We start from the raw sequence: 43,411 nt of genomic DNA, 5'->3' as shown, positions 1-43,411 counted from the left end.
ATCGCCGCCGTCAACGACGTCTTGCCGTGGTCAACGTGACCAATCGTGCCAATGTTGCAGTGCGGCTTGGTGCGGGAGAACTTTTCCTTGCCCATGATTCCCATTCCTGCGGCGGGGACCACACAAGGGCCCCGAATCCTGGTCAGCCGCCCCGAAGCTCGGACAGGGGCGAAAAACGCGGTCCGCTTAGAGGGTCGGCCGCCAGGGATCAAGCTCCGCGGCGCGCGGGCGCCCGACGACCGGCTCTGCTGTCAAGCCGCGGCCATGAGTCTTGAACGCCGAAACATCAATCACAGGCAGTATCCACGCCGCTTTCGCGCCACAGTGTGGCTTCGCGGGCATAGCGGGATCCGTGCGGCCGAGCTTAAGTGGGGACAACAACGCATCACCTCGGACCCCCCGCCATGATGAAGAAGTTCCTCCTCGCCACCGCCGCGACGGCGCTGGTCACGACGGCCGCTTCGGCCGCCGACCTGCCCCGCCGGGCCGCGCCGCCGCCGGTCTTCACGCCGGTGCCGGTCTTCACCTGGACGGGCTTCTACGCCGGTCTCGAGTCCGCCTACACCTTCACGGATCGTGAGCGCATTACCACGGTCGGCGTCCAGCCGGGCAACGCCACCAATGTGGCCCTCGGCCGCCGTCCGTTCCTGACCTCGACCACGCAGGACGGCTTCGCCAACATCGGCGGCACCGCCGGCTACAACTACCAGTTCACGCCGGGCTCCGGCATCGTCGTCGGTCTCGCCAACAGCATCGACTGGACCGACATCACCAAGAACCGCGTCGTCCTCGGCACCGGTAACGTCGCCGGCGGCCCGCCGAACATCAGCCAGTTCCGCCAGAGCCTCGACTGGCTCGGCACCCTCACGGGCCGCGTCGGCTACGCCTTCGACCGCGTCCTGGTCTACGGGATGGGCGGCCTCGCCTACGGCAACGTGTTCCACGACGCCAACTTCTACACCCCGGGCGGCCGCCTGCAGTTCGCCGGCCGCTACGACGACTTCAAGGTCGGCTACGCCTACGGCGGCGGCATCGAGTTCGCCCTGCCCACCGACAGCTTCCTGAACACCTTCGCGCTCGGCCGCTACATCGGCATCAAGTACGACGCCATCACGGTGAAGGCCGAGTACCTGCACTACGACCTCGGCAGCCAGAACGTGCTCGTCGGCGCGGTCCCGGGTGTCGGCAACGGCGCGTACATCTCGCGCTTCCGCACCGAGGGCAGCATCGTTCGCGCCGGCTTCAACTACAAGTTCGGCGGCCTCTGAGACCGACGGCGCCGGGGCTTCCCCGGCCGAGACCAACATGGGCGGGTGCCGATATCGGCACCCGCCCTTTTTCGTTGCTCCGGCGTGATCGGTGCATCAGCCGCCGCGACCCGGCCGTCGCACCCGGCGTGGGACGAAGATGTCCCGTCAGCAGGCGCGCAGATGCGCGACGAGTTGCGACGCGGCGTCGCCCGGGGAGCCGGTGTTGAGGATCGTCAGATCCGCGACGACGTCGCCCTCCCGGGCGAGACGCGCGGCGAGGTCGCCGTCCTGCGGCCGGCCCCGGGCGGCGATACGCTGCGCCAGGATCTCGGGCGGCGCGGTGACTTCGACGACGCTCACCCGCGGGCAGGTCCTCCGCGCCTCCGCGACGATGCGGCGCGAGACGTTGCAGATCACCACCTGACCGTCGGCGGCGCGCCTTCCAGCCTCCGCCGGGAGGGCGTAGCCGAGGCCATGGGCGCGCCAGCTCAAGGTGAAGCGGCCGGCCGTGCAGCCATCCGCGAACGCAGCCTCGTCGATCTCGTCGTTGTCCTCGTCCGCCGAGGGTGGCCGGGTCACGAGACGCCGCGGGAAGACGTAGCGCGGATCGTCCGCCAGGGCCGCCCGGGCCAGCCGGATCAGCGTGTCCTTGCCGGCGCCGCTCGGGCCGACCACGAGGACGAGGCAGCCCGGCATCAGGCGACCCGCCGGCCGGCGCGCCAGACCTCGCGGACGACCGGCACGCCCTCGGCCCGCTGCACGCGCACGAGATCGGCCCGCAGCCCGGGCGCCAGGGCGCCCCGGTCGGTGAGCCCGGTGGCGCGGGCGGGATTCGCCGTGACGGTGGCCAGCGCCTCGGGCAGCGTGATCGACGGTGCCTGCTCGGGCAGCAGGAAGGCCGCCATCAAGAGGCTCGCCGGCACGTAGTCCGACGAGAGGATGTCGAGGTGCCCGGCCTCGGCCAGCGCCAGGGCGGCGACGTTGCCGGAATGCGAGCCGCCGCGGATCAGGTTCGGCGCGCCCATCATCACGGTGATGCCCTGGCGGTGCGCGGCCTCGGCCGCCTCCAGGGTGGTGGGAAACTCGGCCAGCCGCACGCCTTCGCCGACCGCGAGGTCGACATCCGCCAGGGTGGTGTCGTCGTGGCTCGCCAGCGGGATCCCCATCTCGCGGGCGAACTGGACCAGGGCCGGCCGGTTCTTCGCATTCAGCGACCGACCGTCGCGGATCTTGCGCTCGGTGTTGGCGCGGATCTCCTCCATGGGACGGCCGCCGCGCGTGGCGTAGGTGTAGTACTTCTCCATGTCGCGGAACTGCCGCTGGCCGGGGGTGTGGTCCATGAGCGAGATCAGCCCCACCGGGTAGCGGGCCGTGAAGGTTGCCACCGTGTCGAGCACATCCGTGGAGGGCAATTCGCAGCGCAGATGCGTGAAGTGCTCGGCCCGGAATAGGTCGCCGGCCCGCGCGGCGGCGATGGCGCCGGCGAGCTGCTCCAGCTCGGAGCCGAGGCCGCTGCCGTCCGGGTCGCTGCCGGCGCGGAGCGAATCGAACACCGTGGTGATGCCCGAGGCGGTGATCTGCGCGTCGTAGGCGAGCACCGCGCCGAGCGGATGCCAGCGGACCTTGGGGCGCGGCGCGTAGTGGCTCTCCAGATGGTCGGTGTGCAGCTCGATCAGCCCGGGGATCAGGTAATCGCCGCCGCAATCGAGGCCGCGCGCGGGCGCCCGGCCCTCGCCGATCTCGATGATCGCCCCGTCGGAGACGGCGAGCCAGCCGCGCTGCACCCGGTCGGGCAGGACCAGGGTCGCGTTCTCGAGGATGAAGTCGTCCATCGTGAATTCCTCAGGCTGCCGGGGCTTGCGGCGCGAAGCGGGTGACATCGACCACCCGGGTCGCCACAGCGTCGCGCATCTCGCTGTCGTGGAAGATGCCGAGCACGCCGGCGCCGGCCTTCAGCTTCTCGCGCACGAGGTCGGCCACCACGGCGCGGTTCTGCGCGTCCAGGGAGGCGGTCGGCTCGTCGAGGAGCAGGAGCGGCCGGTCGGCGATCAGGCCCCGGGCGATATTGACCCGCTGCTGCTCGCCTCCCGAGAAGGTCGCGGGCGGCAGGCCCCAGAGCCGCTCGGGCAGGTTGAGCCGGGCGAGGAGGTCCTTGGCCCGGGCGCGGGCGGCCTCTTCGGACAACCCGCCCTCGCGGCCGGCGGCCTCGACCACGTCGAGGGCCGGGACCCGCGGGATCACCCGCAGGAACTGCGACACGTAGGCGATGACCCGCGCCCGCAGCGCCCAGACCACTCGCGGATCGGCCCGGACGACGTCCACCACCGCCTCGCCGTCGCGGACCCGGATGGCGCCGGCATCGCAGCGGTAATTGCCGTAGGCCATCTTCAGGAGCGAGGACTTGCCCGCCCCCGAGGGGCCGCCGAGCACCACGCACTCGCCGGGCTCGACCACGAGGCTCACGCCGCCCACCACCGGCAGGACGATCCCGCCGCGCAGGTGCAGGGTGAAGCTCTTGGCGACGTCCTGGAAGGTCAGAAGCGCAGTCATGCGGCGAGCACCGAGGCGACGAGGAGCTGGGTGTAGGCGTGCTCGGGATCGTCGAGCACCCGGTCGGTAAGGCCGGTCTCGATCACCCGGCCGGCCCGCATCACGGCGATCCGGTGCGAGAGCAGCCGCGCCACCGCGAGGTCGTGGGTCACGATGATCACCGCGAGGCCGAGTTCGGCCGAGAGGCGCCGGATCAGGTCGAGGAGCCGGGCCTGGACCGAGACGTCGAGGCCGGAGGTCGGCTCGTCCATCAGCACGAGGCGCGGCCCGGTGACGAGGTTGCGGGCGATCTGGAGGCGCTGGCGCATGCCGCCGGAGAACTGGCTGGGCGGGTCGTCCACCCGGCCGGCCTCGATCTCGACCCGGCCGAGCCAGTCCAGCGCCTGGCCGCGGATCCGGCCGTAATGGCGCTCGCCCATGCCCATCAGCCGCTCGCCGACATTGCCGCCGGCCGAGACCGCCATGCGCAGGCCCTGGCGGGCGTCCTGCCGGACGAAGCCCCAGTCGGTGCGCATCAGCCGGCGCAGCGCGGCGGGTCCGAGATCGGCGAGGCTGCGGGTCTGCCCATCGCGCATCCGGTAGCGGACCTCACCCGAATCGGGCGCCAGCTCGCCGGCGAGCAGCGACAGGAGCGTCGACTTGCCCGAGCCGGACTCGCCCACGATGGCCAGCACCTCGCCCTCCGTGATGTCGAGGTCGATGCCCGCGCAGGCGAGCCGGTTGCCGTAGGCCTTGGTCAGGCCGTGGGCGGAGAGGAGCGGCGCGCTCATCGGGCCGCCTCCGCGACACGGGTCTCGCAGATGTCGGTGTCGGAGCAGATGAACATCCGGCCTCCGGAATCGTCGGTGACCACCTCGTCGAGGTAGTGGCCGCGGGCGCCGCACAGGGCGCAGGGCTGCGTGAATTCCTGCACGCGGAACGGGTGATCCTCGAAATCGAGGCTGCGCACCCGCGTGTAGGGGGGCACCGCGTAGATCCGCCGCTCGCGGCCCGCGCCGAAGAGCTGGAGCGCCGGGCAGTCGTCCATCTTGGGATTGTCGAATTTCGGCGTCGGCGACGGGTCCATCACGTAGCGGCCGGCGACCTCCACCGGGTACGCGTAGGTGGTGGCGATGTGCCCGTGGCGGCTGATGTCCTCGTAGAGCTTGACGTGCATGGCGCCGTACTCGGCCAGCGCGTGGAGCTGGCGCGTCTCGGTCTCGCGGGGCTCGAGAAAGCGCAGGGGCTCGGGGATCGGCACCTGATAGACCAGAATCTGCCCCTCGGTGAGCGGCGTCTCGGGGATGCGGTGGCGGGTCTGGATCACCGTCGCCTCCGTCGTGCGGGTGGTGGTGGCCACCCCGGAGGTCTTGGCGAAGAAGCGGCGGATCGAGACCGCGTTGGTGGTGTCGTCGGCCCCCTGGTCGATGACCTTGAGCACGTCCGATTGCCCGAGGATCGCCGCCGTGACCTGCACGCCGCCGGTGCCCCAGCCGTAGGGCATCGGCATCTCGCGGGAGGCGAAGGGCACCTGGTAGCCCGGCACCGCGATGGCCTTGAGGATGGCGCGGCGGATCATCCGCTTCGTGCCCTCGTCGAGATAGGCGAAGTTGTAGCCGGAGCCGCGCGTGCTTCCTGCCGCGTCGAGGACGGACGCGACGAGCCCCCTGTCCCGTTCGGGAGAGGGAACCTGCGCGTCATCCGGCGCGCGGCCCGGAAGCTCCCGGGAAGCGGAGCCACCAAGGAAGGGGGACATCCCTGTCGCGCTCATTCGGCGGCCTCCTGCATCTCGACGGTCTCGGTCTTGCGCTCGAACTCGGCGCGCAGGCGTCGGACCAGCTCCAGCTCGGCCTGGAAGTCGACGTAGTGGGGGAGCTTCAGGTGCTCGACGAAGCCGGTCGCCTGGAGACTGTCGCAATGGGCCAGCACGAATTCCTGGTCCTGGGCGGGGCTCGCCACCGGCTCGCCGAGCTCCTCCGCGCGCAGCGCCCGGTCCACCAGGGCCATCGCCATGGCCTTGCGCTCGCTCTGCCCGAAGCTCAGCCCGTAGCCGCGGGTGAACTGGGGCGCGGCCGCGCCCGAGCCCTTGAACTGGTTGACCATCTGGCACTCGGTGAGCCGCACCCGGCCGAGCGGGACCGCGAAGCCCAGCTCCTCGGGCACGAACTCCACCGCCACCGCGCCGACCCGGATCTCGCCGACGAACGGGTGGGTGCGGCCGTAGCCGCGCTGCGTCGAGTAGGCGAGGCCGAGCACGAAGCCCTCGTCGCCCCGGGCGAGCGCCTGGAGGCGCAGAGCCCGGTCGGCGGGGTAATCCACGGGCTCGCGGGTGAGGTCGCCCACGGGGGCGCCGTCGTCCGGCGGCGAGGCCTCGATCAGCCCGTCCTGGGCCAGCAGGTCGGTGACCCGCGGGCAGGTTCCGGCATCGGCGCGCGGCTCGGCCTCGGCGGCGGGCTCGGAGGCGGTATCCGCCGCGAGCGCGAAGTCGACGAGCCGGTGGGTGTAGTCGAAGGTCGGCCCGAGCACCTGCCCGCCGGGCAGGTCCTTGAAGGTCGCGGAGACCCGGCGCTCGACCGCCATGGTGCCGGTGTCGACCGGCGCGGAGGCGCCGAAGCGGGGCAGCGTGGTCCGGTAGGCGCGGACCAGGAACACCGCCTCGACCACATCGCCGCGCGCCTGCTTGAGCGCCAGGGCCGCGAGGTCCGGATCGTAGAGCGAGCCCTCGGTCATCACCCGGTCGACGAGCAGCGCCATCTGCTCGCGGATCTGCGCCACGGAGAGTTCCGGAACGGCGGGGTCGCCCCGGCGGGCCTCGGCGAGGAGCCGATGGGCGTTGTCGATGGCGGCCTCGCCGCCCTTCACGGCCACGTACATGGGTCAGGCCTCCGTGACCGTCGTGGAGCGCGGCAGACCGGCCACGCGGCCGGGCGCGGTGAGGATCAGGTCGACGCCCAGCGGAAAGTCGGCGCGGTTCTCGGCGAGCTGCGCCGCGAAGCCGTCCGGCAGAGGTCCCGGCGCGACCCGGACCGTGCCCCGGACGCCCGGGCCGGAGAGGCTCAGCCCCTGCCCGTCCGTGATCGTGTCGAGGGCGAGTACCAGGGTGGTGGAGGTGTCGGGGTAGGCCGGCGTGCCGAGGGCGAACCGGCCCAGCGGCGGGCAGCGTCGAGACTCGCGAACCAGCGCGAAGGCGGCCCGGGCCGGATCGTCGGTGAGCGGCGCGCCGGTGTGAAAGCGCAGGTAAGCCGCGACGTCCGCGGCTTCGGCGAGGGCCGGATCCAGCCAGACCGGCGTGTCGGCGTCGGTGAGCGCCAGTGCGACGGCGGCCAGTTCCGGCGTGAGCGGCGCGGGCGGCGCGAGGAACGGGGCGAGCGGCCGGACGAGCCCGGGGCGGGCGAGGGCGTCCATCACGGCGCGGAAGGTGCCCTGCGCGTCGTGGACCGGATCGGCGAAGCCGGGGGCGAGCATGCTCAATCGTCTCCGCGGGCGAGGGTCAGGAAGTCGACCCGGGTGGCCGCCGTGCGCCGGGCCGCCTGCTGCCGGTCCGCCGCGAGCCGCCGGGCGGCGGGCGCCAGGGCGGCCTCGACCCGGGCGCGCCGGTCCGGGTCCTGCCAGAGGGCGTCGAGGATCGCGGCGAGCCGCGCCTTCGTGCGGTCGCGGCCGAGATGGTAGGCGAAGCCGGCCGGACCGTTCGCGAGGCGGATGGCGGCCCGGGTCACGCTGACCTCGCCGAGGTTGAACGGGCGCCCGTCGCCGCCGATCCGGCCTGAGGCCATCACGAGCCCCGTCTCCGGCGGCCGGAGATCCGCGGCGGCCGGGGTGTCGAGGACCGACAGGGCCGCCTCCAGGTCCGTGCGGCTCGCCTCGGCACAGAGCGCCATCACGGCCTGGCGCGCCCCGATCTCCCCCTCGGATGCCGGATGTCTCGGGCTCGTCGTCATCGCGAATCCCTCCGTCGCTCAGTTGTATAGGTGTATAGACAACTGGCGTGCGCCGCACAAATGAAGTTTGGATGACAGGATGGATGCGCAGGAGCAGGCACCCGGCCTCGTCCGGGGCGAGGGTCTGACGGCGTGGCGACAGATCGCCGACGCGCTGACGGCCGAGATCGCGGCGGGGCGCTATCCGCCGGGACAGCAGCTGCCCGCCGAGGCCGCCCTGGCGGCGCGCTTCGCCGTGAACCGGCACACCGTGCGACGTGCCCTCGCGGCGCTCGCCGAGGGCGGGCTCGTGCGCGCCAGCCAGGGCCGGGGCACCTTCGTGGAGGAGGCACCCCTCGCCTACCCGATCGGGCCGCGCACGCGGTTCTCCGAGATCGTCGCCGGGGCCGGACGCGAGGCCTGGGGCGACCTCGTCGCCTCGACCACGGTCCCGGCCGGGCCCGAGCAGGCGGCAGCCCTGGCCCTCGCCCCCGGCGCGCCGATCCTGGAGCTGCTGACGGTCCACCGGGCGGACGACGCCCCGCTCTCGACGGCGCTGACCTGGCTGCCGCTGCCGCGCTTCGCAGGCTTCGCCGAGGCCTATGCCGAGCGCGGCTCGATCACCCGGGCCTTCGCGGCCTGCGGCCTGCACGATTACACCCGGCTCTCGACGCGCATCCGCGCCCGGCCGGCCGATTCCGCGGAGGCGCAGCGCCTCGACATCGCCCCGGGGCGGGTCGTTCTGGTGGTGTCGAGCGTCAACATCGATCCCGCCGGCGTTCCGATCCAGGCGAACCGCACCCTGTTCGCCGCCGACCGGGTGGAGCTGGTGATCGGCGGGTGATCGGCGGTTTATCGGGCCGGCGACTCAGCGCGCCGCCGGCCCGATGATCGCCCGGCGCAGGCGGGTCGAGACCCAGTCGATCGCCGCCACGGTGACGAGAATCATCAGCACCAGGAAGGCGACCTGCTGCAGCTCCAGAACGCGGATCAGCTCGGTGAGGTACTGACCGATGCCCCCGGCGCCGACGATGCCGATGATCGTCGCCGACCGGGTGTTCGACTCGAAGAAGTACAGGACCTGGCTCGCCAGCACCGGCAGGACCCCGGGGATCAGCCCGAAGCGGATGCGGTGCAGGCGCGAGCCGCCCGAGGCGACGACGCCCTCGCCGGCACGCTTGTCGCAGGTCTCGATCGCCTCGGAGAACAGCTTTCCGAGCGCCCCGAAATCCGAGCACGCGATGGCGAGCGCCCCCGCGAAGGGGCCCAGGCCCACGACGTTGATCCAGATCAGCGCCCAGATCAGCACGTCCACCGAGCGCATCACGTCGAGGCCGCGGCGGACGGCGAACCGCGCGAAGGGGTTGGGCACGACGTTCCGGGCCGCCAGGAACGCCACCGGGAAGGCGAAGACCGCCGCCGTCAGCGTGCCCAGGAAGGCGATGCCCAGGGTCTCGCCCAGCGCGTGCAGGAAGGTCCAGAACTGGCCCTCCGGGGACGGCGGCAGCATCAGCACCGCGAAGGTACCGAGCCGCCCGAGCCCGTGGAGGATCCGCGCCATCGAGAAGTCGAGGCGCCAGTAGCCGAACGCCGCGAGCCCGATCAGGACGGCGAGCAGGGCGGCGAGCCGCGCCCGCCCCGGCCAGTCGGTGCGGAACTGCGCGGGGTAGCGCGCGCGCAGGCGGGCGAGGTCGGCCCGGGCCGCCGCCCGCAGGGCCTCGGGACGCGGGCTCATCGGGCCTGCTCCGCGCCGATCAGGCGGTGACGGACCCGCTCGGTGGCGAGGTCGATGCAGAACACGGTCAGGATGATCAGCACGAGGATCGCGCTCACGTCCGCGTAGTAGAAATTTCGGATCGCCACGAGGAATTCCTGGCCGATGCCGCCGGCGCCGACAAAGCCCATCACCCCGGCCCCGCGCACGTTGATCTCGAAGCGCAGCAGCGCGTAGGAGGCGAAGTTCGACAGCACCTGCGGCAGCACCGCGAAGCGTACCGTCTGGACCCAGGTGGCGCCCGAGGCCGACAGGCCCTCGACGGGCCGCATGTCGATGTTCTCGACCACCTCGGAGAACAGCTTGCCGAGCGCCCCCGTGGTGTGGATCGCGATGGCGAGCACGCCCACCATCGGGCCGAGCCCGAAGGCGATCACGAAGATCAGGGCGAACACCACCTCGGGGACGGTGCGGCACAATTCCAGGAGGCGCTTGGCGCCGACGCGCAGCAGGCGCGACCGCACGAGGTTGGCGGCGGCCACGAAGCTGAGGGCGAAGCCCGCGAGCCCCCCGAGCAGCGTCCCGAGATAGGCCATGAGCAGGGTCTCGCCCAGCAGGCCCAGCCATTTGGGCAGGCCCCAGTACCAGCTGCGGACGTCCTCGAGCGGATGCTCGAGGCTGATCGGCGGCAGGATCTGCTGGATGTAGGCGGTGAACTTGCCGATGTTCTCGGCGAAGACCAGCGGCCGCACCTCGGCGACCAAGCCGGCGACCAGGGCGAGCGCCGCCACAAGGGCGAAGCCCGCCAGCGTGCGGCGGCGCGCAGCGCCGGTCGCCGCCGCGTAGAGACCGGAGAGGGCGGCTTCCCGCTCCGGCGACAGGGGTGTCAGACCGCGCAAGGCGGGCGGGCCCGGATCAGGACTTCCGGCGCTGCTCGTCGTTGAACCGCAGCATGTCGATGATCGGCTGATAATCCTTGAGGGTCACCGGCGTCAGATCCTGATCCTTGCCGTCGGAGAGACGGTCGAAGGCGGCCTTGTCGGCCTTCGGCAGGGCCACGAAGGCGTCGCGGATCCTGGCCTTCAGGTCGTCCGGCAGGCTCGTCAGCATGGCGAAGGGCCCCTCCGGCAGGAAGTCGGACTTGAACACGACCCGGAAGTCCGATTGCTGCATCGGCGTGCCGTCGGGCTTCTTGAGCATGCCCTTGGCGGCCATGCGGGTGACCATCGTGTCGGTCTCGGAATTCCACAGGTTGGCGGCGGCGTCGGCCGTGCCCTGGGTGAGCGCCAGCACGGCGTTCTCGTGGCTGCCCGCGTAGAAGGTCTTGCCGAAGAACTTCTCCACGTCGTAGCCGGCCCGCTTCAGGAAGAAGCGCGGCGCCTGGTTGCCGGAGGTCGAGTTCGGATCGACCAGGGCGAGGTTCTTGCCCTTGAGATCCTCGACGGTCTTGTAGGGGCTGGAGGCCAGAACGTAGACCACCGAATAGTAGCCCGAGGCGCCGGTCTCGTGCTTTTGGTTGACGATCGGCTCGATCTTCACGCCGGTCATCACGGCCCGCGCGAAGGAGGCCGGTCCGTACCACGCGATCTGGATGTTGCCGGCCCGCTGGCCCTCGATGACGGCGGCGTAGTCGCTCGCCACCCGCAGCTTCACCGGCACGCCGAGCGTCTTGGTCAGGTAGGCGGTGAGCGGCGCCCAGCGGTCGGCGGTGCCCGAGGCGTTCTCGGCCGGGATCACGCCGAGCGTCAGCTCCGGATACTGGGCCTTCCAGTCCTGGGCGGCGGCCGGCAGGCCGAGGAGGGCGAGAGCCGCGGCGGCGCCGGCGAGAGTGCGTCGGGTGATCATCGTGTCGTCCTTCGTGACGGCGTAGGGCAGGAAGTTCGGCCGGCCGGAGGCCGGTCGGGCGTTTCCCGAATGGTTGTTGGGGCTTGGAGGGCCCGGATCAGGCGCCGAGGGCGGCCTCGCGGACCGGCCGCGCCGGCACGAGACCGGGCCGGCCGGGCATCGCGGCCCGCTGCTCCGCCTCGCGCTGCGCGGAATCGTCCAGCACCTCGCCGGCCTCCAGGCCGTAGAGCCGGCGCGCCACGTCCTCGGTGAGGTCGAACGGTCCGCCCTCGAACACGACCCGCCCGGCCGCGAGTCCCACGAGGCGGTCGCAATAGGCGCGCGCGAGGTCGAGGGAATGCAGGTTGCACAGCACCGTGATGCCGTAGCGCCGGTTCACCTCGGCCAGCGCGTCCATCACGAGCCGGGTGTTGCGCGGGTCGAGGGAGGCCACCGGCTCGTCGGCGAGCAGGATCTCGGGCTCCTGCACGAGGGCGCGGGCGATGGCCACGCGCTGCTGCTGGCCGCCCGACAGGCCGTCGGCGCGCTGGCCGGCGAACTCGCCCATGTCGAAGCTCTCCAGGGCGGCGAGCGCCATGGCCCGGTCTTCGGCGGACCATTGCCGCAGCAGGGAACGGTAGCTCGGCACGTGGCTGAGCCGGCCCATCAGCACGTTGGTCATCACGTCGAGGCGGCCGACGAGGTTGAACTGCTGGAAGATCATGGCGCAGCGGGTCCGCCATTCGCGCAGGTCGCGGCCCCGCAGGGTGGTGACCTCACGGCCGTCGTGGAGAATGCGCCCCGAACTCGGGTCCGCCAGCCGGTTGATGAGGCGCAGGAGCGTTGACTTGCCGGCGCCCGACCGGCCGATCACGCCGACGAAGCTGCCGGGCTCGATCCGGAGCGACACGCCGTCGACGGCGCGCCGGTCGCCGTACTGGCGCGTGAGATCCTCGATAACCAGCATGCCACCATCCGCCGGGGAATGGCCGCAGGTAAACGCCGATTTCACGACGATTGGATGACGAATACAGATCGGTTATGTTTGCCGGCACAATTATTACATTTTGATAGCCGGCTTAAACTTCATAGCGCTCGAGGAATGCTTCGATGGGCAGGCCGCGGAAATCCGGAAGCGCCCGGCGCAGCCGTTCGTGATCCCAGTCCCACCATGCCAGGCGCATCAGACGTTCTGCGACGGCCTCGGGGAAGCGGCGCCGGACCGGTTTGGCGGGATTGCCGACAACGATCGTGTAGGGTTCGACGTCGCGGGTGACGATGGCGCCCGCGCCGACCACGGCGCCGGTGCCGATGGTGCGGCCGGGCAGGACAACGACGCCGTGGCCGATCCAGACATCGTGGCCGATCGCCACCGGGCTCGCCCGGCGCCGGTCGAAGAAGGCGGGCTCGTCGGACTCCTCCGGCCAGTAGGCGCGTGCCCGGTAGGTGAAATGCGCCTGCGACGCGCGCTCCATCGGGTGGTTGCCGGGATTGATCCGCACGCTGGCGGCGATCGAGCAGAACTTGCCGATGGTCGTGTAGATCACCTCGCAATCCTGACCGATGTAGGAATAATCGTCGAGGATCGTCTCGGTGAGGCGGGTTCGCGCGCCGACCTCCGTGTAGTGGCCGAGGCGGCAATCCACGACCCGGGCGCTGGGATCGCGTGCGGGTTCGAGTCCGAGGGGACGGTCAACCACGAGGCTCTCCGAAGGGCAGGCGCGCCAGGAGCCGGAACGGGCCGGACCCGTCCTGGGTCAGGAGGCACACGGCGTCGATCACAAGGGGCTCCGGCCCCGCGGCGGCGTAGGCCTCGGACAGGCGCCGGTGCCAGGCTTCGCGCTCCGCCTCCGGCAGGGCGTCGGTCAGGGTCATGTGGAAGCGGAAGGCCTCGAACACGTACGGGTAGCCCCAGCGCGCCAGCAGCGCCCGCCCGCGCGGGTCGAGGCGCTCCGGGCGGCGCTTGACGCGCTCGGCCTCGGTGAGCGGCGCACGGAACGGGTCGAGGGCGGCGACGCACTCGGCGGCGAAGAGCCCCAGCTCCGGCGGGGGAGCTTCCGGCACGAGGGCGAGGAACGGCCCGAGGGCGGCGACCCGGAGCGGGCCCACCGCCACCGGCAGGTGCGCGGCCGCGAGGTCACGGGTGGCGGCGACGAGATCCGCCTCCGTGGTGCCCGCCGCGAGGCGCAGCGGCGCCTTGAGGGTGGCGTGGAACCCGTAGATCCGGGCCCCCGCCGTGACGGCGGCGAGGTCGCTCAAGCCCTCCGGGTGCGGGACCGACGCCCCCGAGACGGGGTCGGTGCCGAGGACGGACCGGCCGAAGACCTCCAGCCGGGAACCCGGGGCGGGCAGGCAGTAGAGAGCGTAGCGGCGCGACACCTTTCGGCCTCCGATCGTCGGCCGCCGTCAGGCCGTCGGCGCGTAGGGACGCGCCTCGGCGGCCCGCCGGGGGCGCACGTCCATGGCGTTGCCCCGCCACACGATGGCGCTCTGCATCCAGGCGCCGAGCCAGATCGCCGGGATCAGGGCGTCGCGCACCAGGAAGGCCGCCAGCAGGCGGGGCGAACGGTGCCAGCCCGCGCGGATCGCGAGCCGGTGTTCGGCGGCATAGCACAGGCCGGCGAGGCCGGCAGCGCCGACGAGGCCCGTGAAGCTGCCGGCCCAGAGGGCGATGAGAAGCGCCGGCAACAGGACACCGCTGCCGATCTCGGGAGCGAAGAACAGCGGGAAGGTCACGCGGCGCAGGCGCGCCCAGCGCAGCTGCCGCGCCCAGACCTCCTGGAAGCCGCGCGGCCCGAGCGGCTGCTCGAACGGGCTCGCCACGAGGTGGACCCGCTTGCCGGCGGCCCGGACGAGCTTGGTGGCGGCCGCGTCCTCGGCGATCTCGGCCGCGAGCGCCTGCAGACCGCCCTGCGCCTCAAGAAAGGGCTTGTGCCACAGCATGCTCTTGCCCTGCGCGAAGCCCAGCCCGAACGCCTCGGCGGCGTATTGCCAGCGAGCCTGCAGGGTGTTCAGGAAGGCGCATTCCACCTCGGCCATGAAGCTGCCCGGGCGCGCCCCGGCGGGGGTCGAGCAGACGAGGCCGGTATCGTCCCGCCACGCCGCCTGGAGCCGCTGGAGGTAGTCCGGCGGCATGGCCACGTTGGAATCGGCGAGCACCACCCAGTCGTGGGCGGCGGCCTGCCAGCCCCGCAGGCAATTGTTGAGCTTCGGGTTCTCGCAGAGGCGCTCGTCGCCGAGGATCAGGCGGGCGGGCACGCGCGGATGGGCCGCGATCAGCCGCCGGACCATCGGCACGATCGGGTCCCCGGGGTCGGCCACGCAGAAGATCAGCTCGTAGGACGGGTAGTCGAGGCGGAAGCTCCGGGTGAGCATCTCCTCGCTGTAAGCCTCGATCCCGTGAAGCGGACGGACCAGGGAGACGGGCGCGCCGTCCGGAAACCGCGACGGCCCGTGGCTCCGGCCTAGGCGCCGGCCCGCGACGCCGATGCTGACGATCTGGACGAGGGCCAGAAGCGCGCCGAGGGACAGGGCCGGCACCGTGGCGTCAAGCATGCGGATCCCTCGATCGATGAAGCGAGCGGTCCGGTCCGCTAGCGGCCGGACCGCGTCAGGCGTGTGACAGAGGCGACGTCGTCCGGCGTGTTCAGAACCGGAGGGTGAAGGTGCCCTTCACGGCCTGATCCTGTGCGCGGGCGCCGGTCTGGCCGGTATAGGCCACGCCCAGGGTCGCGTTCGGCGCCACCGCCAGATCGAGCCCGACCTGCGCCACCAGCGCGTCCCGGTCGATCGGCACGCCCGCGCTCAGGAAGGCCGGGCCCGTGCCGAACCGCAGCAGGGCCGTCGGCACCACGTCGCCGAACGCCCGCCGGTAGCCGACCAGACCCCGCAGCGTCACCGGAAGACCCAGCCCCAGCTCCAGGCCCGTCTGCGCCCGCACCCCCACGGTCGCCGCGCCCAGATCGTAGTCCCGCGCGACGCTCGCCAGCGCCGCCGCGCCCCCGGTCTCCGCGAAGGCGTCCCGCCGGATGCCGACATACGCCCCGCCGACGAACGGCTCGACGTAGGAGGCCGCCGGCGGCACCGGCACCGCGACGCCGTCCCTCGACACCAGAGCCGCCGGAGCCGGCTGGCCGAGCGCGATCCTCCAGCCGATCTCGCCGAAGCCCTGCACCGTATAGCCGCCGCCATGGCCGCTCAGCGTGTCCGACAGCCCGTACAGCACCGCCCGCCGGGTGCGCGTGTCGGTCTCGGCGTAGAGCGCTCCCAGCCGCACCGACAACGGCCCGACCTCATAGCCGCCATACAGGCCGCCGAAGCCGCTCTTGAGCGTGGCGCTCTCCGCCCGGCTCGTGCCGCCCGTCCGGCCGGCGCTGTCGAGATACGCCTCCGTGTAGCCGCCGACCACGCCGACGCGCAGCCCGTTCGACACGCGGACATCCGCGCCCGCCGCGAAGCCGGCGATCTGCCGGTCGAGGTTGAACGCGTTGCCGCCGCCGTCGGCCGTGCCGAAGGCGCCGAAGCCCTGGCCCCAGAGCCCGAACACCTGCGGGTCGAGCGTCCGCACCGGCACGCCCGCCACCACCGGCTGGCGCCCCGGCAGGTCGGCCGCGTAGGCGGCCGGCAGGGTGCCGTAATCGAGCCCGGTGCCGGGGCTGCCCCAGCGCAGGCGGTCGAGCACCGCCTCGCGCACGAAGAACGCGGTCTCGTAGGCGGTGGACACGGTGCCGGCATGGATGTCGCCGGCCAGCGCCCGGAAGGCGTTGCCGGCCTCGGCCGTGGTGAAGGCGACCGCCGCGTCGAAGAGCCGGCCCGGGCCGGCCGCCTGGACGGCGTTGGCCGCCGCCATGCCGTTGCGGCTGGTGGCTGACGCGGCGAACGGCACGTCGTTGCGGGTGAGGGTCAGGTCGACCGCGTCGGTCCGGTAGCGCAGGCCCGGGCTGAGGAAGGCGAGGTTCGCGGTCACGCCGGCGAACTGGCCCGAGACGCCGCCGGCGGCGGAGAGGATCGTGTAGGTGGTGCGCGGGTTGTAGGCGCCCGAGGCGGCCAGCACCTGGACGGTGCCGCCCGACAGGGTGGCGCTGCCGGTGGCGGCGATGCGGTCGGCCTGGCCGGCGGCGTTGGCCTCGACCCGGTAGGTCGAGCCGGCCGCGAAGGCGGCATTGCCGGCGACGGTGAGCGTGCCGATGGAATTGCCCGGCGCCACCGTGCCCCCCGAGAGCGCGCCGATCCCGCCCACCGTGCCGGAGCCGCCGAGCAGGCCGCCGGCGCCCACGAAGACAGTCCCCGCGATGGTGCCGTTGGCGTAGAGCGCGCCGCCCTGTCCGATGCCGACATCGATGCCGAGGCGGTCGGTGGCGTCCATGCGCAGGGTGCCGGTGACGTTCCCGAAATACCCGGCGGCCGCATAGAGGTCGAGGCGGCTCCAGTAGCTGAGGGGGCTGCCGTAGAAGGCGGCCAGCGCGTTGGTCTCGGTGTTGACCAGGATCTGGTTGATCGTGCTGGTGGCGAGCTGGCCGTAGAGGCCGCCGGTGGGCGCGAGGGTCCGCGCGGCGGCGGTCGATCCGCCGTAGAGCGGCGCGAGCAGGATCGAGGCGTCCGGCCCGCCGGCGGGAGCGGCCTCGCGGGGCGCCTGGGCGAAGCTGAGGGTCGGCAGGCCGTAGGTGAGGCGTTGCTGGTAGGCAGCCTGGTTGCCGGCCGACGGAACGTAGGGATTCCCGGCCGCGTTGGCGGCGCTGCCCGCGCAGGCGGCGACGGTGTTGCCGCACTGGGCGGCGAGGTAGGCCTGCAGCTGGCTCTGGGCCGCCACGAACTGGGCGGGCAGGTTGATCGCCGTGCCAGTCACCGCGGCGTTGTTGATATAGGCCGGGTTGGTGAAGGCCTGGGCGAGGTCGTAGGTGGCGAGCGCCCGTCCGCCGATGATGTCCAGGGGGTAGTGCACGCCCAGGACGATGCGGCTGTTGGCGTAGTCGGCCGCCCGGGCCAGCATGCTTTGGTACTGCTGCGGCACCAGCATCGCGAGCAGGATGCCGTCGGTGAACGCGTAGGTGGTGTGCCCGCTCGGAAAGGACGGGTTCGTGGCGATGCCGTTGAGCGCGGTCGGGTCGAAGGTGTTGAACCGGGCCGGCGCCGCCTGGACGGGCCGCGAGGAACCGTAGACATCCTGGCCGGCTTGCGTGTTGGTCACGCCGTAGGCGAGGTCGTAGACGCTGTTGGTCGTGTTCGGCAGCCCGTTGGCGATGGGCAGGCTGTAGCCCGCCGGCGCCACGGCCGGCACCGCCACGTAGTTGGCCGGGGTCACGCTCGGATTGTTGGCCGCGCCGTTGGCATAGTAGTTCTTGGCGACGCCCAGGTTGTTGCCTGTGAAACCGTAGGCACCGGCCAGCAGATTGACCACGCTGCCCAGGGGTCCGCTCGCGCCCTGCTCGACCCCGCGCTGGTAGATCGGGCCGAGCTGGGCACCCAGGCCGCCGACGAGCTGCTGCGGAACGATGCCGTTGATCGGCGTCTGGGCCGGCAGGCCGCCCGCGAGATTTGCAGCCACGCCGTATGTCCCGAGCCCGGCCGAGGACAGGTCGTTGCGCGCCGAGCCCAGCAGGTTCTTGTCGCTGATCGCGAGCTGCTGCTGGGCGAGCCCCGCGGCGGTGTTGATCGCGATCGACTGCGCCAGGTTGAGCTGCAGCGTCTGCTGACCGGTCGCCGTCGTATTGAGCGTCAGGTACGGCGCCAGCAGATTGAGGACGTTGACGTCCGAAGCGGTCGTGTTGGCCGTCTGTGCCTGCGCGCCCGGTCCGAAGGCAGCGACCGCCAAGGCCACGATCGAGACGCCATATCGAAATGTCATGCCAACCCCCAAAGCGCGCGGCGATTCAGCCTGCGAGCCGGAGATTTAGCGAACTCTACGCGCTCGCCTTCGTCATAATCCAGTCACAAATCTAAAAACTTACATTTGTATCCTGCCAGCAACAGGATCAAAACTTTGCCGGCACAAATCACATCATGACTCATCTTCGTCTTGACCCTGCAGCGCGTGCCGTCATGACCTGAGCATCAGGGCGATGGCCGTCCGTCATCGCAACGGGCCCTGCACAGACCGCCCATCCTCGGCGGCCCGAACACTGGGACGGCCCGGACACTGGGGACGGGACGAAATCCCGCAAATCGCTTCGGCCGGATGCCGTTGCGCGAGGCTGGACGCGGGATCGACGTCACCCGACCGTCACGGGCACATTTTAATCCCGGCTCACCATCACGAATGATTCCGCGCGAGGGTTCATGTCCGATTCCGCCGTGGCGCCGTCGGGCGCGGTCGCAGGCCGGCAGGTAGGGGGCCCGCGCCTCGACCACGGACTGCATCTCGGCGGGGTGATCGCCTTCCTCCTCGTGCTGGTGGCGGGCCTCGGCTACGCGGTGGTGAGCCTGATCGCGGACATGAACGCCGTCGGCGAGGCGCCCCTCGCCTACGGCGCCTTCGCGCTGCTCGGCCTCGCCCTGCTGATCGCCCTCGCCTTCGAGTTCGTGAACGGCTTCCACGACACCGCCAATGCGGTCGCCACGGTGATCTACACCCACTCGATGCCGCCGCTCGTCGCGGTGATCTGGTCGGGCATCTTCAACTTCCTCGGCGTGATGCTCTCCTCGGGCGCCGTGGCCTACGCCATCGTGACGCTGCTGCCGGTGGAACTGATCCTCAATGTCGGCTCGCATGCGGGCTACGCGATGATCTTCGCGCTGCTGCTGGCGGCGATCCTCTGGAACCTCGGAACCTGGGCGTTCGGGCTGCCCAATTCCTCGTCCCACGCGCTGATCGGCTCGGTGCTCGGCGTCGGCCTCGCCAATCAGCTGATGAACGGCGGCGACGGCACCGCGGGCGTCGACTGGAGCCAGGCCCTCAACGTCTTCAAGGCGCTGCTGTTTTCGCCGATCTGCGGCTTCGTGCTGGCGGCGCTGCTGCTGCTCGCCCTGAAATTCGCGGTGCGCCGCAAGGATCTCTACGCGGCGCCGAAGGGCGAAGCGCCGCCGCCCCTGTGGATCCGCGGCCTGCTGATCCTCACCTGCACGCTGGTCTCGTTCTTCCACGGTGGCAACGACGGGCAGAAGGGCATGGGCCTGATCATGCTGATCCTGATCGGCGCCGCCCCCACCGCCTACGCGCTCAACCGCACCATGGCGGACGACACGACGCCCGCCTTCGTGCAGGCTTCGACGGCGGCGGGCGCGGTGTTCTCCGCCCGGGCGCCCGGCGCGGAGGTGCCGGACGCCGCCGCCGCGCGCCGGACCGTGACGGAAGCGCTGAAGACGAAGGACCTGAACGCGCCGCCCGTCTACGCCGCGCTGGCGGCGCTCGCGAACGACATTGCCGCCAGCGTGAAGAATTACGGCGCGATCCGCACGGTGCCGGCCGCCCAGACCCAGAACCTGCGCAGCGACATGTACCTCGCCGCCGACGCGGTGCGCGTGCTGCCGGGCTCCGGGGCCGATCTCTCGGAGGCCGACAAGGCGACCCTCAAGCGCTACGCGGGCCTGCTCAACGACGGCACGCGCTACATCCCGGGCTGGGTCAAGGTCTGCGTCGCCCTCGCCCTCGGCCTCGGCACCATGGTCGGCTGGAAACGCATCGTCGTCACGGTGGGCGAGAAGATCGGCAAGACCCACCTGACCTACGCGCAGGGTGCCTCGGCGGAGATCGTCGCGGCCGGCACGATCGGGCTGGCCGAACTCTACGGCCTGCCGGTCTCGACCACCCACATCCTGTCATCCGGTGTCGCCGGGACGATGGCGGCCAACGGCTCGGGCCTGCAGATGGCCACCGTGCGCAACATGGCACTCGCCTGGATCCTGACCCTGCCGGCGGCGATCACCCTCGCGGCCGTGCTGTTCTACCTCCTGCGCCACATGTTCTGATCCGGCGTCTGGCCGGCTGGCCGGAGACCGGGCGTCATCCCATGGGGAGCAGCCCGGTCTCCGGCTTCCGTCGGCCCCCTCAGGAACCCGCCATCGCCCGCACGAAGGCCAGGCAGGTCCGGCGCGCGGCCGGATTCTCGATCGCCACGAACGCCGAGACGAGGTCGGCCGCCTGGGCGATGGCCGTATCGGGCCGGTCGGCATCCGGGAAGAAGCTCGCCACCGGCACGTCGAGAATCCCGGCGATGCGGTACAGCGCATCCTTCGAGGCCGCCCCGGGGGGAGGCTTGTGGGTCCGGGCGGGACCCGGGGACGAGGCGGGCACCATCACTCACCCCGCCTTGTGGCCGAGCTGGATCGCCCGGGCGATCTCGGAACGCCGAGCCGCATAGCCCGGGGCGACCATCGGGTAATCGGCCGGCAGGCCGTACTTGGCCCTGTAGCGCTCGGGCGTGAGGCCGTGGGCGGTCAGGTGGCGCTTCAGGGTCTGGTAGGCGCGGCCGTCGATGAAGCTGATCAGGCCCGCTTCCTGGATCGAGGCGTCGACCTGCTCCTGGCTCAGGCCGCCTGCCCCCGAACCCGACGGGTCGCGGCGGAGGACTGCGATCGCCGAATGCACTTGGTCGATGAGAGCCGGCAGGGCCCCAACGTCGATCGCGTTGCGCGAGACGTAGGCGGCGACGATGGCGCCGACCTTCTCCAACATGAACGTTGAACGGGCTGCGCTGAGGTTATCCATAGGAGACATCACCATTGAAAGGCCCGGCACCATGCGCCTGATCCACGACTGCCGGTCGGGGTGAACCGGGACCGCAGGCGTTGATCAGGGTGCCGGATGGAAGGCCGGAGAATCGCTACCTCAAGTTGATATCGCGCCAATTCTTGAGGTTGCAGATAATATACAATATGAGCGGGCCGGGGTTTGTCCGTGCGCGCGAGGTTTTTTGATCCTTCGCGCAGGGCTACCGATCCTCGAATTGGTTACCGCGGCATTCACTGTTTTCGGCCGCGAAGATCGGCATCCGAACTCATTTTCGGCGTCGGCGGCCGCCTGTCGGGCTCCAGCCCGGGACGGTTCACCGGTGCCGTCTGCCGGGTCCGGGCACGGCCGTGCGGGATCTGCTCCGCCCGACGACGTCCCGCAGCCGACCGCTCTCTTCCCCCATCCCGGCGTCGCGGGGATCGATCCGTGCTGACTCTGTTCTCAACCGTCGGTCTTCCACCGCAGGACAGCGTCCGACGGTGGCGGGAGATCATCTCCGCCCCCCCTCATGACGGTCGAGCTTCGGACGCTCCGAGCAGAGCCCTTTGCGGCCAAGCGGGAACGCGCGGAGGTCGGTTCCCTCGTCGTGGTCGACCGTCAGCCGCTGGTGGTGATGACGGAGACGGACAGTCGCCGGATCCTGGATGTGCCGCGCGACCGTCTGGAGCGCGGTTCGGACCGGCCCGGCTCTACACGGCCCTGACCGTCGGCACCGATCGCGCATCCGAAAGCCTGGCAATGAGCGTCTTCAGCGAGCTGATCCGTATCCGCGACTGGCTCGGGGCAGCCGCAGCCGCGCGCATGACGGAGATCGGCATCGACTTGATCATCGCCGGTCTCTCGGAGCGGCTGGCCCGGGAGGTGCCCCAGCCCGTCAACGGCAGCGTCGTGGTCCAGCGCGCCGAGGCCCATCTGGAAGCCGCCGCCCGGCGGCTGGCCGATCCGGCCTGCGCGCACCTGTCGATCGGCCTGCTCGCCTGCGGCTGCGGCTTCGCCGGCCAAGCCCACTTCGCCCGCCGCTTCAGGGAGCGCCCACGGGCAGCGCCCCGCGCGTATCGGCAGGCGGCCCTGGTGGGCGTCCCGTAGCCCGTCGGCCCGGGACGCCCGATGCGGCCGGATCAGGCCGCCCTGTCGCTCCGGCGCAGGCTCGCCGGCATGGCGAAGAGCGCGAGCCCGGCGGCGACGAGGCAGAGCACCCCGATGCCGTACAGGGCCGGCGTCGTCGAGCCGGTCAGATCCTTCACCCAGCCGACCATCACCGGGCTGACGATGCCGCCGAACTGGCCCAGCGTGTTGATCAGCGCGATCCCGCCCGCCGCGCCGACGCCGGTGACGAGCTTGGCCGGCAGCGTCCAGAAGGTCGGGATCGAGGCGACGATGCCGGCGCCCAGCAGGGCCAGGGCGAACATCAGCGGCACGATGTGCTTGTCGAACAGGCCGGCGCCGAAGAAGCCGAGCGCCGCCGTGATGGCGAGGCCCGCGACGAATTTCGGCCGCTCGCCAGAGGCGTCGGAGAGACGCCCGATCACGACCATGCTGATCGCGCCGCAGACGTAGGGTATCGCCGTGAGGAAGCCCACCGAGGCCGCCTGGCCGCCGCTCGCGGTCTTGATCAGGTCCGGCCCCCAGAAGTTGAGGCCATACGAGCCGATCTGGAGCAGGAAGTAGATCAGCGCGATCATCAGGAAGCCCGGCTGCCGGATCGCCCCGAGGAGCGAATGGTCGCCGATCTCGCGGTTGTGGTGGGCGATGCGGCTGGACAGGAGCGCCTTCTCGGGCTCCGAGAGCCAGCGGGCGTCGGCGATCCGGTCGTCGAGGCGCGTCAGCACGAGCAGGCCGAGGACGAGGCAGGGCAGGCCGCCCGCCAAGAACAGCCATTGCCAGCCGGCGAGGCCGCCGACGCCGTTGAGACCACCGAGGATGAGGCCCGCCACCGGCGCGCCGAAGATGCCCGAGAAGGCCGAGGCCACGAACATGAAGCTGGTGATCCGCCCGCGATGCGAGGCCGGGAACCACAGGGTGAGGTAGTAGAGGATGCCCGGCGCGAAACCCGCCTCCATGGCGCCGATCACGAAGCGCAGGGCGTAGAAGTGCCACTCGCTGCGGATGAAGATCATCAGCGCGGTGGCGATGCCCCAGGAGATCATGATCCGGGCGATCCAGCGGCGCGCCCCGACCCGGTACAGCATCAGGTTCGAGGGCACCTCGAAGATCACGTAGCCGACGACGAACATGCTCGCGCCGAGCCCATAGGCGACGTTGCTGAAGCCGAGGTCGCTCTGGAGCTGGAACTTGGCGAAGCTGATGTTGATGCGGTCGAAGAACGCGAACATGTAGCAGATCATGATCAGCGGCATGAGCCGCCACGCGACCTTGCGGACGACGCTCGTCTCCGTCACCGCACCGGCCTCGACGGCGGCCGGCGAACCCGACAGGGCTGCGGTCATGGTTTCCTCCGTGTTGTTGTTTTCGGACACGTGGTGGGGGGCGCCGCCTTCGGACGGGCGGCTTGCCCCGGGTGAGCTCAGAGCCTGTTCGACTGGGCGCCTCCAACCCGCGCCCTCATCCTGAGGTGCGGCGAAGCCGTCTCGAAGGAGCCCTCCAGTCCGAAGCGCGATGCCTGGGGACCTCCTTCGAGGCCTCCGCTGTGCTCCGGCACCTCAGGATGAGGGCGCGACCAGGATCTCCCTCGCGTGGCGCGGGATCGCGGCCGCAGGGTCAACGCACTCTCAAGCGGCCTTGGCTGGCGCCGGGTGGAGATCGCAGGGGCGTCCGGCCTTGGCGACCTGGCCGGGCACGTCGTGGCCGACGAGGCGAGGCAGATCCCGCGACAGGCCGATCAGCGCCGGAAGGTCGAGGCCCGTCGGCACGCCCATCTCGTGGGCCATGCTGACGAGGTCCTCGGTGCAGATGTTGCCGGTGGCGCCGGGCGCGAACGGGCAGCCGCCGAGGCCCCCGAGCGCCGCGTCGAAGCGGCGGGCGCCCGCGTCGTAGGCGGCCAGCACGTTGGCGAGGCCGAGGCCGCGGGTGTTGTGGAAATGGAGCGTCAGGCGCCCGGGGCCGACCAGCGGCAGGACCCGCGCGACGAGGCGGCCCACCTGCCGGGGATTGGCCATGCCGGTGGTGTCGGCCAGCGTCACCCCGTCGATGCCGAGGGACAGGTAGCGCTCCACTTGCGCGACGACCTTGTCGACCGGCTGGTCGCCCTCGAACGGGCAGCCGAAGGCGGTCGCCACCGTGGCGTTGGTGCTGACCGGGGCGCCGCGCACCGAATCCATGATCCGGGCGAAGCCGGCGATCGAGTCGGCCGGGCTCATGCCCATGTTGGCGCGGTTGTGGGTCTCGCTCACGGAGGCGACGAGGTTGATCTCGTCGACCTTGGCGGCGAGCGCCCGCTCGGCGCCCTTCGGGTTCGGCACCAGGGCGACGTAAACGGTCCCGGGCCGGCGCCGAATCCCGGAAAAGACCTCGGCTGCGTCGGCGAGCGCCGGCACGGCCTTCGGCGAGACGAAGGAGGAGACCTCGATCCGGCTGAAGCCGGCCGCCGCCAGGGCGTCGATCAGGCGGATCTTCTCCGCCGTCGGCACGAAGACCGGCTCGATCTGGAAGCCGTCGCGGGTGGCGACCTCCTGGACGATCAGCGTGTCGCCGCTCATGCCACGGCTCCCTTCTCGCGCAGCGCGGCGATGCGCGCCGGGTCGAGACCGAGCTCGGCGAGCACGGAATCGGTGTGGGCGCCCAGCGCCGGCCCCTGCCATCGGACCTCGCCGGGCGTGTCGGAGAGCTTCGGCACGATGCCGGGCATCTTCACCGCGGTCCCGCCGGGCAGTTCCGCCTGCAGGATCATGTCGCGCGCCTGGTAGTGCGGATCGGCCACGATGTCGGCCACCGAGTAGATCCGGCCGGCCGGCACGTCGGCGGCGTCGAGGACGGCGAGCGCCTCCTCGACGGTCTTGGTCTTCGACCAGTCGGCGATGGTGCCGTCGAGCATCGCGGATTGCTGCGAGCGGCCCTCGTTGTTGCGGAGCGCCGGGTCGTCGGCGAGGTCGGGCCGGCCGATTGCCGTCATCAGGCGGCGGAAGATCGGGTCGCTGTTGCCGGCGATGACCACGTAGCCGCCGTCCCGCGTCGGATAGGTGTTCGACGGGGTGATGCCCGGCAGGGCGCCGCCGGTGCGGGTGCGGACCTCGCCCAGCAGGTCGTATTCGGGAACGAGGCTCTCCATCACGTTGAACACGCTCTCGACGAGCGAGACGTCGATGACCTGGCCCGCGCCCTGTCCGGTCTTGACCCGCAGCAGGGCCATCAGCGCGCCGATGACGCCGTGGAGCGAGGCCAGGGTGTCGCCGATGCTGACGCCGACCCGCGCCGGCGGAGCCTCCGGGCTACCGGTGGTGAAGCGGATGCCGCCCATCGACTCGCCGATGGCGCCGAAGCCGGGCCGGTCGCGGTAGGGCCCGGTCTGGCCGTAGCCCGAGATGCGGACCATCACGAGGTTGGGGTTGAGCGCCGAGAGCACGTCCCAGCCCAGCCCGAGCTTCTCCAGACCGCCGGGCCGAAAGTTCTCGACCACGACATCGGCGCTCTTGGCGAGCTGCTTGACGATGTCGAGACCGTCCGGAGACTTCAGATTGACCGCGATCGACTTCTTGTTGCGCGACTGCAGGTACCACCAGAGCGAGGTGCCCTCGTGCATCTTGCGCCACTTCCGGAGGGGATCGCCCTCACCCGGGGGTTCGACCTTGATGACCTCCGCGCCGAATTCGGCCATCAGCCGCGTGGCGAAGGGCGCGGCGATCAGCTGACCAAGCTCGAGAACGCGGATACCGCTGAGCGGACCGGACACGGCTTTCCTCCATCTTTGGTTGCCTGGAAAATACGGCCGTTCCCGCCGCGAAGTCCAAACGCCATGCATCATCGTGCGTTCGCGAGCGGAGAACGCAACCTCAGCGCCCGGCGGCCCGGAGATGGTCCAAGAGGAGCGCCGCCGCCGGGGATACCGGCCCGGGCCGGACCACGAGGCGCAGCGTGCGCGCCGCCCAGGGATCGGTGAGCGGCACCGCGGCGAGCCGCATCGGCGGTCCGAGCAGGGCGTAGACATGTTCCGGGACGGTCCCGAGGCCCAGGCCGACCTGCGCCATCCGGCAGATGGCGTCGAAGCTCGGGACGTGCATGCGCAGACGCAGGGGCCGGCCGAGGCGCCGGGCCTCGTCGCGCAGGGCGGCGTAGATCGAACTCTCCGCGTGCAGCCCGACATGGTCGTAGTCGAGGGTATCGGCCAGGGCGACGGCGCCGCGGCGGCTCAACGGATGCCCGGCGGGCATCACCAGGACGAGGCGGTCGCTCCGGTACGGGTAGGCGGTGAGGCTGCGGGTGTCGGTGTTGTCGGCACAGAGGCCGAGATCGGCGAGTCCCTCCTCGACGCCGGCCACGACGCCGCCGCTCGGGCGCTCCTCGAGGTCGACCCGGATCCCGGCCTGCTCCGCCAGGAAGGCCTGCAGGTCCTCGGGCAGGAATTCCACGATGGCCGAGAGGTTGGCGAGCACCCGCACGAAGCCGCGCACGCCCCGGGCGTGCTCGGCGAGTTCCAGGGCGATCTGCTCGGCGCTCGCCAGCATCCGGCGGGTGTGGTGCAGCAGGGTCTCGCCCGCCGGCGTGAGCCGCATGCCGCGCGGCTCGCGGGTGAGCAGGGTGCAGCCCAGCGCGTGCTCCAGCTCGGCGAGGCGCTTGCTCACCGCCGAGGGCGCGATCGCCGCCCGGCGGGCCGCGCCGTTCAGGGTCCCCTCCGCGCAGATGGCCGCGAACAGCCGGAGGGTCTTCAGGTCGAGGCGGCTGAGGGTTGCGGCCGCGGGCAGGTCGGCGGACATCCGGTGACGGCTCGGTCAGGCGTGCCGTCAGTCGCGGGATCCGACCGGCTGGCCGTAGGTGCCGAGACCGGCCTTGGCCCCCTCCCGGTTGACGAGGCCGAGCCGCAGCACCGCCTGTTCCAGGTAGTCGATCGCGTCGACGAGATGGGCGCGCGCCTCGGCGATGCTCTCCTCGCCCTCCTCGACCGGCGTCTCGGCAAGCTTCACCGCGGCGATCAGGACCCGGTCGCGTTCGTCCTCGATCCGCGGGTCGCGGGCGAGGTGACCGCGGACCCGGGCGTCGAACGCCTCGATGATCGACCAGGGCAGCGCGTCCTTGCCGGAGGGCGCCCGGTACGCCAGGGCGTGGCGCCGCGCGGCGGCGCTGGCGGCCCGGACGTGATCGGCGAGTGCTGCATCCATTCCCGGTCTCCGCGGCGCCGCGCCGATGGGTCCACCCGATGATCGACCCAATGATCGACCCAATGATCGACCCGAGGGTCCGAACGTGCGCCGACCCGGTCCGTTGCCGACGCCCTTACCGGGCAACACCACAATCCTTCAAGGCCGAGGACGCGGGGACCTTACCTTGGCGGTTCCGGCGCTTATCTCTCGTGTTCGTGATCAAGCGGCCGAGTCTCGGCCGGCAGATGGGGGACGATATGGGAACGACGCTGACGGCCGGTGCGGGGCGCCGGACATCGCCTGCGGCGCGCCTTTTCGGCGTGCTCTCGGTGATCCTGGTGGCCGCGGGCCTCTGCGGCTGCGGGGCGGTCAACCGGGTGCCGACGCTGCAGGAGCAGGCCAAATCCGCCTGGAGCGAGGTGCAGAACCAGTACCAGCGCCGGGCCGACCTGATCCCCAACCTCGTCGAGACCGTGAAGGGCTACGCCCAGCAGGAGAAGGACGTGCTGATCGGGGTCACCGAGGCCCGCGCCAAGGCCTCCAGCGTGAAGGTCGACGCCTCCACGGTCAGCGATCCGCAGAAGTTCAAGGAGTATCAGGACGCCCAGAACCAGCTCTCTGGGGCGCTCGGCCGCCTGCTGGTGACAGTGGAGAAGTATCCCGACCTCAAGTCGAACCAGAACTTCCTCGCCCTGCAATCCCAGCTCGAGGGCACGGAGAACCGCATCGCGGTGGCACGGCGCGACTACATCACCGCCGTCCAGGCCTACAACACCGAGGTGCGCACGATCCCGGGCCGCTGGATCGCAGCGATCCTGTATCCCGACGCCAAGCCGATGGAGACCTTCACGGCGACGCCGAACGCCGACCGGCCGCCGAACGTGAAGTTCTAGGGTGCGGCACAGGGGGCGGACCATGGGGCGGACCATGCCCGTCCGGGCGCGCCTCGCCCTGTCGCTCGCCGTCCTGGCAGCCTGCCTGACGGTCTACGCGATCGGGGCGTGGGCGGCCGAGCTGGCCTTCCCGGCGCTGACCGGCCGCGTGGTCGACGCGGCCGGCATCCTCACCCCGGAGCAGCGCGGCACGCTCGACTCCAAGCTGAAGGCGCACGAGGACAAGACCTCGGACCAAGTGGTCGTTGCAACGGTTCCGAACCTGCAGGGCACCACCGTCGAGGATTACGCCAACCGCCTGTTCCGGGACTGGAAGCTCGGGCAGGCCGAGACCAACAACGGCGTCCTGCTGCTCGTGGCGCCGAGCGAGCGGAAGGTCCGGATCGAGGTCGGCTACGGCCTGGAGGGGGCGCTGACCGACGCCCTGTCCAAGGTCATCATCGCCAGCGCCATCACCCCGCGCTTCAAGACCGGCGATTATTTCGGCGGCCTCAATGCCGGCGTCGACGGCATCCTGTCGATCCTGTCGGGCGACGCGCAGGAATGGCAACGCAAGCCGCAGGTGCGGGCCGACGAGGTCGATCCTGCCCAGGTCGCGGTCTTCATCGCCCTGTTCCTAATCGTGCTCTTCGTCGCTTGGCGCATGAGCCGGAGCGGAAGGATGGGGCGGGGCGGCGGCCTCGTCATCCTGCCGGGCCCCGGCTCGGGCGGATGGGGCGGCGGCTTCTCGGACAGCGGATCGTCGGGGGGCTTCGACGGTGGTTTTTCCGGCGGCGGCGGCTCGTCGGGCGGCGGAGGAGCCTCCGGTGACTGGTAGACGCGCGGATGTTCTGACGCCGGAGGCGCGGGCGCGACTCGCCCGCGCGGTGGCCCGGGCGGAAGCCGGGACATCCGGCGAGATCGTCGTGATGGTCAGCCGGCGCGCCGGCGCCTATCGCTCCGTGATCCTGCTCGCGACCCTGGCGGCGGCGCTGCTCCTGCCCTGGCCGCTGATCGCCCTGACGGCCTGGAGCGCCGCGTCGATCCTGCTGGCGCAGGCGGCCCTCGTAGCCGCGATCCTCGTCGCAAGCCAGAACGAGCGGCTGCGCATGGCCCTCGTGCCGCGCCAGCTGCGACGGGCCCGCGCCCGGGAGGCCGCCCGCCGGGCCTTCTGGTTCCGGGGCCTGAGCCTGACGCGCCGCCGCACCGGCGTACTGCTCTACCTGTCGCTCGCCGAGCGGCACGCGGAGATCGTCACCGATCTCGGCGTCCTCCGGGAGATCCCGCCCACCGCCTGGGACGGGATCCTCGCCGAGCTGGTCCCGGCCCTCGGTCGCGGCGCCGTCGAGGATGGCCTGACGGCGGCGGTCGAGCGTGTCGGCGCCTGCCTGGCGGAACATCTCCCCGCGGAGCCGGGCGACCCGGACGAGTTGCCGAACCGGGTGGTCGTGGTCGACTGACGGCTTTCCGGTCCGCCGAGGATGGCCGCCACGGCCGGTGCGCCCCTGCCTTGGACAGGCCGCGCGCGCCTCGTGGCATCCGACATTCGGGTCTTGCGCGGTTGTTTGGCCGGGTGCGATGGTGCGGTGCCGCACGAAGCATCCTCCGGTTGTGTAACTGCGCAGGCCCGGCTGCGATTCCCCCTGTGAGTCCGGCGCGTCGGGGGCCACGGGGCCGCTGCGCATGAAGGCGCCGGCACCCTGATCCGAAGCGCCGCCGGCTCGACCGGCTGCGCTCGAAGAGGCCGTGATGAAGATCCTGATCGCCGCGACGCCGCTCACCGGCCACGTGAACCCGCTCCTCGCCATCGGGCGGACGGCGGCCGCCCGGGGGGACGACGTCCTCGTTCTCACCGACCCGGCCTTCCGGCCGAAGGTGGAGGCGGCGGGTCTGCGGTTCACGCCGTACGCGGACCATGATGCGGCCGCGTACCGCGAGACCGAACTGCCCGCCGGCCCGGAGCGCTACCGCCGGGAATTCGAGCGCCGCTTCGTGGATCCCATGCCGGTCCAGGCCGCCGCCCTGCGGGCGCTGATCGCCGCCGAGGCCCCCGACGTGATCCTGGCCGGCAGCATGTTCCTCGGGGTGCTGCCGCTGCTCCTCGATACCGCGCCGCGGCCGCCCATCGTGACCGTCAACGTCAGCTTCCTGTTCCTCGACCGGCCCGACCACGCGCCCGTGGGCCTCGGCCTGCCCCCGGCCCGCGACCGGGACGACCTGGTCCGCTATGCCAGCCTCAAGGCCGGCATGGACGCGGCCTTCGTCAACCCGGTGCGGGCCTATACCGACGCGACGCTCGCGCGGCTCGGCCTGCCGCCGCTGCCGGCCTCGCTGCCGCATTCCATCGTGATCCTGCCGGACCTGTTCCTGCAGCCGACCGTGCCGGGCTTCGAGTACGATTACGGCACCCTGCCCTCCGGCCTCCGCTTCATCGGCCTGCTCCAGCCGCCGACGCCGCCCGCGCCGCTTCCGGACTGGTGGCCCGAGCTGGAACAGGCGAACGCGGCGGGCCGGCCCGTCGTGCTGGTCACCCAGGGAACGCTGGCCAACGCGGATTTCGGCGAGCTGGTCGAGCCGACCCTCGCGGCCCTGGCCGACCGGGACGATCTGCTGGTCCTGGCCACCACCGGCGGCCGTCCCGTGGACGCGCTGACGGGTCCGGTCCCGGCCAATGCCCGGGTGTCGTGCTTCCTGCCGTTCCGGGACTTGCTGCCGCGGGTGAGCGTGCTCGTCACCAACGGCGGCTATGGGAGCGTCTCGCAGGCCCTCGCCGCCGGCGTGCCGATCGTGTCGGCCGGCCTGACCGAGGACAAGGCCGAGGTGAACGCGCGCATCGGCTGGTCCGGCGTCGGGATCAACCTCGGGACCAACGCACCGAGCCCGGAGGCCATCGGCGCCGCGGTGGGGCGCGTGCTCGACGAGCCCGGCTTCCGGACGCGCGCCGGGGCGCTGCGGGACGCCTTCGCGGCCCGGGACGCCATGGCCTCCATCCTGACGGCGGTGGACGACCTCGCACGGTCAGGTGCCGGCGGCGCAGGCCGTCTCGCGAGGTCGGCATGAAGCCGGCCGCCGGCGCCGGGGCGCTCCGGGTCGTCGTCGACCTCAACCGCTGCCAGGGCTACGCCCAGTGCTGCTACGCCGCACCGGAGGCCTTCGCCATCCGCGGCCATGAGATACTGTTCTACGATCCTGCGCCGCCGGCCGACCGGCGCGGCGCCGTCGAGCGGGCCGTCGAGGCCTGCCCGGTCCGCGCCATCAGCCTCCAGGCCGGCCCGGATGACGGAGACGCCCCGTGACCCCCGAACCCGCCGGCATCGTCGTGGTCGGGGCATCCCTCGCCGGCCTGCGCGGCGCCGAGGCGCTGCGGCGGGGCGGCTATGACGGCCCGCTCACCCTGGTCGGCGCCGAGCCGCACCGCCCCTACGACCGCCCGCCCCTGTCGAAGCACGTGCTCGCCGGGGAACTCGCCGCCGACGCCACCCGGCTGCCGGAACTGACCGACCTCCACGCCCGCTGGCGCCTCGGAAGCCCGGCCATTTCCCTCGATCGGGCGGCCCGCACCCTTCGGCTCGCCGACGGGTCGGTCCTGGCCTACGAGGCCCTCCTCATCGCCACCGGCGCCGAGGCCCGGCCCTGGCCGGCCGAGACCGGCGGCGGGCTCGCCGGTCTCTTCACCCTGCGCGGGCGCGACGATGCCGCGGCTCTCCGGGAGGCCCTGGTTTCCCGCCCGCGCCAGGTGCTCATCGTGGGCGGCGGCTTGATCGGCTGCGAGGCGGCGTCGTGCCTGCGCGATCTCGGCCTGCCCGTGACCCTCGTGGATCCGAATCCGGCGCCCCTGGCTCGAGGCCTGGGAAGCTTCGTCGGCGGGGTGATCGCGTCGTGCCTGCGCGACGCCGGCGCGGCGTTCCGGCCCAACACGATGGTGCGCGCCTTCGAGGGCGATGCGGCGGGGCATGTGGCACGGGCCCGACTGGCCGACGGCAGCACGATCGAGACCAACCTCGTCATCGCGGCCCTGGGGGCGACCCGGGCGACAGGCTGGTTGCGGGGCGCGGGCCTGAAGGCGGATGCCGGCGGGGTGACCTGCGACGCGGCCTGCCGGGTCCTCGACGCCGACGGGGCGCCCTGCCCGGACATCTACGCCGCCGGCGACGTCGCCCGGTGGCCGATCCCGCTCTACGGCGATCGCCTGATCGCGGTGGAGCACTGGGGCAACGCCGTCGAGCAGGCGGCCCACGCCGCGCGCAACATGCTGGCCCGCCCCGGCGACCAGCGCCCCTACGCGCACCTGCCGGCCTTCTGGTCGAGCCAGTTCGGGATCAACATCAAGGTGATCGGGCTTCCCGAGGGTGCCGATTCCGTCGCGGTGGTGCAGGGGTCTCGGTCCTCCCGGCGCTTTCTCGCCGTGTACGGCCGGGCCGGGCGCAGCATCGCGGCCGTCTCGTTCGATCAGGCCCGCTGGCTGCCCGCCTACGCGGAGGCGATCACGGCCGGCGCCGCCTTCCCGCCGATCATCGACGCCACCGACCAGCCGCGCGTTCAGACCGCCGCCCCGGGCTTCCCGTCTCCGCGCCAAGCCGCCCCGGCGCGCCCATCCACCGAGACCGTCGATGTCTGACGACGCATTGTTCGCCGCCGTGATGGATCCGGCAAACCGGGCCGATCCGTACCCGCTCTATGCCCGGTTGCGGCAGCGGCCGGTCTCCCGCCAGCGCGACGGCAGCTACGTCGTCTCCACGCACGCGGCGATCCGCGGATTGCTGTTCGATCCGCGGCTCAGTTCCGAGGATCTGCCGCCGCCCCGGCGTCCGCGCACCGGCAACCCGCTCAAGGACCTGATCCTCAATCCGATCAAGAACCGCATCAGCGCCACGCACCGACCGTTCATCTTCCGCGACCCGCCGGACCATGACCGGCTGCGCAGCCTCGTCATGCGGGAATTCTCGATCGCGCGCGTGCAGGCCCTGCGGCCAAGGATCGCCCGCGAGGTGGACGCCCTGATCGATACATGTCGGGGACGCCGGGAGGTCTGCCTCGTCAGCGATCTCTCCTATCCCCTGCCGGTGACGGTGATCTGCGAATTGCTCGGCGTTCCGCGCGAGGACGAGCCGCGGTTCCAGGCCTGGGCGACGCAGCTCGCCACCGCGGTGGAGCCGGACGCGCGCCACGACGACGCGACCCGCCGCAAGATCGTCGGGGCCTTCGACGAGATCGCAGCCTATATGCGCGACCTCATCCGCGAGAAGCGGCGGCGCCCGACCGACGACATGCTGAGCGGTCTGGCCGCGCCGGGTCCGGACGGCCGCAAGCAGCTGAGCGATTTCGATCTCCTGTCGACGGCGGTCCTTCTGCTGGTGGCAGGCCACGAAACCACCGTGAACCTCATCACCAACGCCATGCTGACCCTGCTCCGGCATCCCGAGCAGCTGGAGCGGCTCCGCGCCGATCCCGAACGTGCCCCCCGCCTGATCGAGGAGGTTCTGCGCTACGAACCGCCGGTGCATTTCCGGACCCGCAAGGCCCTCGGCGCGATCACGGTGGCCGGCGAGACGATCCCGAAGGGCGCGCCCGTCATCCTGCTCTTCGCCGCCGCGAACCGCGATCCGGCCCGGTTCGACGCCCCCGACCGCTTCGATCCGGACCGGTCCGATATCGAGCATTTCGGCTTCGGCGGCGGCCTGCATTATTGCGTCGGCGCGCCTCTGGCGCGGATCGAGGCCGAGATCGCCCTGGTGGCGCTGAGCCGCCGCCTGATCGCCCCGCGTCTGCCGCAGGATCCGCCCCCCTATCGCCCGGGCGCGTCCCTGCGCGGTCCGGAGCAGCTCCCCATCGGCATCGACGGGATCGCCTGAGGCAGGCAGACCTGGCACCGTCTCGAACCGTAAAAGGGTGGTGAACACCGCTGTTTCACGTGAAACATTTGTAAACTTCTCGTCCTGAGCCGGTCCAGCAGCCCCGCCCAGCCTGAGATCGACGGCCCTGAACCTGTCATGGCCACAACGCTGCGGCTGGCGGCCCGAAGGTTCGGCTGTCGGCGAGGCGATTCCCAAACGCGATCCCGGGGAACTTGGCCGTACCGCCGACGGCTTTACCCGGAAGGCGGCCGAGCCGGCCGCATTCCCGAAAGTCTCCGGAGATCCTCGCGATGAAGGCACTGTGCTGGCACGGCCGCAACGACATCCGCTGCGACACGGTCCCGGACCCGGTCATCGAGGATTCCCGCGACGTGATCATCAAGGTCACGAGCTGCGCGATCTGCGGCTCGGACCTGCACCTGATGGACGGCCAGATGCCGACCATGAAGAGCGGCGACGTCCTCGGCCACGAATTCATGGGCGAGGTCGTGGAGGTCGGGACCGGCTTCACCAAGTTCAAAAAGGGCGATCGGATCGTCGTACCCTTCAACATCAACTGCGGCGCATGCCGCCAGTGCAAGCTCGGCAATTACTCGGTCTGCGAGCGCTCAAACCGCAACGCCGAGATGGCGGCCGCGCAGTTCGGCTACACGACGGCCGGCCTGTTCGGATACTCGCACCTGACCGGCGGCTATGCCGGTGGCCAGGCCGAGTATGTCCGTGTGCCGATGGCCGACGTCGCGCCCATGAAGGTGCCGGAGGGCATGGACGACGAATCCGTCCTGTTCCTCACCGACATCCTGCCCACCGGCTGGCAGGGCGCGGAGCATTGCGAGATCCAGGGCGGCGAGACGATCGCGGTCTGGGGCGCCGGCCCGGTCGGCATCTTCGCGATCCAGTCGGCGAAGATCATGGGGGCCGAGCGGATCATCGCCATCGAGACCGTGCCCGAGCGCATCGCCCTCGCCCGGAAGGCCGGCGCCACCGACATCATCGACTTCATGAACGAGGACGTGTTCGAGCGAATCAAGGAGATCACCAAGGGCCAGGGTGCCGACGGCGTGATCGACTGCGTCGGCATGGAGGCGAGTGCCGGCCATGGCGGCCTCACCGGCGTGCTCTCCGCCGTCCAGGAGAAGCTGACCGCCACCGAGCGGCCCTACGCGCTGGCCGAAGCCATCAAGGCGGTCCGGCCCTGTGGGATCGTCTCGGTGCCCGGCGTCTATGGCGGACCGATCCCGGTCAACATGGGCTCGATCGTCCAGAAGGGCCTGACCCTCAAAAGCGGCCAGACCCATGTGAAGCGCTATCTCGAGCCGCTGACCAAGCTGATCCAGGCGGGAAAGATCGACATGACCTCCCTGATCACCCACCGTTCGCACGACCTCGCGGACGGGCCGGACCTCTACAAGGCCTTCCGCGACAAGAAGGACGGCTGCGTGAAGGTGGTGTTCCACCTGAACTGAGGCGGCGCGCTCCGGCCGCCGATCGGCTGGGGCGTATCCCCGTAGGCCCGGCTGGGCGCGGCATCCCGGAAGCGTGTAGAGCCGGCGCCGTGCCCACCAACCGTCCGGGACGCCCATGTGCAACCTCTACAGCCTGCGGACCGGCCCCGCGGATCTGCGCCGGGCCTTCGCGATCGCGGAGGACCGCACCGGAAACCTTCCGCCGTTGCCGGCTATCTTTCCCGACCAGCTGGCGCCGGTGGTCCTGAACGGCACCGCCGGACGGGACCTCGCGATGATGCGCTGGGGCATGCCGGGGCCGAAGGCGTTCGGCGAGCATCCGATCACCAACGTGCGCAACGTCGCGAGCCCGCACTGGCGACCCTGGTTCGGGGTCGCCCATCGCTGCCTCGTGCCGGTCACCGCCTTCAGCGAGTACGCCGACACCAAGCCGCGCAAGACGCCGGTCTGGTTCGCCCTCGACGAGGATCGGCCGCTCTTCGCCTTCGCGGGGATCTGGCGGCCCTGGACGGGCGTGCGGGGGACGAAGCGCGAGAACCCGGACCGGGTCGCCGCGGAGCACCGGCTGTTCGCCTTCCTGACCACGGAGGCGAACGGCGTCGTCGGGCCGGTCCATCCCAAGGCGATGCCGGTGCTGATCACGCAACCGGAGGAATGGGCGACCTGGCTCGAGGCGCCCACCGCGGAGGCGCTCCGGCTCCAGCGCCCGTTGCCGGATGCCGCCATGCGCGAGGTCGCCCGGGGGGCGCGGTCGGACGGGGTCGAGGACTGATCCGCCCTACCCGCCCGCCGGCTCGCCGGAGGGATGGCCTGTGGGGGCGGCCGTCACGCCGCGGGCCCGCCAGCGCGCCAGCACGGCGGCGTTGAGCCGGGCGATCCGTGCTCGGTGCGCCTCCCAGAACGAGAGCGGCGGCGTCGACTCGGCGACCACGCGCGTCCGGTGGACGGGGCGCGTCTGCTTGTCGGCGAGGCGGAACGGGACGGCTGGGCGGGCGCTCGCCCGGACGAGGCGCGCTTCGGGATCGGCCAGGATCGCCTGGGCGCGGGCGCAGTAGAGCTGCGACAGGGGCGAGATCACCTCCGACCCGTGTCCCGCCCGGTACTTCATCAGGGCGCGACAGAGGTCGCCGTCGGCCCGGCGCCAGGCTTCGGCGAGATAGCGTACGCCGTAGCGAACGTTGATCTCCGGGGCCGCCAGCTCGGCGACGGTGCCCCGGAAGCCGAGCATCGCCGCGGTGGTGGGCCGGACCTGCATCAGACCGACCTCGCCGACGCTGCCGACCACGGTGGGATCGTAGCCGCTCTCGATCCGCGCGACGGCGTCGGCGACCGCGAGCGGCAGGCCGGTGCCGGCGGCCTCGCGGGCGATGAGCGGCAGGAAGCGGGCTCGCGCATCGGCGACGGCCGGCGCCGGCGCGGCAACCGGGGGAACCGGCGGCAGGGACGCCATGCCGAGCGCATGCACCGCCAGAAAGGTCGCGGGCCGGGCCTGCGCGGGAGCCGCGCAGGTCAGCAGCAGGAGAAGCAACGGAGCGCGCATCGGCCGCCACGGAGAGGGTCCGGGACCTGTCTATCCCGGCCGCCTCAACGAAGCCTTTCGCCGCCCCGGCGACGGGCCGAAGCTACTGCACCGGCCCGCGCTCGCGCGCCTGCAGCAGCCGCAGGGCCTCGCCCAGGACCGTGTGAAGGTCGGCCACGCCCTGGGCGCTGAGCGGCAGGCCGACCCGCTGCCCGTGGATCGTGCTGAGGACCAGCATGGCGAGATCCTCGCCGATCAACAGGTTGGATCCCGGCAGGCAGAGCGGCAGGACGAAATCACCCTCGACCTCACCGAGGACATCGACCGCATCCGCGGGCCGAAAGGGCGGCTTCCGATCGGTCATCGCTCCCCTCCTCGTTATCCGCGCGGCGCCGATGGGCCGCCCGGAGACTCATACCGTGTCTCAACCCGGATCCCGGTCGGGCATCCGCAGAGACCGCACCGTGAGCGTGTCGATCTCCAGCGCGCCGATCTCCAGGGAGCCGACCCGGGCCCGCCCCACCGAAAGGCGTCCGATCACGAAGGCGCCCACCGCCACGACGCCGAGCGCCGCGGCCCCGAGGGCCAGCGCACCCAGCGCTGACGCCCCGACCGTCCCGGCGCCGATGGCACCCGCGCCCAGAAGCGCCGTGTCGCGGGGGTCGGCCGACGCCGTCCCGACCGTCCCGATCTCGGCCTCCGGAACCCTCGAATGCGGCATGCGGGATCCTCTCCGGCCGGTCCACTCCGACGACAGCTATACGCGACATTAACCGCGTTTTCACGCCGCGCGCTGACGATGGTCCTCGGTCCCCGCACCCCGGACAGTCCGTCCGCAGCCAGAGAGGACGTCGCCCGTGCAGCATCTGCTCCCGGCCTTCGCGATCTTCGCATCCGGCTGCCTGCTGATCCATGTCGGCCGTGCCTATGCCCGGGCAACGACGATGCTGCTCTCGGGCACCGCCCTGATGCTGAGCGTAACCCTCGGCACAATGGTCTGCCAGCGGATCGGCCAGCCGGTGCGCTCCGTCGCATCCGACGCACGAGCCCTCGGCCAATCCGGTCAGTAGAGCCGCGTCCGGTAGGCGTCGGCGATGGTGGCCTCGGCCTCCGCCACGTCGGCGGCCGCAGTCTGATCGGACAGGATGCGTCCCAGGCTCGGGAAGGTGTCGCGCGCGACATGGCGCGCCGGATCCCAGAGCCCGGAGCGGATCATCGCCTTGCCGCAATGGAAGAACGCCTCGCGCACCTGCACGACGAGCCCCGCGGCCGGCACCTTGCCCTGGGCGCGCATGGGCTCGAGCAGCGCGGCGTCCTGCGTCAGCGCGGCGGTGCCGTTCACCCGGAAGGTCTCGTCGATCCCCGGCACGAGGAAGATCAGTCCGACGCCCGGGCTCTCGAGCAGATTGAGGAACGTGTCGATGCGGTTGTTGCCGCGCCGGTCCGGGATCACCAGGGTCCGGGAATCCGCAACGGCGACGAAGCCCGGCGCATCGCCCCGGGGACTGGCGTCGACATGGCCGGCCTTGTCCGCGCTCGCCACCACCAGGAACGGCGCGAGAGCGATGAAGCGGCGGCCGTAATCGTCGATGTGGTCGAGCACCTTGCGGGCGGCGAGCGGTCCGACGGGCCCGAACTGCCCGCGCAGCGCGGCGGCATCGCGAATCGGCGTATCGGCTTGCGCGTCCATGCGAACCTCTCACGCCCTGAGTGGCGCGGCGGCCGCATCCCGGTCAAGCGCGATCAGGGCCAGACGTGGATCGCCACCGGGCGGCGCAGCAGGTCCCGGTCGGAGGTGATCGTGCAGCCCTCCGTGCGCAGGCGCGCGAAAGTGAGCAGCGCCCGGTCTCCGACATCGTCGAAATTGCGGCCCCGCGCGTCCGGATCGAGCAGCGACGGATAGGCGATGAGCGGCGCCGTGGCCGCGCACGGGTCGTCGTAGAGGGTTGCGCCCGCGAGGAGCAGGCGCGGGCTGTCCCAGGTGATCAGGTCGCGGGAGGTGGTCCAGTAGAAGCCGGATTGCGGGTAACCCTCGGCCGCCTTGGCCATGAACACGGCGATCCAGGCGCCCGAGCCGCGGTGCCGGACGACGGCCCCGACCGGGCCCGGGAACGGCCCGACCGGCCGGCAGGTCGCCGTGTTCGGGCGGGCGGCGCGGTAGGGGTCCGGGAAGGCGGCGGTGAAACCGGTGCCGGTCCAGGCGCGCCAGCGGGTCGGATCGAGCGGATCGTCGCTGCGGAACAGGCAGATCCCGGATTCCTGGTCGCTGCCGGGCCGGGTCCAACCGGTGGTCGAGGCGAGGAAGTACCGCCATCTCCCGTCCGCGACGATGTTCGACGGATTGAAGAAGCCGCGGTGGCGGCCCTGGTCGCTCTCCTGCCGGAACGGGGCTCCGGCGACCACCACGGGCGGGCTCTGCCGCTTGAAGCTACGGCCGCCATCCGTCGAGGTGGCGGCCGTGATCGTGTTGTACCAGCAGGCCATGTAGGTGGCCGCCGGACAGCGGCCCGGATGCTCGTTGGCCTGGTACTCGTGGTGGAGGAGTGCGGCCACGCGGGCGCCGTCCTCGGTCCAGGTGGCGGTGATCCAGGAGCGGTCGTCGTAGGCCGCAGGATCGGATTTCTCACCCGAATCGAGCACCACCGTGCAGTCGAGCTTGAGCTGGCCGAGATCCGGGCCGCGCAGCGCCCGGTTACGGTAATGCATCCCGTAGAGCGCCACCGCGCCCGCGGCGTCGCGGAAGGCGCGGGCCGGCGCGTCGGGGACGTCGGCGCCGTCGCAGGCATCGCGGCCGGCCTTGAAGATCTCCGTCGGCGGCCCGACCAGGGTCAGGGCCGAGAGCGGGGGATCGGCGGAGGCGGGGGTTGCGAAGGGGATCAGGACCAGCAGCGCCACGCGGCCAAGGCGCACCGCCCTCCCGCCCCCCTCTGCGGGGGAGGGTTTTCTGCGAAGCGGGCGGGGAGCGCGGCGGCGCGACGGTGCGGGCTTCAGCGCAGGTGGCGATCCCTCCGGAAACGGGGCTCCCCTCGCCCGACCCGGGCTGACGGCCGTGACGCCCTCCCCCGCAGAGGAGGGAGGGAGACTGCGCGGCGCCGGTTGCTTAAACCCGCGCGATCGCAGCGTGGCACCGCCGCGTCGCATCCCGGACACCCGATCCGCCCTTCCCATGGTCGCCATCCGGCTGCGTCCCGGCCGCGCCTGGACAAACAGGCGGAGATTCGCTTGAGAACCATTACAGAGTGCTTGCCGCCGGCCGTGCGGCCCGACTGAAAGTCTCCTATGGTTCTCCTGATCCTCGGGCTGGTGCTGTTTCTCGGCACGCATGCCTTCTCGATGGCCCGCACCCGGCGCGCCGCGATCGTCGACCGGATCGGCGAGGGCCGCTACAAGCTCGGCTACATCGCCCTGTCGCTGCTCGGGCTGGTGCTGATCGGCATCGGCTTCCACGATTACCGCCTCGCCGGTTACATCCCGGTCTGGGATCCGCCGGTCTGGACGCGCCACCTCGCCCTGACGCTGGTCTGGCTCGCCTTCGTGTGCCTCGCCGCCGCCTACCTGCCGGGCCATATCCGCGCCAAGGCCAAGCACCCGATGCTGCTCGCCGTGAAGATCTGGGCCACCGCGCACCTCCTGGCCAACGGCGATCTCGGCTCGATGCTGCTGTTCGGCGGCTTCCTCGCCTGGGCGGTGGCGGCGCGGATCAGCGCCAAGCGCCGGGCTCTCGCCCCGGGGGCGGTCGCGGCTCAGCATGGCGGGCCGGCGGTGGCCCCGCAGGGCTGGCGCAACGACATCCTGGCTCTGGTGATCGGGACGGCCGCGTGGTTCGTTTTCGCCCGCTATTTGCACTATCCGGTGATCGGCGTGCCGGTCTGGCCGGGCACCGCCTGAGACACTGCCTGTCGCCAACCCCGCGCCCGTGTGTTAGGCGCGGGGCCCGAACGAGACGAGGTGGTCCGCTGAAATCATGCGGGCCGGGATAGAATGGCCGAGAACAACGAGTTCCTTCGCGAGGTCGACGAGGATTACCGCCGCGACCGGATCCTTCAGATCTGGAAGCGCTACAGCGGCGTGATCATCGCGCTCGCCGTGCTCGTGGTGGCGGGCGTCGCGGGCTGGCGCTACTGGCAGGCCCAGCAGCGCGCGGCCGCCGAGGTGGCCTCGGTGCAGTTCGACGACGCCAACCGCCTCGCCAAGGACGGCAAGGTCGCGGAGGCCGACAAGGCCTTCGACGCCCTGGAAGCGCAGGGCCCGGCGGGCTACCGCCTGCTCGCCCGGTTCCGGGCGGCGGCCGAGACCGGCAAGCGCGACGCCGCTGCAGGCGCCGCGGAGTTCGACAAGCTCGCCGACGATACCGGCCTGGGCGACGGCCTGCGCGACCTCGCTCGCCTGCGCGCCGCTCTGCTGCGCCTCGACGGGCCGAACCCGGATCCGGCGCTGGCCAACCTCCAGGGCCTGGCCGCCGGCACCCCGTTCCGCCACACCGCCCGGGAGATGCTGGGCCTCGCCGCCTTGAAGAAGGGCGATTACGAGGAGGCCGGACGCTGGTTCGACCAGATCGTGGCCGATCCTGATACCCCGCGGAACCTGCGGGATCGGATCGAGGTCTACGCGGCGATCGTCGCGGGCGGCCCCGTGACGGTGACCGAGGCCAAGCCCGAGCCCGCTGCCCCGCCCCCGCCGATCACGCGCTGATTTCTGTTCGGACTGTTTCGAGAACCACCATGGATATGCCGACCGTCGCGATCGTCGGGAGGCCGAACGTCGGCAAGTCGACCCTGTTCAACCGCCTCGTGGGCAAGAAGCTCGCGCTGGTCGACGACCGCCCGGGCGTCACCCGCGACCGGCGCGAGGGCGACGTCACCTTCGGCGGCCTCCAGTTCCGGGTGATCGACACCGCCGGCCTGGAGGAGGCCGACGCCGCGACCCTCACGGGCCGGATGCGGATGCAGACCGAGGCGGCGATCCTCGCCGCCGACGTAGTGCTGTTCGTGATCGACGCCCGCGCCGGCGTGCTGCCGGCCGACCAGCCCTTCGCCGAACTGGTGCGCCGGGCCGGCTGCCCGGTGATCCTGATCGCCAACAAGGCCGAGGGCGGGGCCGGGCTCGCCGGGGCCTACGAGGCCTTCACCCTCGGGCTCGGCGACCCGATCCCGTTCTCCGCCGAGCATGGCGAGGGCCTGGGCGAGCTGCACGAGGCGCTCAAGGGCGCCCTGCCCCAGCGCGACGAGGACGAGGACGAGGAGGACGACACGGACGCCCCTGGCGGCCGGTCTCTCAAGGTCGCCATTGTCGGTCGCCCGAATGCCGGCAAGTCGACGCTGATCAACCGCATGCTCGGCGAGGACCGGCTGCTCGTCGGCCCCGAGGCCGGCATCACCCGCGACTCGATCTCCCTCGATTGGGAATGGCGCGGGCGGCGGATCAAGCTGCACGACACCGCCGGGATGCGCCGCCGCGCCCGGATCGACGACAAGCTGGAGAAGCTCGCGGTCTCGGACGGCTTGCGCGCCGTGCGCTTCGCCGAGGTGGTGGTGGTGCTCCTCGATGCCACGATCCCCTTCGAGAAGCAGGATCTGACCATCGTCGACCTCGTCGAGAGCGAGGGCCGCGCCCTGGTGATCGGCCTCAACAAATGGGACCTCGTGGCCGACCAGCCGGGCCTGCTGAAGCAGCTGCGCGAGGATTGCACCCGGCTGCTGCCGCAGGTGCGCGGCGTCGCGGTCGTGCCGCTCTCGGGGCTGGCCGGCGACGGCGTCGACAAGCTGATGCAGGCGGTGGTGCAGGCCTCCGAGGTCTGGGACCGGCGGATCTCGACCTCGCGCATCAACGACTGGCTGAACGAGGCGACGTCCCGCAACCCGCCGCCGGCGGTGTCAGGCCGGCGGATCAAGATCCGCTACGCCACGCAGGTGAAGAGCCGGCCGCCGCATTTCGCGCTGTTCGGCAACCAGCTCAACGCCCTGCCGAAATCCTACACGCGCTACCTCGTGAACGGCCTGCGCGAGGCCTTCGACCTGCCGGGCACACCGATCCGCCTGAGCTTGCGGACCTCGCAGAATCCGTTCGACAAGGGCTGATCCAGCCGCGGCCGGGCGGGGGTCCCCGTCGAGGCCTGCGTTGCATTCCCGCACCTCAGGATGCGGCGGGCGGACGGGGCCCGCTCTACCGCGCCGCGTCGGCGATCCAGTCCACCGCCGCCGCCAGCGCGGAGCGCTCGTCCTTGCCCTCGGACAGCGCGGCCTCGAAAGCCGCGATCTGCCCGTCCGCGCTGGTCCCCTCGGCCACGATCGACCGGGCCCGGGCCACGTCCGCTGCACAGCCGAGGGCGTCCGCATCCTCGGCCACGAGGGCGAGCACCGCCTCCAGCGCCTCCGGGAACGGGACGGCGTCGCCCCGCGCCTCGTCGATCAGCGCCGCGGCCACGCCGCTATGCTGGGCGCGCCAGAGGTTCTCGGAGGCCAGCGCCCGCGAGACGCCGTCGAGATCGGCATGGAGGTCGGGCCGGCGCACGCACAGGCGCACGAGGCAGCGGAACAGGGCGGCGACG

Annotated in this window: 47 protein-coding genes (1 of these 47 running past the window's edge); 17 read left to right on the top strand and 30 right to left on the bottom strand. The window is 71.6% G+C overall.

Translation table 11 applies throughout. The features are described from left to right. On the bottom strand, positions 1-95 hold a 95-nt coding region (locus ABIC70_RS22640), incomplete at its 3' end, for a GTP-binding protein (RefSeq protein WP_133250949.1). A gap of 309 nt (positions 96-404) precedes the next feature. Between ABIC70_RS22640 and ABIC70_RS22635 the strand changes: the two genes are divergently transcribed. Continuing rightward, positions 405-1,268, top strand: a complete 864-nt coding sequence (locus ABIC70_RS22635) for an outer membrane protein (protein WP_043351243.1) — start codon at positions 405-407, stop codon at positions 1,266-1,268. Positions 1,269-1,415: 147 nt separating this feature from the next. Here the strand turns inward: ABIC70_RS22635 and phnN are convergent, their stop codons facing one another. From phnN to phnG, 8 genes are read right to left on the bottom strand one after another with little or no spacing between them, the layout of a single operon-like run. Beyond that, the gene (gene phnN / locus ABIC70_RS22630) at positions 1,416-1,946 is read right to left on the bottom strand and encodes a phosphonate metabolism protein/1,5-bisphosphokinase (PRPP-forming) PhnN (RefSeq protein ID WP_170867535.1); all 531 of its coding nucleotides are present in this window, start codon (positions 1,944-1,946) and stop codon (positions 1,416-1,418) included. Continuing rightward, entirely contained in the window at positions 1,946-3,082 is a 1,137-nt protein-coding gene (locus tag ABIC70_RS22625; protein ID WP_043351241.1) for an alpha-D-ribose 1-methylphosphonate 5-triphosphate diphosphatase, read from the bottom strand. Before ABIC70_RS22625 ends, phnN begins: the two co-directional genes overlap by 1 nt. 10 nt (positions 3,083-3,092) lie before the next feature. After that, positions 3,093-3,800 carry a phosphonate C-P lyase system protein PhnL gene (gene phnL, locus ABIC70_RS22620; protein WP_354441227.1) on the bottom strand — a complete coding sequence of 236 codons (708 nt, stop codon included), beginning with the start codon at positions 3,798-3,800 and terminating at the stop codon, positions 3,093-3,095. After that, positions 3,797-4,570 carry a phosphonate C-P lyase system protein PhnK gene (gene phnK, locus ABIC70_RS22615; RefSeq protein WP_043759121.1) on the bottom strand — a complete coding sequence of 258 codons (774 nt, stop codon included), beginning with the start codon at positions 4,568-4,570 and terminating at the stop codon, positions 3,797-3,799. The genes phnL and phnK overlap by 4 nt, the downstream gene beginning before the upstream one ends. Beyond that, positions 4,567-5,535, bottom strand: a complete 969-nt coding sequence (locus ABIC70_RS22610) for an alpha-D-ribose 1-methylphosphonate 5-phosphate C-P-lyase PhnJ (RefSeq protein ID WP_167337810.1) — start codon at positions 5,533-5,535, stop codon at positions 4,567-4,569. Before ABIC70_RS22610 ends, phnK begins: the two co-directional genes overlap by 4 nt. A gap of 11 nt (positions 5,536-5,546) precedes the next feature. Continuing rightward, on the bottom strand, positions 5,547-6,653 hold the full coding sequence (locus ABIC70_RS22605) for a carbon-phosphorus lyase complex subunit (RefSeq protein WP_043387925.1): 1,107 nt from the start codon (positions 6,651-6,653) through the stop codon (positions 5,547-5,549). Between the two features lie 3 nt (positions 6,654-6,656). Then, a complete protein-coding gene (gene phnH / locus ABIC70_RS22600) occupies positions 6,657-7,244 on the bottom strand; it encodes a phosphonate C-P lyase system protein PhnH (RefSeq protein ID WP_274926746.1) in 588 nt (195 codons plus the stop codon). A 2-nt stretch (positions 7,245-7,246) separates the two neighbouring features. Next, positions 7,247-7,717: a phosphonate C-P lyase system protein PhnG gene (gene phnG, locus ABIC70_RS22595; RefSeq protein ID WP_354441224.1), complete on the bottom strand. Its 471-nt coding sequence runs from the start codon at positions 7,715-7,717 to the stop codon at positions 7,247-7,249. Between the two features lie 79 nt (positions 7,718-7,796). Here phnG and phnF point away from each other — a divergent pair, with 79 nt between their 5' ends. After that, positions 7,797-8,540 (top strand): phosphonate metabolism transcriptional regulator PhnF, encoded by a 744-nt coding sequence (gene phnF, locus ABIC70_RS22590; protein ID WP_043387929.1) that lies wholly within the window; start codon positions 7,797-7,799, stop codon positions 8,538-8,540. Between the two features lie 24 nt (positions 8,541-8,564). Here phnF and phnE (ABIC70_RS22585) read toward each other — a convergent pair whose 3' ends face one another. The 8 genes from phnE (ABIC70_RS22585) to ABIC70_RS22550 form a co-directional block, all read right to left on the bottom strand. Continuing rightward, entirely contained in the window at positions 8,565-9,431 is an 867-nt protein-coding gene (phnE, locus tag ABIC70_RS22585; protein WP_075380846.1) for a phosphonate ABC transporter, permease protein PhnE, read from the bottom strand. Continuing rightward, the gene (phnE, locus tag ABIC70_RS22580; protein WP_043355022.1) at positions 9,428-10,309 is read right to left on the bottom strand and encodes a phosphonate ABC transporter, permease protein PhnE; all 882 of its coding nucleotides are present in this window, start codon (positions 10,307-10,309) and stop codon (positions 9,428-9,430) included. Before phnE (ABIC70_RS22580) ends, phnE (ABIC70_RS22585) begins: the two co-directional genes overlap by 4 nt. A gap of 16 nt (positions 10,310-10,325) precedes the next feature. Next, a complete protein-coding gene (gene phnD / locus ABIC70_RS22575) occupies positions 10,326-11,255 on the bottom strand; it encodes a phosphonate ABC transporter substrate-binding protein (protein ID WP_182593172.1) in 930 nt (309 codons plus the stop codon). A gap of 97 nt (positions 11,256-11,352) precedes the next feature. Beyond that, the gene (phnC, locus tag ABIC70_RS22570) at positions 11,353-12,201 is read right to left on the bottom strand and encodes a phosphonate ABC transporter ATP-binding protein (RefSeq protein ID WP_043387936.1); all 849 of its coding nucleotides are present in this window, start codon (positions 12,199-12,201) and stop codon (positions 11,353-11,355) included. Positions 12,202-12,313: 112 nt separating this feature from the next. After that, on the bottom strand, positions 12,314-12,934 hold the full coding sequence (locus ABIC70_RS22565; protein ID WP_043355958.1) for an LbetaH domain-containing protein: 621 nt from the start codon (positions 12,932-12,934) through the stop codon (positions 12,314-12,316). Beyond that, on the bottom strand, positions 12,927-13,613 hold the full coding sequence (locus ABIC70_RS22560; protein ID WP_354441221.1) for a DUF1045 domain-containing protein: 687 nt from the start codon (positions 13,611-13,613) through the stop codon (positions 12,927-12,929). The genes ABIC70_RS22565 and ABIC70_RS22560 overlap by 8 nt, the downstream gene beginning before the upstream one ends. 27 nt (positions 13,614-13,640) lie before the next feature. Further along, a complete protein-coding gene (locus ABIC70_RS22555; protein ID WP_354441219.1) occupies positions 13,641-14,789 on the bottom strand; it encodes a glycosyltransferase in 1,149 nt (382 codons plus the stop codon). Between the two features lie 91 nt (positions 14,790-14,880). Beyond that, positions 14,881-18,078 carry an autotransporter family protein gene (locus ABIC70_RS22550; RefSeq protein WP_354441217.1) on the bottom strand — a complete coding sequence of 1,066 codons (3,198 nt, stop codon included), beginning with the start codon at positions 18,076-18,078 and terminating at the stop codon, positions 14,881-14,883. 431 nt (positions 18,079-18,509) lie between these two features. On the opposite strand from ABIC70_RS22550, the gene ABIC70_RS22545 reads away from it, so the two are divergent. Continuing rightward, positions 18,510-20,138, top strand: coding sequence for an inorganic phosphate transporter (locus ABIC70_RS22545; RefSeq protein WP_354441215.1), 1,629 nt, complete (start codon positions 18,510-18,512; stop codon positions 20,136-20,138). A gap of 79 nt (positions 20,139-20,217) precedes the next feature. On the opposite strand, the gene ABIC70_RS22540 is transcribed toward ABIC70_RS22545, so the two are convergent. Further along, the gene (locus ABIC70_RS22540) at positions 20,218-20,466 is read right to left on the bottom strand and encodes a hypothetical protein (protein ID WP_274927712.1); all 249 of its coding nucleotides are present in this window, start codon (positions 20,464-20,466) and stop codon (positions 20,218-20,220) included. A gap of 3 nt (positions 20,467-20,469) precedes the next feature. Then, positions 20,470-20,844: a Ros/MucR family transcriptional regulator gene (locus ABIC70_RS22535; protein WP_269466598.1), complete on the bottom strand. Its 375-nt coding sequence runs from the start codon at positions 20,842-20,844 to the stop codon at positions 20,470-20,472. Between the two features lie 795 nt (positions 20,845-21,639). Between ABIC70_RS22535 and ABIC70_RS22530 the strand changes: the two genes are divergently transcribed. Continuing rightward, positions 21,640-21,987 (top strand): helix-turn-helix domain-containing protein, encoded by a 348-nt coding sequence (locus ABIC70_RS22530; RefSeq protein ID WP_274926741.1) that lies wholly within the window; start codon positions 21,640-21,642, stop codon positions 21,985-21,987. A 32-nt stretch (positions 21,988-22,019) separates the two neighbouring features. On the opposite strand, the gene ABIC70_RS22525 is transcribed toward ABIC70_RS22530, so the two are convergent. The 5 genes from ABIC70_RS22525 to ABIC70_RS22505 all read right to left on the bottom strand — a co-directional run bounded on the left by ABIC70_RS22525 (position 22,020) and on the right by ABIC70_RS22505 (position 27,170). Further along, entirely contained in the window at positions 22,020-23,348 is a 1,329-nt protein-coding gene (locus tag ABIC70_RS22525) for an MFS transporter (RefSeq protein ID WP_354441212.1), read from the bottom strand. Positions 23,349-23,630: 282 nt separating this feature from the next. Next, complete coding sequence (locus ABIC70_RS22520) at positions 23,631-24,557, bottom strand: hydroxymethylglutaryl-CoA lyase (protein ID WP_043352552.1); 927 nt, start codon at positions 24,555-24,557, stop codon at positions 23,631-23,633. Then, the gene (locus ABIC70_RS22515; RefSeq protein ID WP_043352553.1) at positions 24,554-25,747 is read right to left on the bottom strand and encodes a CaiB/BaiF CoA transferase family protein; all 1,194 of its coding nucleotides are present in this window, start codon (positions 25,745-25,747) and stop codon (positions 24,554-24,556) included. The genes ABIC70_RS22520 and ABIC70_RS22515 overlap by 4 nt, the downstream gene beginning before the upstream one ends. Before the next feature lie 100 nt (positions 25,748-25,847). Further along, entirely contained in the window at positions 25,848-26,768 is a 921-nt protein-coding gene (locus ABIC70_RS22510) for a LysR substrate-binding domain-containing protein (protein ID WP_354441209.1), read from the bottom strand. 27 nt (positions 26,769-26,795) lie between these two features. Continuing rightward, positions 26,796-27,170: a hypothetical protein gene (locus ABIC70_RS22505; RefSeq protein WP_043385305.1), complete on the bottom strand. Its 375-nt coding sequence runs from the start codon at positions 27,168-27,170 to the stop codon at positions 26,796-26,798. Positions 27,171-27,409: 239 nt separating this feature from the next. Between ABIC70_RS22505 and ABIC70_RS22500 the strand changes: the two genes are divergently transcribed. The 9 genes from ABIC70_RS22500 (at position 27,410) to ABIC70_RS22460 (ending at position 36,117) form a co-directional block, all read left to right on the top strand. Further along, positions 27,410-28,045, top strand: a complete 636-nt coding sequence (locus ABIC70_RS22500) for a LemA family protein (RefSeq protein ID WP_354441207.1) — start codon at positions 27,410-27,412, stop codon at positions 28,043-28,045. 22 nt (positions 28,046-28,067) lie between these two features. Then, on the top strand, positions 28,068-28,862 hold the full coding sequence (locus tag ABIC70_RS22495) for a TPM domain-containing protein (RefSeq protein WP_354441205.1): 795 nt from the start codon (positions 28,068-28,070) through the stop codon (positions 28,860-28,862). Further along, positions 28,852-29,484, top strand: coding sequence for a TPM domain-containing protein (locus tag ABIC70_RS22490; protein WP_354441203.1), 633 nt, complete (start codon positions 28,852-28,854; stop codon positions 29,482-29,484). The genes ABIC70_RS22495 and ABIC70_RS22490 overlap by 11 nt, the downstream gene beginning before the upstream one ends. A 289-nt stretch (positions 29,485-29,773) precedes the next feature. Further along, positions 29,774-31,084, top strand: coding sequence for a glycosyltransferase (locus ABIC70_RS22485; protein WP_354441201.1), 1,311 nt, complete (start codon positions 29,774-29,776; stop codon positions 31,082-31,084). Further along, on the top strand, positions 31,081-31,320 hold the full coding sequence (locus tag ABIC70_RS22480) for a ferredoxin (protein ID WP_043385300.1): 240 nt from the start codon (positions 31,081-31,083) through the stop codon (positions 31,318-31,320). The genes ABIC70_RS22485 and ABIC70_RS22480 overlap by 4 nt, the downstream gene beginning before the upstream one ends. Continuing rightward, positions 31,317-32,642, top strand: a complete 1,326-nt coding sequence (locus tag ABIC70_RS22475) for an NAD(P)/FAD-dependent oxidoreductase (RefSeq protein WP_354441199.1) — start codon at positions 31,317-31,319, stop codon at positions 32,640-32,642. The genes ABIC70_RS22480 and ABIC70_RS22475 overlap by 4 nt, the downstream gene beginning before the upstream one ends. Then, positions 32,635-33,876: a cytochrome P450 gene (locus ABIC70_RS22470; RefSeq protein ID WP_043352561.1), complete on the top strand. Its 1,242-nt coding sequence runs from the start codon at positions 32,635-32,637 to the stop codon at positions 33,874-33,876. The genes ABIC70_RS22475 and ABIC70_RS22470 overlap by 8 nt, the downstream gene beginning before the upstream one ends. Before the next feature lie 293 nt (positions 33,877-34,169). Further along, entirely contained in the window at positions 34,170-35,345 is a 1,176-nt protein-coding gene (locus tag ABIC70_RS22465) for a zinc-dependent alcohol dehydrogenase (protein ID WP_043385292.1), read from the top strand. Between the two features lie 115 nt (positions 35,346-35,460). After that, positions 35,461-36,117: an SOS response-associated peptidase gene (locus tag ABIC70_RS22460; protein WP_354441196.1), complete on the top strand. Its 657-nt coding sequence runs from the start codon at positions 35,461-35,463 to the stop codon at positions 36,115-36,117. Positions 36,118-36,123: 6 nt separating this feature from the next. Here ABIC70_RS22460 and ABIC70_RS22455 read toward each other — a convergent pair whose 3' ends face one another. The 3 genes from ABIC70_RS22455 to ABIC70_RS22445 form a co-directional block, all read right to left on the bottom strand. Continuing rightward, complete coding sequence (locus ABIC70_RS22455; RefSeq protein ID WP_354441194.1) at positions 36,124-36,885, bottom strand: lytic transglycosylase domain-containing protein; 762 nt, start codon at positions 36,883-36,885, stop codon at positions 36,124-36,126. A gap of 82 nt (positions 36,886-36,967) precedes the next feature. Then, positions 36,968-37,228, bottom strand: a complete 261-nt coding sequence (locus ABIC70_RS22450) for a hypothetical protein (protein WP_043385287.1) — start codon at positions 37,226-37,228, stop codon at positions 36,968-36,970. Positions 37,229-37,288: 60 nt separating this feature from the next. Beyond that, positions 37,289-37,585: a hypothetical protein gene (locus tag ABIC70_RS22445; RefSeq protein ID WP_051045121.1), complete on the bottom strand. Its 297-nt coding sequence runs from the start codon at positions 37,583-37,585 to the stop codon at positions 37,289-37,291. Between the two features lie 136 nt (positions 37,586-37,721). Between ABIC70_RS22445 and ABIC70_RS22440 the strand changes: the two genes are divergently transcribed. Then, positions 37,722-37,934, top strand: a complete 213-nt coding sequence (locus tag ABIC70_RS22440) for a hypothetical protein (RefSeq protein ID WP_075380859.1) — start codon at positions 37,722-37,724, stop codon at positions 37,932-37,934. Here the strand turns inward: ABIC70_RS22440 and ABIC70_RS22435 are convergent. After that, a complete protein-coding gene (locus tag ABIC70_RS22435; protein WP_043357765.1) occupies positions 37,928-38,554 on the bottom strand; it encodes an MSMEG_1061 family FMN-dependent PPOX-type flavoprotein in 627 nt (208 codons plus the stop codon). The two genes, ABIC70_RS22440 and ABIC70_RS22435, sit on opposite strands and share 7 nt — an antisense overlap. Positions 38,555-38,607: 53 nt before the next feature. Further along, the gene (locus ABIC70_RS22430; RefSeq protein WP_354441191.1) at positions 38,608-39,774 is read right to left on the bottom strand and encodes a hypothetical protein; all 1,167 of its coding nucleotides are present in this window, start codon (positions 39,772-39,774) and stop codon (positions 38,608-38,610) included. A gap of 369 nt (positions 39,775-40,143) precedes the next feature. On the opposite strand from ABIC70_RS22430, the gene ABIC70_RS22425 reads away from it, so the two are divergent. The 3 genes from ABIC70_RS22425 (at position 40,144) to der (ending at position 42,941) form a co-directional block, all read left to right on the top strand. Then, the gene (locus ABIC70_RS22425) at positions 40,144-40,752 is read left to right on the top strand and encodes an NnrU family protein (protein ID WP_043357769.1); all 609 of its coding nucleotides are present in this window, start codon (positions 40,144-40,146) and stop codon (positions 40,750-40,752) included. 93 nt (positions 40,753-40,845) lie between these two features. Further along, positions 40,846-41,556, top strand: coding sequence for a tetratricopeptide repeat protein (locus ABIC70_RS22420; RefSeq protein ID WP_043357771.1), 711 nt, complete (start codon positions 40,846-40,848; stop codon positions 41,554-41,556). A 29-nt stretch (positions 41,557-41,585) separates the two neighbouring features. Further along, on the top strand, positions 41,586-42,941 hold the full coding sequence (gene der / locus ABIC70_RS22415; RefSeq protein WP_053609129.1) for a ribosome biogenesis GTPase Der: 1,356 nt from the start codon (positions 41,586-41,588) through the stop codon (positions 42,939-42,941). A gap of 85 nt (positions 42,942-43,026) precedes the next feature. Here the strand turns inward: der and ABIC70_RS22410 are convergent, their stop codons facing one another. Further along, positions 43,027-43,411, bottom strand: partial view of a carboxylate-amine ligase gene (locus tag ABIC70_RS22410; RefSeq protein ID WP_043385278.1) — the end only. 734 nt of this gene lie beyond the right edge of the window; the window shows 385 of its 1,119 coding nt (coding positions 735-1,119); its start codon lies off the right edge, out of view; the stop codon is at positions 43,027-43,029.

It is taken from the genome of Methylobacterium sp. 1973, assembly GCF_040545035.1.
In the GTDB taxonomy this organism is placed as follows: Bacteria; Pseudomonadota; Alphaproteobacteria; order Rhizobiales; family Beijerinckiaceae; genus Methylobacterium; species Methylobacterium fujisawaense.
Note: the sequence above shows the minus strand (reverse complement) of the source record. Positions and strands in the feature narration are given on the sequence as shown.

Excerpts from the sequence above, each read along its gene's own strand:
- ABIC70_RS22635 (WP_043351243.1), top strand. The coding sequence starts at position 405 with ATGATGAAGAAGTTCCTCCTCGCCACCGCCGCGACGGCGCTGGTCACG.
- phnN (WP_170867535.1), bottom strand. The coding sequence starts at position 1,946 with ATGCCGGGCTGCCTCGTCCTCGTGGTCGGCCCGAGCGGCGCCGGCAAG.
- ABIC70_RS22625 (WP_043351241.1), bottom strand. The coding sequence starts at position 3,082 with ATGGACGACTTCATCCTCGAGAACGCGACCCTGGTCCTGCCCGACCGG.
- phnL (WP_354441227.1), bottom strand. The coding sequence starts at position 3,800 with ATGACTGCGCTTCTGACCTTCCAGGACGTCGCCAAGAGCTTCACCCTG.
- phnK (WP_043759121.1), bottom strand. The coding sequence starts at position 4,570 with ATGAGCGCGCCGCTCCTCTCCGCCCACGGCCTGACCAAGGCCTACGGC.
- ABIC70_RS22610 (WP_167337810.1), bottom strand. The coding sequence starts at position 5,535 with ATGTCCCCCTTCCTTGGTGGCTCCGCTTCCCGGGAGCTTCCGGGCCGC.
- ABIC70_RS22605 (WP_043387925.1), bottom strand. The coding sequence starts at position 6,653 with ATGTACGTGGCCGTGAAGGGCGGCGAGGCCGCCATCGACAACGCCCAT.
- phnH (WP_274926746.1), bottom strand. The coding sequence starts at position 7,244 with ATGCTCGCCCCCGGCTTCGCCGATCCGGTCCACGACGCGCAGGGCACC.
- phnG (WP_354441224.1), bottom strand. The coding sequence starts at position 7,717 with ATGACGACGAGCCCGAGACATCCGGCATCCGAGGGGGAGATCGGGGCG.
- phnF (WP_043387929.1), top strand. The coding sequence starts at position 7,797 with ATGGATGCGCAGGAGCAGGCACCCGGCCTCGTCCGGGGCGAGGGTCTG.
- phnE (WP_075380846.1), bottom strand. The coding sequence starts at position 9,431 with ATGAGCCCGCGTCCCGAGGCCCTGCGGGCGGCGGCCCGGGCCGACCTC.
- phnD (WP_182593172.1), bottom strand. The coding sequence starts at position 11,255 with ATGATCACCCGACGCACTCTCGCCGGCGCCGCCGCGGCTCTCGCCCTC.
- phnC (WP_043387936.1), bottom strand. The coding sequence starts at position 12,201 with ATGCTGGTTATCGAGGATCTCACGCGCCAGTACGGCGACCGGCGCGCC.
- ABIC70_RS22555 (WP_354441219.1), bottom strand. The coding sequence starts at position 14,789 with ATGCTTGACGCCACGGTGCCGGCCCTGTCCCTCGGCGCGCTTCTGGCC.
- ABIC70_RS22550 (WP_354441217.1), bottom strand. The coding sequence starts at position 18,078 with ATGACATTTCGATATGGCGTCTCGATCGTGGCCTTGGCGGTCGCTGCC.
- ABIC70_RS22545 (WP_354441215.1), top strand. The coding sequence starts at position 18,510 with ATGTCCGATTCCGCCGTGGCGCCGTCGGGCGCGGTCGCAGGCCGGCAG.
- ABIC70_RS22540 (WP_274927712.1), bottom strand. The coding sequence starts at position 20,466 with ATGGTGCCCGCCTCGTCCCCGGGTCCCGCCCGGACCCACAAGCCTCCC.
- ABIC70_RS22535 (WP_269466598.1), bottom strand. The coding sequence starts at position 20,844 with ATGTTGGAGAAGGTCGGCGCCATCGTCGCCGCCTACGTCTCGCGCAAC.
- ABIC70_RS22530 (WP_274926741.1), top strand. The coding sequence starts at position 21,640 with ATGAGCGTCTTCAGCGAGCTGATCCGTATCCGCGACTGGCTCGGGGCA.
- ABIC70_RS22525 (WP_354441212.1), bottom strand. The coding sequence starts at position 23,348 with ATGACCGCAGCCCTGTCGGGTTCGCCGGCCGCCGTCGAGGCCGGTGCG.
- ABIC70_RS22520 (WP_043352552.1), bottom strand. The coding sequence starts at position 24,557 with ATGAGCGGCGACACGCTGATCGTCCAGGAGGTCGCCACCCGCGACGGC.
- ABIC70_RS22510 (WP_354441209.1), bottom strand. The coding sequence starts at position 26,768 with ATGTCCGCCGACCTGCCCGCGGCCGCAACCCTCAGCCGCCTCGACCTG.
- ABIC70_RS22505 (WP_043385305.1), bottom strand. The coding sequence starts at position 27,170 with ATGGATGCAGCACTCGCCGATCACGTCCGGGCCGCCAGCGCCGCCGCG.
- ABIC70_RS22500 (WP_354441207.1), top strand. The coding sequence starts at position 27,410 with ATGGGAACGACGCTGACGGCCGGTGCGGGGCGCCGGACATCGCCTGCG.
- ABIC70_RS22495 (WP_354441205.1), top strand. The coding sequence starts at position 28,068 with ATGGGGCGGACCATGCCCGTCCGGGCGCGCCTCGCCCTGTCGCTCGCC.
- ABIC70_RS22485 (WP_354441201.1), top strand. The coding sequence starts at position 29,774 with ATGAAGATCCTGATCGCCGCGACGCCGCTCACCGGCCACGTGAACCCG.
- ABIC70_RS22480 (WP_043385300.1), top strand. The coding sequence starts at position 31,081 with ATGAAGCCGGCCGCCGGCGCCGGGGCGCTCCGGGTCGTCGTCGACCTC.
- ABIC70_RS22470 (WP_043352561.1), top strand. The coding sequence starts at position 32,635 with ATGTCTGACGACGCATTGTTCGCCGCCGTGATGGATCCGGCAAACCGG.
- ABIC70_RS22465 (WP_043385292.1), top strand. The coding sequence starts at position 34,170 with ATGAAGGCACTGTGCTGGCACGGCCGCAACGACATCCGCTGCGACACG.
- ABIC70_RS22460 (WP_354441196.1), top strand. The coding sequence starts at position 35,461 with ATGTGCAACCTCTACAGCCTGCGGACCGGCCCCGCGGATCTGCGCCGG.
- ABIC70_RS22455 (WP_354441194.1), bottom strand. The coding sequence starts at position 36,885 with ATGCGCGCTCCGTTGCTTCTCCTGCTGCTGACCTGCGCGGCTCCCGCG.
- ABIC70_RS22450 (WP_043385287.1), bottom strand. The coding sequence starts at position 37,228 with ATGACCGATCGGAAGCCGCCCTTTCGGCCCGCGGATGCGGTCGATGTC.
- ABIC70_RS22445 (WP_051045121.1), bottom strand. The coding sequence starts at position 37,585 with ATGCCGCATTCGAGGGTTCCGGAGGCCGAGATCGGGACGGTCGGGACG.
- ABIC70_RS22435 (WP_043357765.1), bottom strand. The coding sequence starts at position 38,554 with ATGGACGCGCAAGCCGATACGCCGATTCGCGATGCCGCCGCGCTGCGC.
- ABIC70_RS22425 (WP_043357769.1), top strand. The coding sequence starts at position 40,144 with ATGGTTCTCCTGATCCTCGGGCTGGTGCTGTTTCTCGGCACGCATGCC.
- ABIC70_RS22420 (WP_043357771.1), top strand. The coding sequence starts at position 40,846 with ATGGCCGAGAACAACGAGTTCCTTCGCGAGGTCGACGAGGATTACCGC.
- der (WP_053609129.1), top strand. The coding sequence starts at position 41,586 with ATGGATATGCCGACCGTCGCGATCGTCGGGAGGCCGAACGTCGGCAAG.